Origin of the sequence: Allobosea sp. 2RAB26 (assembly GCF_052115465.1) — a bacterium.
Taxonomy (GTDB): domain Bacteria; phylum Pseudomonadota; class Alphaproteobacteria; order Rhizobiales; family Beijerinckiaceae; genus Allobosea.
Window position 1 is genome coordinate 1 of sequence record NZ_JBFRGS010000026.1, and the last position, 55,389, is coordinate 55,389.

Consider the following 55,389-nt stretch of genomic DNA (forward strand, 5'->3'; position numbering starts at 1 on the left):
GCCAGCTTGTGCTTGGTCGATTCGAAATCCTGGCTGGCGAGCAGCTCGCGCAGGAAGACGGTCTCGCGCTTGGCATTGGGCAGTTCGATGCCGATCGCGTTCTTGCCCTGGACGACGGCGACACGCGCCGAGATCGCGCTCATCGAGCGCGCGATGTCGTCGGCCAGCGAGATCACCCGCGACGACTTGGTCCCCGGCGCCGGCTCGAGCTCGTAGAGCGTCACGACAGGGCCCGGGCGAACCTGGCTGATCTCGCCGCGCACGCCAAAGTCCTCGAGCACCCCTTCGAGCAGGGTCGCATTCTGCTCCAGCGCATCCGTCGAGATGGCTGTCGAGGGGACCTTCTTCGGTTCGGCAAGATAGGTCAGCGGCGGCAGCTCGAAATGATCGCGATCGAGCAGGGACGGCTGGGCCTCGCGCGACAGACGCTTGCCAGGCTTGGGAGCAGCGGGCCGGGCGGTGACGCGCGGAGCATTGAGATCGCGCAGGTCCTGCGGTCCATCATCGTCGTCGATATCGCCATCGGGAAAGTCGACGACGCGACTGGCCGGACGCGGGCTGGGCAACGGCTCGGGGGCGAAGACTGGGGGGGCGGCTCGGGCCGCAGCTTCGTTGAACTGCGGTTCACGGCGTACGCGGCTGATGGGCTGGTTGCCAGGAGAGCCAGTGGCGCTGACGGCCGGTTCCGGCGGGTGCGGCAGGCGACGCAGGATCGCGCCCTTGAGCGCCATTGCGCCATGGGCAAGCCAGCCGACAAGGATGACGGCGAAACCGGGCTCGTCGTCGCGACGCTCCTCGGTCTCGGCCCAGGACTCGTCTTCGTCGTCGCTGTCATTGACCGGATCTTCGTCGGTGACGAAGCCGAAGCCCGCTGCGGCGGTCACGGCGAGAATTGCTATACCGGCATAGAGAAAAGCGACAAGGCCGCCGAGGGCGCTGCCTGCGATGCCGACGAGATTGCGCGTCCCAAACAGCAGGCCGTCGCCGATCACGCCGCCCATCCCGGTGGGCAAGGGCCAGCGCGGCGTCGCCGGAAGGGCGCTCGCGACGGCCGCCGTCGCGACGATACCGACAACCCAGAGACCGAGCTTGAGCGCGCCGCGATCGAACAGGTGGAAGCGCATCAGGCGCAGCGCCCAGATCAGCGGCGGGAAGAGCATGGCGATGACGCCGAGCCCGATCATCTGCATGGTCAGATCGGCGATCATCGCACCCGGGCGCCCGAGCAGGTTGTTGACGGCGCCGCCCGTGGCGTTGTTGAGGCTGGGGTCTTCAGCGGCCCAGGTCGCAAGCGCGAGTGCGATGGCCGCTGTCAGCGCCAGCAGCCCGAGCCCGACCATCTCCGACGTCCGTCGCGACAGGAATTCCCGCGCGGGATCGGGCAGGCGATCGATCAGGGATGAGGAGCGTCGGATTGTTCGCATGCCGGCCGGGCCGCCTTCCACAGGACTACAGGCCGCATCATACCGGCCTCCAGCGATCAGGGTATGAAGGTCAGGTTAAGACCCGCTTAACCTTGAAGGGGAGCGCCTCGCCGGCGGATCGATCGGCCTGCTTCTGCGGGCGGAGTTACCATGAGAAAGGCCCCGGCGGGAGACCGCCGAGGCCTGTTTCACGTGAAGCGGCCGGAGGCGCTTACATGCTGTAGGCGCGCTCGCCGTGCTCGGCGATGTCGAGGCCTTCGCGCTCCTGATCCGTGGTGACGCGCAGACCGACGACGACGTCGACGATCTTGTAGAGGATCAGTGAGCCGACGCCGCTGAAGACGAGCGTGAAGAGAACGGCCTTGGCCTGAGCCACGAATGCCGGCCCGAATTCATAGGCCGCGGTGACGAGCTCGCCCGGCTTGGAGACATAGTCCGGGATGCCGCCGCCGCCGAGCGCCTGATTGACCAGGATGCCGGTGGCCAGGGCGCCGATGATGCCGCCGACGCAGTGGATGCCGAACACGTCGAGCGAATCGTCGTAGCCGAGCGCATTCTTGACGGTGGAGCAGAAGACGAAGCAGACGGCGCCAGCGACAAGGCCGAGCACGATCGAGCCCATCGGGCCTGCGAAGCCAGCGGCCGGCGTGACGGCGACGAGACCGGCAACCGCGCCCGAGACCATGCCGAGCAGCGAGGGTTTGCCCTTGGCCGCCCATTCGACGAAGAGCCAGCCGAGCGCGGCTGCCGCCGTGGCGACGAAGGTGTTCATCATGGCAAGCGCGGCGGTGCCGTTGGCCTCGAGATTCGAGCCGGCATTGAAGCCGAACCAGCCGACCCAGAGCAGGGCTGCGCCGATCAGCGTCATGGTCAGCGAGTGCGGGGCCATCAGTTCCTTACCGTAGCCGACGCGCTTGCCGAGCAGCATGCAGCCGACGAGGCCGGCGATGCCCGCGTTGATGTGGACGACGGTGCCGCCGGCGAAGTCGAGCGCACCCCATTTGAAGAGCATGCCGGCATCGGCGTTGACCGCGTCGAGCGCCGCGGTTGCGGCCGCCTTGGCATCGGGGCCCGCCTCAGCGACAGCCTTGGCCGCATTGCCGACGGCATCGGGACCGCCCCAGTACCAGACCATATGGGCCATCGGGAAATAGATGAAGGTCACCCAGAGGGCGGTGAACAGCATCAGCGCCGAGAACTTGATGCGCTCGGCGAAGGCGCCAACGATCAGGGCCGGCGTGATGCAGGCGAAGGTCATCTGAAAGCAGATGTAGACGTATTCGGGGATGACGACGCCGTTCGAGAAGGTCGCCGCGACCGAGTTGCCGTCGACGCCGCGCAGGAAGGCTTTCGAGAAGCCGCCGACGAAATCGTTCAGGCCGCCGCCGTGGGTGAAGGCGAGGGAGTAGCCGTAGATCACCCAGAGCAGGCTGACCATGCAGACGATGGCGAAGACCTGGGTCAGCACCGAGAGCATGTTCTTGCTGCGCACCAGGCCGCCATAGAACAGGGCGAGGCCGGGAATCGTCATCAGCAGCACGAGCACGGTCGAGCTCATCATGAAGGCGGTATCGCCCTTGTTCGGCACCGGCGCGGCGGGAGCCGCCGCTGTCTGGGCCAGCGCGACCGCCGTGGTCGCGGCGAGCACCGCTCCGACCAGCCCGGCCCGCAATGGGGTCTTGAAATTCATCGGTTGAAACTCCTGGACTGAAGGATCGAGAGGATCAGAGGGCGTCGCCGTCGGTCTCGCCTGTGCGGATGCGGACGGCCTTCTCGATCGACGAGACGAAGATCTTGCCGTCGCCGATCTGGCCGGTACGGGCTGCGGCGGTGATCGCCTCGATCACCTTGCCGACGAGCTCGTCCGAGACGGCGACTTCGATCTTGATCTTCGGCAGGAAGCTCACGGCATATTCGGCACCGCGATAAATCTCGGTATGGCCCTTCTGCCGGCCATATCCCTTCACCTCGGTCACGGTCAGGCCATGCACGCCGATGGCGGTGAGCCCGTCGCGCACCTCCTCCAGCTTGAACGGCTTGATGACAGCCATCACGATTTTCATGCTTGGGTTTCCCCGTTTCCGCCGCCCGGATGTCAGCCCCGGCGATCGCGTTGCGCTCCGCGCGCGCCGGGAGCCCGACACACGTCACGGCCGGTCAATTCAAGGCCCGTGCCAACTGCCGGAGGGGGATCATGAGGGGATGACGCAAGGAAAAACGCCCCGTCGCACCACTCGGTGCGGGGTGATTGCCTAATAAACAGGCAAATGCTTGGTTGCTGTGCTTCTGCTTAGAAAGCGCTCATTCGCGGTCCGGACGCGGCCGGATCAGGCCTTCCTGCGCCACGGACGCGACGAGCTTGCCATGGCGATCGAAAACAAGGCCGCGGGAGAACCCGCGCGCGCCCGAGGTCGAGGGGCTGTCCTGAGCATAGAGCAGCCAGTCATCGGCGCGGAAGGGGCGATGAAACCAGAGCGCATGATCGAGGCTCGCGCCCTGGATCTGCTTGTCGAACACGGTCTTGCCATGCGCGATGAGGCTCGAATCGAGCAGCATCAGATCCGAAGCATAGGCAAGCACGCTTTGATGAACCGCCGGATCGTCGGGCAAAGGCTGCATCGAGCGGATCCAGACATTGAACTTCGGCTCCATCTTCTCGCCTGTGACGTAGCGCTGGAGCTCGACGGGCCGAATCTCGATCGGCCGCTCGCGCTGGTAATAGGCGCGCACGGCTTCGGGCATATGCGGCAGCACGCTGCGCTGCATCTCCTCCCGGTTCGGCAGTTCCTCCGGCATCGGCACGTCCGGCATCGGCATCTGATGCTCATAGCCGGGTTCTTCGGCATGGAACGAGGCGGACATCGAGAAGATCGCCTCGCCATGCTGGATCGCCAGCACGCGCCGCGTCGTAAACGAGCGGCCGTCGCGGAGCCTTTCGACCTCGTAGATGATCGGAGTCTCCGGGTCGCCCGGCAGCAGGAAATAGGCGTGCAGCGAGTGCGGCTGGCGGCCTTCCACTGTCTGGCAGGCGGCGTAGAGGGCTTGCCCGATGACCTGCCCGCCGAAGACCCGCTGCCAGCCGATCTTGGGGCTGCGACCGCGGAACAGATTGCGCTCGAGCCGCTCGAGGTCGAGGATCGACATCAGGGAGTCGCTGATCTGGGACATGGTTCTTCAGGCTCGACTGGCGGGCGGATTGACGGGCGGGCCGGCTGAGCCGAAGACGGTTCCGCCGTATCCTCCGCATCAGCACCGACGCACCGGGCGTCGTCAAGCGCTGGTCCAGGCGTGGTCGGCATGAGGCGCAGGAGCAGGACGATGGGGCAGCAGACCGGCCATTCCGAAAGGCGCATCGTGATCGCGGGTGGCGGCATCGCCGGGCTTTCGCTGGCGCTGGCGCTGAAACGGGCGCTCGGCGAGGCTTATGCAATCGTCCTGGCGGACCCGGCGCTTGCGGCACCGCCGCGTCAGGACAACCGCGCCTACGCCGTGGCGGCGGCTGCACGCAACATGCTGGAGGTGCTGGGCGTCTGGGAGGCCGTTGCAGGCAGTTCTGCCGCGATGACCGAAGTGGTGGTGACCGACAGCCGCAATCCAGACGTGGTGCGTCCGGTCTTCCTGACCTTTGACGGCGAGATCGAGCCCGGACAATCCTTCGCCCATATGGTCGAGAACATGGCGCTGATGACGGCGCTGTTGAGCGCCTGCCGTGAAGCGAATGTCGAGATGCGGCCGGAAGGCGTTCGCGGTTTCGATGCGCAGGACGATACCATCGAGATCACCTATGCGGGCGGCGAGCGCATTGCGGCGTTGCTGCTCGTGGCTGCGGATGGCGCGCGGTCGCGGCTCCGCGAACGCGCCGGCATCGGTTGGGTCGGCTGGTCCTACCACCAGTCCGGGCTGGTTGCGACGCTGAGCCATGAGCGGCCGCATGACGGGCGGGCCGTCGAACATTTCCTGCCATCCGGGCCCTTTGCGATCCTCCCGCTCAGCGACGGCGGCAGGCTCGGCCACCGCTCTTCGATCGTCTGGACGGAGCGCGAGGAGAATGTCGCGGCGCTGCTCTCGCTCGACGAGGCCGATATGCTCGACGAGATCGAGCGGCGCTTCGGACTGGAGCTTGGGGAGCTTGCACTGGAGAGCAAGGTCACGGCGATGCCGCTCGGCTTTGGCGTGGCGCGACGCTTCGTCGGCGACAGGCTGGCGCTGCTTGGTGACGCCGCTCACCTGATCCATCCGATTGCCGGCCAGGGGCTCAATCTCGGGCTGAAGGATGTCGCGGCCCTGGCTGAGGCCATCGTCGATGCCGCGCGGCTTGGGCTCGATCCAGGCAGCGCCGACGTTCTCGAAGGTTATGAAAGCGCCCGGCGTTTCGACACGGTTGCGATGGGCGCGGTGACGGACGGGCTCAATCGGCTGTTTTCAAATGACGTGACGCCATTTCGCCTGGCTCGCGATTTCGGGCTCGGGCTGGTCGATCGGATGCCAGGGCTGAAGCGTTTCTTCATCCGCGAGGCGGCGGGACTGGCAGGGGACCCGCCGCGCCTGCTCAGAGGCGAGGCGCTCTAGATCATCGGACCGGATATCGTATCCACTCCGATGATCTAACCCTTTGTCTTTGCATCGGCCTTCCCGAACACCGCAATCCACTTTTCGGGCCGATGCTTTAAGGAGAGGCGTCATGGTCGGACAGGCCCGACCATGACACCGATCGCTCCGAAGTGGGCCTCGAGAGCGGGGTCTATCCCTCGATCTGCCGTGCCTCTTCCGGCAGCATGATCGGAATGCCGTCGCGGATCGGATAGGCGAGCTTGGCAGGGCGGCTGATCAGCTCCTGCTTTGCTGCGTCGTATTCGAGCGTGCTCTTGGTCACCGGGCAGACCAGGATCTCGAGCAGTTTCGGGTCGATCCGGGTGGCGGGCATGTCGCGTTCGGTCTCGGTCATGATCTCGTCTCAGTGCTTTCTCGGAAGATCGGCGAGCATGCCGGCTGCGACCATCAATTTCGGCAGGGACAGGCCCGACATCGTGATGGCCGAGACCGTCGCGCGGGTGCGATCGGCCTCCGCGCCACGCTCGGCCAGCCAGCCATCGAGGGTGTCGGATCCGGTTGCGCCCGAGGCGATCTCCTGAGTCAACCCGGCATGAGCATCGACCAGCGTTTCGATGGCGCGGTCGCGGGCCAGGCGCTCATAATCGTCGGTCGCCGGTACGGCTGCTGCTGCTGCCGCCAGGCTGGACAGGCCGAAGACCGAATCGGCGCCGAAATGAATCCGCGCCACCTCGGAAATCGACCGTTTGGTCCGGTCGGCGATGTCGACGATGTCGGTCGCCTGGGCAAGTGCGGGCAGGCTGGCAATCCGCGCAGCGAGGGTTTCGGGCACTGATTCCGAGACGAGAACGGCGATGCGGGCCGTACGCGCCTGGGCGGCTGCCTCGGGCAGCAGGCTGTCGAGTTCGCCGGCGAGTGCGGAGACGCCCCTCGCGTAATGCGCAACCGTTTGCTCGATGGAGCCCGGTTTGGCGACGCCCCGACGCAGGAACCAGCTCATCCGATCGGTGACGAGTTCCTGGGCCGCGGCATAGAGACCGATCTGGGTCTTGCCCGGGATCTTGGCGTCGAGCGCATCGATCGCCCCGTTCAGGGCGATCAGATCGAAGGAGTCACGCGCAATGGCGTAAGCCGCGGCGATCGCCGGTGCGTCGGCGCGTGTCTGGCCGGCCAGGGTCGAGACGATGGCCGGGCCGCCACGGTTGATGATGGCATTGGCGAGCTGGGTTGCGACGATCTCGCGACGCAGCTTGTGGCTGGCAATCTCGGCGCCGTATTTGTCGCGCAGCGCCTTCGGGAAATAACGGGCGAGCTCGTTGTTGAGATAGAGATCGTCCGGAATGGCCGATTCGAGCAAGGCATCGTGCAGCGCGAGCTTGGCATAGGCCAGCAGCACGGCAAGCTCCGGCCGGGTCAGGCCCTCGCCGCGCTTCTCGCGCTCGGCCAGCACCATATCGGTCGGCAGGAACTCGACCGAGCGATCGAGGCGGCCCTGGGCTTCCAGCGTCAGCATCAGGCGACGCAGCGCGGGCGTTGCCGTCGCGCCCTGAGCCTCGGTCAGCGAAAGCGCCAGCGTCTGCAGGTAGTTGTTGCGCAGGACGAGGAGGCCGACCTCATCGGTCATGTCGACGAGCAGGGCGTTGCGCTTCTTCTCAGGCAGGCGCCCGTCGCGGACAGGGCCCGCGAGTGCGATCTTGATATTGACCTCGACGTCGGAGGTGTTGACGCCGGCGGAGTTGTCGATGGCATCGGTGTTGATCCTGATGCCGTTGCGGGCGGCTTCGATGCGGCCGCGCTGGGTGCAGCCCAGATTGGCGCCTTCGCCGACGACACGGGCCCGCAGATCGGCGCCCGCAATCCGGATCGCGTCATTGGCGCGGTCGCCGACCTGGGCATCGGTCTCGTCGGTGGCTCGGATATAGGTGCCGATGCCGCCGAACCAGAGCAGGTCGACCCGCGCCTTGAGGATTGCGGTCATCAGTTCGGGCGGGGTGACTTCCGCCTTGTCGAGATCAAGCAGCGCGCGCAGCACCGGGGAGAGTGGGATGCTCTTGGCCTGGCGCGAGAATACGCCGCCGCCCTTGGAGATCAGCGACTTGTCGTAGTCCTGCCACGAGGAGCGGGGCAGCGCGAACAGGCGCTGGCGTTCGGCGTGTGACGCTGCCAGATCGGGCTCCGGATCGAGGAAGATGTCGCGGTGGTCGAAGGCGGCCACAAGCCTGATCGCCGGCGAGAGCAGCATGCCGTTGCCGAAGACGTCGCCCGACATGTCGCCGACACCCGCCACCGAGAAGGGGGTCGACTGGATGTCGATGTCGATCTCGCGAAAATGCCGCTTCACGGCCTCCCAGGCGCCACGTGCGGTGATGCCCATCTTCTTGTGGTCATAGCCCTGGCTGCCGCCAGAGGCGAAGGCATCGCCGAGCCAATGTCCCTTCTCGATCGAAAGCGCGTTCGCGATATCGGAGAAGGTTGCGGTGCCCTTGTCGGCGGCGACGACGAGATAGGGATCATCGCCATCATGGCGCACGGTGTCGGCCGGCGGAATGACCGTCTCGCCGTCGAGATTGTCGGTGAGCTCCAGCAGGGTGCGGACGAAGATGCGGTAGCTCTCGGTGCCTTCCGCGATCCAGGCCTGGCGATCACTCGCCGGCGGCAACTGCTTGGGGAAGAAGCCGCCCTTGGCGCCGACCGGAACGATCACGGCGTTCTTCACCTGCTGAGCCTTGACCAGGCCCAGCACCTCGGTGCGGAAATCCTGCGGCCGGTCGGACCAGCGCAGGCCGCCGCGCGCGACCTTGCCGAAGCGCAGGTGCACACCCTCGACGCGGGGCGAATAGACGAAGATCTCGTAGAGCGGATGCGGCAGCGGCAGATCGTCGAGCCTGGCGCATTCGAATTTCAGCGAGATCGTGCTGCGCGCATAGCCATCCGGGCCGATCTGGAAGAAATTGGTGCGCAGCGCCGCTTCGATCAGGTTGACCAGGCGCCGCAGGATGCGGTCCTCGTCCAGGCTGGTGACGTCGTTGAGCGCGGCTTCGATGCTGTCACGCTCGGCCTGCATCGCCTTCTCGCGCTTGCTCGCATCGAAATGCGGGTCGAATTTGGCGACGAAATAGGCGATCAGCTTCGAGGCGATGCCGGGGTGTCGGGTCAGCGCATCGGCGATGTAGTCCTGGGCGTAGGGCGCGCCGACCTGCCTGAGATAGCGCCCGAGCGCACGCAGCAGCGCCGCCTCGCGCCAGGCGATTCCGGCGGCAAGGACGAGTTGGTCAAAACGGTCCGATTCCGCCAGCCCACGGAACTGGGCCATCAGCGCTGCTTCGATCGTCGGATCGAGGCGGGCGACATCGATTTCGCCTCCGCCGGCACGCTCAAGCGTCATGTCGTGCAGCCAGACACGGGCGGCCTCAGGCGCTTCAACTCCATTGGCTGCCGGCGTCAGGTTGAAGGTCCGCTCGTTGACGACGCGGAAGCCCATGTTCTCGAGCACCGGCACGCGGGCGGAGAGGGAGATCGGCGAACCACTCGAGAAGACCTTGAGATTGGCCCGCGCCGCGGTATCGCCCTCGCGGCGATAGAGATTGACCGCGCGCGACCGCTCCGGGGTGAGCTTCTGCAGCATGTCGATGTCTTCGAGCGCATCGGTTGCCGAGAAGCGCTCGCGATAGGCCGCGCCAAAGGCCTCGGCATAGCGCTCGGTCAGCGACCGCGCTGCCGGGCCCGCCTTCTGCTCGTCGAGAACGTCCTTGAGGCCATCCGCCCAGGTTCGGACGATCGCAGCAATGCCGGCTTCCAGCGTGGCGCGATCGACCCTTGGCGTGCGGCCTTCGTCGCGGCCGATGATGTAATGGGTGCGGGACAGCGGGCCTTCCGGATAGGCCGGGTAAGCGGCCGACAGGCGCCCCTCATAGATCCGCGCCAGGAATTCGCCGACGCGACGGCGGACCTGCGTGTCGTAGCGATCCTTCGGAATGAAGACGAGGATCGAGACGAAGCGGTCGAACTCGTCGACCCGGGCCAGCGCGCGGATGCGCGGGCGCTCGGTCAGCTGCAGGATATCGAGCGCGAAGCGTTCGAGTGTCTCGCCGTCGATCTGGAAAAGCTCGTCGCGCGGAAAGGCATCGAGCACGTTGAGCAGCGCGCGGCCGGAATAGCTCGCCGCGTCGAAGCCCGTGTTCTTGGCGACGCGCGCGACCTTGAGCCGCAGATAGGGAATGGCGCGGGCGCTGCCCGTATAGGCATTGGAGGTCAGCAGGCCGACGATGCGCATCTCGCCGTCGAGATGGCCATCAGGTGTGAACAGCTTGACGCCGATATAGTCGAGATGGACGCGGCGATGCACGCGGCTCTTGACGTTGGCCTTGGTGATGATCAGCGCCTGCGGTTTGGCGAGGAAGGCGCGAATCTCCGGCGTCATCACCACCATTTCGCGATTCTTGCGCAGCATGCGCACGGAGGGATCGCGCAGGATGCCGAGACCCGAGCTGTCGATCGGGTCGGCAGCCGCATCACCGCCCGGGAAACGGTAGGCTCGAATGCCGAGAAGCGTGAAATTGTCGCCGGCGATCCATTCGAGGAATTGCAGGGCCTCAGCGACCTCGTCCTCGGCAAGCGGGGGCGGGTTGGAGCGATAGGCCTGAATCACCTCGGTGATTCGCCCGCGCATGGCCGCCCAATCGTCGACCGCCAGGCCGACATCGACATAGACCCGCTCGAGACCGGTCTTCAGGCGCTCGCGCGCCTCGGGCGTGTCGATACGGTCGAGATGGATATGGATCAGGCTTTCGCGGCGAGCGCCTTCCGGAGCCCGTCCGGTCGCTTCGCCTGCAAGCGAGTGAAAAGCGCCGTCGGCATCGCGCACGACCGCCAGGATGGGGTGGGCGACGAGGCGAGGCTCGTAACCCTGCTCGGTCAGCTCAGCCAGCGTCGAATCGAGCAGGAAAGCCTTGTTATCGTTTACGACCTCGAGAATCGTGATCTGGCGTTCGCGGCCATGCTCGCTGAACGCCTCGTCCCGGAAACGCAGATTCGGCGTGCCGGGCCGGCGCTTCGCGGTCAGATGCTCGTAGGCGGCGGCAGCGGCACGGGCGAGGAGATCGGGCGGGAGTGCGACGATATCTTCGGCGACGACGCGGCCATAGAGCAGCTTCGGAAACTCCGCCGGCATGCCGGTTCCGCTCTGGGAAGCTGCGGCCTCGACCGCGGCCAGAGCCTCGATCGTTGCATTCGTCACTCGTTTAACCATCCCCAGAACCCTCAGTTATTTTGCCGCAGCGATGACATAGGCTGCGGCGCCTTTCAACTTTCGTCGCATCATGCACACGAACAAGGGCGCCCGTGCGAACATCGCGGCAGCTCCTGTCGAAAGTTCAACTCCGCCGACACATCAGGAAACGGACCATGGCGAACAAGCATGACAAATCGAAGGTGGGAGAGCTTCCGACTCGGCAGGATGAGTCGCCAAGGGTGATGGCGCTGGCGTTGCCGGAAGTCGAACTGTCGGCCGAGAATCGGGCCTATTTCGCCAAATGCCAGGAGAAGCTCGGCTTCGTGCCGTATGTGCTGCTGGCCTACGCCCATGACGATGCCAAGCTCACGGCCTTCGCCGCGTTCTACAACGACCTGATGCTCGGCCCTTCGGGTCTCTCCAAGCTCGAGCGCGAAATGATCGCCGTCGCCGTGTCGAGCGTGAACCGTTGCTATTACTGCCTGACGGCACATGGCGCCGCGGTCCGTCAGCTCTCGGGGGATCCGGTGCTCGGCGAGCTGATGGCCATGAACTATCGCGCTGCCTCGCTCTCGCCCCGCCATCGTTCGATGCTCGATTTTGCGGTGAAGCTGAGCGAGACGCCCTATCTCGTCGAGGAAGGTGATCGCGAGGCGTTGCGGGCGGCGGGATTCGGCGAACGTGACATCTGGGATGTCGGTGCGGTCGCTTCGTTCTTCAACATGTCGAACAGGATGGCCTCGGCCGTCGATATGCGGCCAAATGCCCAGTATCACGGACAAAACCGCTGAAGAGCCTGCATTTTCGCCAAAAGAAAACGGCCAGCGGAAACCGCCAGCCGTTGAGGTATCCTCGAACCGATAGGCCCGACCTCACCAAGCCCGGGGGGCTGGGGGGCTGACGTATCCGGAACTCAATGAGGCCGGGCCGTCGAGGCAACGAGGGGAGTTGAGCCCGGCAACTTGGCCATCGCTTGGCGCGTTCGCGGCGAAAATGCGGCGTGGCTGACGAAGGCGTGATTCTTTTCGGCCTGCCTCGATCTCTTGCCAGCGCAGCATCCGGGGCGCATCATCCTGCCCAACGGGAAGTGCGATCGGGCCCTGCTCGACCGCCGATCGGGAGGCGCTATGAGCGAAAGCGAAACGCCGCAATCGCACGGGGCCGGGGCGGTGGTTGCCTTCCCCGGTCCGGCCAAGCCGGCGGCCGTTACTTTTGATCGCCGGGAACTCTCTGAGCTTCTCAATCTCTACGGCCGGATGGTCGCTGCCGGCGAATGGCGCGACTACGCCATCGATTTCCTGAAGGACAAGGCACAGTTCTCGGTTTATCGCCGAACCTCCGAGGTCCCGCTCTACCGGATCGTCAAGGATCCCGCCCTTGCCAAGCGCCAGGGCGCGTACTCGATCGTCGCGGCGACCGGGCTGATCCTGAAGCGCGGCTCGGATCTCAGCCGTGTCCTGCGGGTGGTCGACAAGAAGCTCAGCGTGGTGAGTTGAGGGGCGGCGCGGTTCGGTTGCCGTCGCCGATTTCCTTCTGCATCAGCATCTGGTCGAGCCAGCGGCCGTGCTTGTAGCCGACGGCCCTGGCGACCCCGATGAGCGCGAATCCGGCGTGTTCATGCAGCCGGCGCGAGGCGGCCGAGGCGCCGTTCCCATCGCCAATGACCGCGACCATCTGCCGGAAGCCCCTGACTTCGCACGCGGCGATCAGCGCGCTCAGCAGAGCGCGGCCGATGCCGAAGCCCTGTGCTTGCCGCGAGAGATAGATCGAGTCCTCCACCGTGCTGCGATAGGCCGGGCGCGGGCGATAGGCACCGGCATAGGCATAACCGAGCAGATCCTCGCCTCTGGTCGCGACGAGATAGGGATAGCCATCGGCAACGAGCGCCTCGAAGCGCCGCTGCATCTCGCCGGTCGAGGGCGGTTCAAGCTCCCAGGAGGCGGTGCCGTTCGAGACGGCATCGGCATAGATCGTGGTGATGACGGGGATGTCGTCGATGCGACCGTCCCTGATCGTGATGGGGTCCATCCGATCAAGATGGACCGCGAGGAACGCAAAAGAAAAGCCCCGGCTTTGCAGCCGGGGCTCGCTTGATCCGCAAGGCGGACGATCGATCAGCGACGATCGCCAAACAGCTGAAGCAGCATCTGGAACATGTTGATGAAGTTCAGGTAGAGCGACAGAGCGCCGTTCACCGAGAGCTTCGCAGCCGATTCGGCGTCCAAATCCGAGTAGAGATACATCTCCTTCAGGCGCTGGGTATCCCAGGCGGTCAGGCCGGCGAAGACCAGCACGCCGATCGCCGAGATGGCGAAAGAGAGCGCGCTCGAGGCCAGGAAGATGTTGACCACCGAGGCGATCACCAGACCGATCAGGCCCATGATGAGGAAGGAGCCCATGCCCGAAAGCGACTTCTTCGTGGTGTAGCCGGCAAGGCTGAGCGCGCCGAAGGCGGCGGCCGTGATGAAGAAGACCTGAGTGACCGACGCGCCGGTGAAGACGACGAAGATCGAGGACATCGACACGCCCATCACCGCCGCGAAGGCGAAGAACATGGTGCGCGCGGTCGAGGAGCTCATGCTCTCGGCCTTGAACGAGAAGAAGAAGATGAAGGCGAGCGGGGCCAGCATCACAACCCATTTGAGCGGGCTGAGATAAAGGGCCTGGCCGAGCGGGGTCAGTGCGGTGATCTTGCCTTCCGCCGAGACGCCGCCGATCGCGAGCATGCTGATGCCGAGGGCGGCAAGGCCGGTGATGGCCAGACCGATCGACATGTTGTTGTAGACGCCGAGCATGAACGAGCGCAGGCCCTGATCCATCTCGACGGCGCTGGTCTGCTGTGCGCGGCCGGCACCCCAGACTGGAGCATTGCGGTCGAAGTTGCTCATAGAGCGATTTCCCTCACAGGTAGAATTCCGGGGCGGACATCGCCTCCGCGATCTCCACCATCGCCCAAAATCGTGGCGACAACGCGGAATATGAGGGGGATTGAGCGACCTTACAAGAGGCCGCCATGGTTAAGAGCGCCGCCTGAATAGATCACGGGCCCCAGAATGATGCAATGCGGCGAACGCTCCATGTCTATCTCGGAGGCAAGAGCGACAGTTCTCATAAATTCCGCAGATGAGAAGCTGGCGCTTTCGATAGTATTTTTAGGGTTCCGAACAATCCGAACAGGACGGTAACCATGATTGCGGCAGTCGCAGCGAGGATCGCGCCGGTCGGATCGCTGACGAATTCTATCTTCATCACTTGGGTGACGACCCCCCAGCCTGCCAATGCGCCGGCGACAACGCCGAACAGGGCGGAGACAAAACCTATTCCGGCATATTCGAGGGCGTACGACGAAAGTATGAAGCGACGTGTCGCGCCGAGCGTCTTCAGGATCATCGCGTCGTATAGCCGCGCATGCTGCCCGGCCGCGAGAGCGCCTGCCAGGACCAGCAGGCTGGAGGCGATCGCCAGGCCCGAGGCGCCGCGAATCGCGGTCGCGAGCTGGCTGACGATGGTGTTGACCGCTTCGAGCGCGTCCTTCACCCGCACGGCGGTGACCGATGGGAATTCGACCGCCAGCCGGCGCAGAAGCTGCGCATCGGCGCCGGCCGTCGCGTCGGTCCCGGAGGTGACGGTCGCGAGATTGGTGTGCGGCGCGCCGGCAAAGGTGTTGGGCGAGAACACCATGACGAAATTGATGCCGAGCGAGCGCCATTCGATGGTGCGCAGATTGGCGATCCGCGCCGTGATGTTGCGGCCCAGCACGTTCACGGTGACGCTATCGCCGACCTTGAGCCCAAGCCCGGCGGCGATCGGCGCATCGAAGGAGACGAGCGGTTCGCCGCGGTAGCCTGCCGGCCACCATTCCCCGGCAGTGATGATCGAGCCCTCGGGCATGGTTTCCGCATAGGTGATGCCGCGATCGCCATCCAGGACCCAGGCTGCCTGCTCGGAGGCCTTGATCTGCTCGGCGCGCACGCCATTGAGACTGGTGATGCGGCCGCGCATCATCGGGACGCGTTCGAGCGTGGCGCCTGGCCTCGTTTCGGCGATGAAGCTGTCAAAGCGCGCGCTCTGGCCGTTCGGGATATCGAGGAAGAAGAAACTCGGCGCCTTGTCCGGCAGCGACTGGGTCAACTGCCGGGTGAGGCTGACATCGATGAAGGCGAGCGCCGAGAGCAGGGCGACACCGAGGCCCAGCGAGAGCACGAGCGACGGCGTCAATGCGCCGGGGCGGTGGGCATTGGCGAGCGCCATCCGCAGGGCCGGGTTCCGCGGCCGCGGGCTGCGGCGGGCGAGAGCCATCAGACTCCAGGCGACGAGGCGCAGCAGCAGGAAGATGCCCGCCGCAACGGCGATATAGATCAGCGCGATGCGGCGGTCATAGGCGAAGGCGACCGCGACGCCGACGAGGCCGATGAGAGCCGCAAGGAAAACACCGATATAGACCAGCCTGGGCCGGCGCAGATCCGGCTCGATCTGGTCGCGGAACAGGGCCGAGACCGGCACGTCATGCGCCCGGCCGAGCGGCAATATCGCAAAGACCAGCGCGGTCAGCAGGCCATAGAGCGCCGCGATCACCAGCTCTCCTGGCGCCAATGTCGGCTCGAAGGGCAGGGGCAGCAGGTCGCGAAGCGCATAGCCGAGCGCGAAGGGCGCGGCGGCGCCCAGCAGAAGACCGATCGCGATGCCAAGCGCCGCAACGATCATGACCTCGGTCAGATGGATCGCGACGACATGCCCGCCGGTTGCGCCGATCGCCTTCAAGGTCGCGAAATCGAGCTTCTTGGCCTCGACGAAGCGGCGCACCGCATTGGCGACGCCGACACCGCCAACCAGCAGGGCGGTCAGTCCGACCAAGGTCAGGAACTGCGTGAAACGCTCGAGATTGCGCTGAAAGCTCGGCGCGGCATTGGCGCGCGAGCGGATTTCCCAACCAGCGTCCGGCTGTTGGTGACCGGCATCGGCGGTGAGGCGCTCGAGGGCCGCATCATCGGACGCCGTGGGGGGCAGCGAGACGCGATAGGTCCAGCGCACCAGGCTGCCCGGCTGGAGCAATCCGGTGGCACGCAATGCGTCCTGGGACACCAGAAGACGAGGACCGAAGCCGACGCCCGACGCGATCTTGTCCGGCTCTGAGACGAGGCTGGCGCGCAATTGCACGCGCGCGCTGCCGACCGAGATCGTGTCGCCGATCTTCAGGTCGAGGCGACCAAGCAGCACGGGATCGGCAATGGCGCCAAAGCTGCCATTGCTCTGGGACAGCAGATCGGAAAGCGGGCCAGCCGGCTCGCTGACGACCTCGCCGATGCTCGGATAGGCGGAATCCACCGCCTTGAGCTCGATCAGGGCCGCGCCCTTGTCGCCGGCATTGGCCATGCCGCGCATCGTGGCGATGGTCGAGAGGGCGCCACGTCCTTCGAGAAAGCTCCGCTCGACGGCGGTGGCCTCGCGATGGATCAGGCTGAAGGCGACGTCACCGCCGAGAATGCGTCGCCCTTCGCGATGCAACCCTTCCGTCAGGCCGCGCGACGCCGAGCCGACGGCTGCGATGGCCATGACGCCGAGAGCGAGACAGGCGATGAAGACGCCGAAACCGCGCAGGCCACCACGCAGATCGCGCCAGGCGAGCCGCAGGGCGAGTGCCGGGCCAAAAGGGGAGCGGGGAGGGGTGGCAGCGGTGGGCTTGACCGGAGCGTGCATGGCGAGGGCTCAGGCGACGGCGAGATCGGCATCGGCTTCGATCCGCCCGGCGCGCAGGCGCACCGTCCGGTCGCAGGCCGCGGCAAGCGAGAGGTCATGCGTGACCAGCACGAGGGTGGCGCCCCGCTCGCGGCGCAGCGCGAAGATCAGATCGACGATCGAGCGGCCGGTGCTCTCGTCGAGATTGCCGGTCGGTTCGTCGGCGACGAGAATGGCCGGATCAGGCGCGACGGCGCGAGCGATCGCGACACGCTGCTGCTCGCCGCCGGAGAGCTGGGCCGGATAATGGTCCATGCGATCGCCGAGCCCGACATTGCGCAGCTCGGCTTCCGCCCGGGCGAACGCATCGTCTGCGCCCGCAAGTTCGAGTGGCAGAGCGACATTCTCGCGCGCCGTCATGGTCGGAACGAGATGGAAGGACTGAAAGACGATGCCGATCTGGCGCCCACGAAAAACCGCAAGGCCATCTTCCCCGAGCTGACCAAGATCCTGGCCCGCTACCTTCACCAGTCCGGAATCGGGTCGTTCGAGCCCGGCCATCGTCATCAACAGGGTGGATTTGCCTGATCCCGAAGGACCGACCAGCCCGGTCGCCTCGCCGGCAGCCAGTGACAAAGAAACGCCCTTCAGGATATGGACGCGGGCGGCTGCACGCCCCAGACTAAGATGGACATCCCGCAATTCGATCGCCGGGGCTGACTTATCACTCATCGCCACATGATCCTGTCTTCAATGCCATCGACGCCGTCCATCCGCATCGCATCGCGATGGGGATGGGGTCTCGGCGCGTTGCGCCCCGCCGCCCGATATGGGCGCGGTCGCGCGCTTGTCCAATCATTTGCCCGTGCTTTTTGCGCTGCGGCCTTTTGGCTGGCGCTTTTGATGCTCCTTCCGGTTTCAGCCATGGCACAAGCCCAGACACCGCGCCCGCTCAAGCTTGTCGTGCTGGGCGACAGCCTCAGCGCCGGCTATGGCCTGCCAGCGAGCGCGGCATTTCCGGCGGTGCTGGAGCAAGCCTTGCGCCAGAAGGGACATGCCGTCGATATCGCCAATGCCGGTGTCTCGGGCGATGTCGCCCAGGGGGGCCTCGAGCGGCTCGACTGGTCGGTGCCTGACGGGACCGATGGTGTGATTGTCGAGCTTGGCGCCAATGACGCGCTGCGCGGTTTCGATCCGGCGGTGACGGAAAAAGCGCTCGAGGACATCATCACGCGGCTGAAAGCGCGCGGTATCCCGGTGCTGCTGGCCGGGATGTATGCGCCGCGCAATCTCGGCGCGGAGTACACCGGCCGTTTCGACGGGCTGTTCAGGGCACTCGCCGAGAAACACGCGCTGGTGTTCTATCCGTTCTTCCTAGAGGGCATTGCGGGCGATCGTGCGCTGAACCAGCCGGATCTGCTGCATCCGACAGCCGAAGGCGTGCGCGTCATCGTCGAGCGGATTCTGCCGACGGTCGAGCGTTTCCTGGAGACCATCCGCTCGAAATCCTGATCCCTTCCGTTCCGGACCGATGCGCCGCCACGGAGCAGGGCGGCGTTCGCATCATGCCGGTCGGCCCGAAAATCGCGTCCCACCCCATGAGCGCCGCTGCGCGCAATCTCCGGAGTTGTCTGACCATGCAATATCGCCGTCTTGGGCGCACCGACCTCCAGGTTTCGGTCATCTGCCTTGGAACCATGACCTGGGGCCAGCAGAACACCGAAGCCGAGGGCCATGAGCAGATGGACTACGCTCTCGCGCAGGGCGTGAATTTCTTCGATACGGCAGAAATGTACTCGATTCCGCCGCAGCCGGAGACGCAGGGCTCGACGGAGCGGATCATCGGTAGCTGGTTCAAGGCGCGGAAGAACCGCGACAAGGTCATCCTGGCCTCCAAGATCGTCGGCCGCTCGGCCAATGACTGGTTCCGGGACGATCGCGGACCGACCCGCATCAACCGCAAGCAGATCTTCGAGGCGGTCGACAAGAGCCTGACGCGGCTGCAGACCGACTATATCGACCTCTACCAGCTGCATTTCCCCGAGCGTGCGATGCCGTGGGGCTCGAATCCAACGCGCTTCAACAAGGCCGCTTTCGAAACTCCCGATGGCGAGACGTCGATCGCCGAACAACTCGACGCCTTCGGCGAGATCGTGAAGGCCGGCAAGATCCGTCATCTCGGGCTCTCCAACGAGAGCGCCTGGGGCACGATGAGCTTCGTGCGCGATTCCGAAGCGCGCGGAGGGCCTCGCGTCCAATCGATCCAGAATGCCTACAACCTGCTCAACCGTACCTTTGAGACGGGGTTGGCCGAGATAGCGATGCGTGAGCAGGTCGGCCTGCTGGCCTATTCGCCGCTGGCCCAGGGCTACCTCACCGGCAAATATCTGGACGGTGCCAAGCCGGCCGGCGCGCGCTCGACGCTGTTCAATCGCGGCCAGCGCTACGAGGCTGTCGGCGCGGAAGATGCGGTGAAGCACTATATCGCGGTTGCCCGCGAGGCTGGTCTGGATCCGGCGCAAATGGCGCTGGCCTACGTCAATTCGCGCCCCTTCGTGACGGCCAACATCATTGGCGCGACGACAATGGAACAATTGCGGGCCGATATCGGTTCGATCGATGTCGCACTTTCGCCCGAGGTCGAAGCAAAGATCGACGCGATTCACCAACTGGTCGGAAACCCCTGTCCCTGAAACCAGCGCGGCTCATGGCGGGGCGGGAGGGCGAAGGTTTGCAGAGGTTTTCCTGCGCTCCATCGCTTTTCGTCTCGCCAGAGTCACAAAAACTTGGCACTGATTCGCCATGCCGAGGCTGTTCACAGCTCTGGAGATACCCGCCGAGGTCGCCTCGACGCTGACGCTGCATCGAGGCGGGCTCGTTGGTGCGCGCTGGATCGAGCCGGCCGACTATCACGTTACCTTGCGCTTCCTCGGGGACGTCGACCGCCGCATGGCCCATGACGTCGACAGCTTTCTCGCCGATCTGCAGACACAGCCCTTCGAGGTGACGCTCGACGCATTGGGCAGTTTCGGGGGCGACAAGCCGCGCGCCGTGTTTGCGCGGGTGCAACCCAGTCGCCAGCTCAGCGAGCTCCAGGCCGATATCGAGCGCCTGATGCGCCGCCTCGGATTACCGGCGGAAGGGCGCAAATTCGTGCCGCATGTCACGCTTGCTCGGCTGCGCGATACCTCGCCTGTCGAGGTTGCGCATTATCTGGCGATGCATCCTATCGTCCGGCCGATCGCCTTCACGGCCCGGCGCTTCACCCTGATGTCATCGCGGGATTCGATCGGCGGCGGGCCTTATGTGCTTGAGGCCGCCTATCCGCTTGGCCCATCCTACCCCAACCGGCTGCCGCGAAGCGATTTCCAGCGGAGATGATCATGCGCAAGCGACTGAGTGCCGAAGCTCGCAACGAAGCGCTCATGACGCTGGTGGGCTGGAAACTGGTCGAGGGTCGTGAGGCCATCGCTAAGCGCTTCATCTTCCATGATTTCAATGAGGCCTTCGGCTGGATGAGCCGCGTCGCGCTCCTGGCCGAAAGGATGGACCATCATCCGGAATGGTCGAATGTCTACAAGACGGTCGAGGTGACGTTGGCTACGCATGATGCCGGCGGGCTGACCGAGCTCGACGTCAAGCTCGCCCGCGCCATGGACGCCATGGCCGGCTGATCAGCCAGCCCTGCCCCAGATCGCGACACGGCGCGCAATACCGGGTGGAAGTCGCTTGGCCGCGCTCTTCAAAACGGGCCGCAAGCGTTGGAAACCGACGCTGCAGGCGAGCCGCCCCTTGAGGGAGAGCGGCAGCAGGAGGTCGCTGACACCGGTCTGCCCGTCGGCGTGTTCGAGCTTGTAGGCATCCGACGGGGCCAGCAGGTCGAACACGGCATTGCCGCGTGCCCTGGCGCTGGCGAAGCTGTGATGAATCAGGATGCTGCCGACGCCGCCCCGCTCGAAATCGGGATGGGCTGCGAGGACATGGCCGAAGCTGCGGCCCTTGCAGTCAAGCGAGAGGTCGATGCCGACCGGGGCGCCATCGCAGCATATTGCGGAGACGCGCAGCGAACTCCCCCCGTCCGCATCTCCGGCAAAATCCCGAAAGAAGGCCGCGAAGCGAGGATCGTCGATCGTCGGCGCGACGGTGCCATGGCGCAGCAGCGAGGCTTGCTTGAACGCCACGGCGTCGCCGGCGAGGGCTGCGGCGGCGGGACCGGGCGGCGGCGCCTCGAAGCTGATCGTGCCGCGTTCCTCGAGCCGGCGCAGGCGCCGACGGTAATTCGAGCGCTCGCGGGCCGGGTAGGCGCTGCTCGGGCCGTTCGTGCCGACCCGCCAGACCAGATCGGCAAAGGGGGCGTTGAGCTGCTCGATCGGCATCGCTTCACCGAGCAGGCCGGAGGCGGCGAGAATGGAGTCTGCTCGCAGTTTGCGCGCCTCGAACAGATCGGCGCCCAGTGCGCGCACGGCGCGCCATGCTGCCCGCACCAGAGTATCGCGGTCGGGGCCGGGCTCGACGAGGATGTCACCGAACTGCGCGACCGGGATGCCCATGAAGCGGAGCGTCTCGAGGCTGCAGCGGCGCTGCCGGACGAGTGGCCAGATCATCGCAAGGACACCGTGGCGGCGTGCAATGAGGATACTGAGCCGGCCATGCCCCTCGAGATAATGCGCGGCCCAGTGCTTCAGGAAGACGTGGCTCTGGAAGACCTGATGCGGCAGGGCCGCACGTGCAAAGAACGCGTCCCATTCCGGCTGGAGTGCGAGGAAACCATCGCGCTCGGTTATGACCTCTGTCGTCACGGCTCCGCCGATCTCGGAGCCTTCCCGCCGCTTGCTCATCATTGGGCTCCGGCGCGCAGATGCGCGATCAGCCGCCTCGACCCTGTGATCGGGAAGCGGGCGAGATAGGGCAGGAGCAGCAGGGGGTGCCTGGCCGCGAAGGGCGCGTCATGCTCGACCATGTGGCGGATGGCGATGACAGGCAGAGGCGCGCGCAGCGGCCGGAAATCCGAATTCCAGAGGCCTGGCGCCTCCGACGTCGCATGCATCAGCCCGATCATGCGGTTGCGCCGCAGCGAGTAGAATTTGTGACGGTCCTGGACGCGCTTGAGCATGGCGATGCCGTCCGGGCTGTCGCATTTCGGAAAGCCGATGATCACCGTGCGGAAGTGCTGCATGCCGGCCTTGCAGGGGATGGCGTCGAGTGCACCGAAACCGCTCCGAACCAGGGCGAAGGCCGCATCCTCATGCGTGGCGCGTTGATTGGAAATGCCGAGGCGGACCGTATCGAGCCGGGCCGCCTGGCGTGTGAAGGGGCAGACGGCGCCGGTCCTGCCGAGATCGGCATGACCTCTCATCAGATAGTCTTCGACCCAGGAGAGCAATGTCGCCAGTGGTGCATCCGGGGCGGCCTCACGCGCGGATTGGCGTGCAGCTTCGAGCGTCATGAGCCCATCGGGGCTGGCTCTGCTGCTCAAGGTCGCTGTCTCCGGCATCAATGCACGCTCCGGTTGCTGTTCCCTAGCGATAGCAAGCTCAAATTAGCGAAGGGTTGATGACGGTTCGCCCTGTTCGACAGCGGCGTTAGGATTCCCGAAAGATTTGCTCCAGCCGCAGCGCCCAAGCGCCTCCAGCATGTGCGAAGGCGGGGGCGCCTCGACTCTGACCGGCTCGCGCTTGCGATAGAGCGGAACGCTGACAGCGCGGGCATGGAGCTGGAGTCCAGGTCCGCCGTCCCGCGGCGCCGAGCCGTAGACTTCGTCGCCCAGCATCGGCCAGCCGGAGGCCGCGCAATGCACCCGCAATTGATGCGTGCGGCCGGTGAGCGGCTCGAGTTCGAGCCATGTCAAACCCTCCGCGCGACCCAGAACCCGATAACGGGTTTGTGAAGGCAATCCCTCCGGGTCGACCTTCATCCACCAGCCGCGTTCGGGAGAGCGCCTGGCGAGGGGCAGATCGATCATGCCTTCGTCGTCCTGCGGGGCACCCTCGACGATAGCCCAATAGGTCTTGTCGATGCGGCCGTCGCGGAACAGCTGGTTGAGCTCGGCCATTGCGCGTGGGTGGCGGCCGAGGATGAGGCAGCCGGACGTATCCTTGTCGAGCCGGTGGGCGGCTTCTGGCCGTCGCGGCAGACCAAAGCGCAGGGCGTCGAGATAATCGGTCAGCACGGGAATGACGCGGCGCTTTGCCTGCGGGCCGCGATGCGAGGGCAGGCCGGCGGGCTTGTCGATCACCAGCATCATCGCGTCGCGATAGAGCAGTGGCACCGGCAGGGCGRCTTCTGGGGTCTCGCGCGAAATTGCTGGTTGATCCGGTCTGCTCATGGCATTGCGCTATCCAAACCAGCGGTGTGGCGCAACTCGGGCGCCTGGCCTGCAGGATGACGGGACGAGTGATGAGCGAGAGCGAACCGAAAAAGCGCGGCTTCTTTTCGAGGCTGTTCGGGCTGGAGCAGGAACAGTCCAAGCCCGCTCCTGAGAGCGCAGCCGAGCCCTCCCCGGATTTGCCGGATGCCGCAGCCGAGCCGGCTCCTGACGCTGTACCCGATGCCCCAATCGCCCCCGATCTGCTGATCGGCGAGGCTGCGCCCTTGCCGATCGCGACGCCGGAGGTTGAAGCCGAACCGGAGCCCGAACCCGCGCCCGCGCCGGTTTCGCCCATGGCATCCGGACAGCCCGCGGAGCCGAGCCCGGCGCCGCAGCCGAAGCGCAGCTGGTGGCGCAGGCTGGCGGACGGGCTCTCCCGTACCTCCTCGGCGCTGACCACCGGCATCACGGAGCTCTTCACCAAGCGCAAGCTCAATGCCGCGACGCTGGAGGATCTCGAAGACATCCTGATCCAGGCCGATCTTGGCCTCGCCACCTCGGCGCGCGTCGCCAAGGCGGTGGGCGAGGGACGCTATGACAAGCAGATCGAGCCGGAGGAGGTGAAGGCCATCCTGGCGCGCGAGGTCGAGAGCATTCTGACGCCGGTGGCGCACCCCTTGACGATCGATGCCACGAAAAAGCCGTTCGTGATCCTGATGGTCGGGGTTAATGGCTCCGGCAAGACGACGACGATCGGCAAGCTGGCTGCGAAATTCCGTGCCGAAGGCAAGTCGGTGATGCTCGCTGCGGGCGATACGTTCCGCGCAGCTGCGATCGAGCAGCTCAAGGTCTGGGGCGAGCGCACGGGTGCGGAGGTTGTATTTGGTCAGCAGGGTGCGGATGCGTCGGGTTTGGCCTTTGAGGCGCTGCAGAAAGCCAGGGCCAACGGGGTCGATATCCTTCTCGTGGACACGGCCGGCCGGCTGCAGAACAAGGCAGGGTTGATGGACGAGCTCGCCAAAGTGGTGCGGGTGATCCGCAAGCTCGACGCGGAGGCGCCGCATGCAGCCTTGCTGGTGCTCGACGCGACGGTGGGCCAGAATGCGATCTCGCAGGTCGAGGCCTTTCGCGAGACGGCTGGCGTGACCGGGCTGGTGATGACGAAGCTCGACGGCACGGCGCGTGGCGGCATCCTCGTGGCGCTCGCCGCCCAGTTTGGCTTGCCGGTGCATTTCATCGGCGTCGGCGAGAGTGTCGAGGATCTGGAACCATTCTCCGCACGTGATTTTGCACGAGCGGTTGCTGGATTGGGAGAAGCCGCGTGAGCGAGAGTCTGGCCGAGACGACTAAGGACAAGGGCGTTAACCCGCTGCTCAAGCTCGGCCTCGAGTTCGGGCCGCTGGCCATCTTCTTTTTCGCCAACTCCTATGGCGACCGCCTGTTCGGCGTCGCCGAAGACCGGCGCATCTTTGTTGCGACCGGCATCTTCATCGTGGCGTCGCTTGTCTCGCTCGCCCTGTCGCGTGTGTTGCTCCACCATCTGCCGCGCATGGCGATCGTAAACGCGGTCGTGGTGACGGTCTTTGGTGGGCTGACGCTGGCGCTCGACGATGCCTTCTTCATCAAGGTGAAGCCGACCATCGTCAACACGCTGTTCGGCTGCATCCTGCTTGGCGGACTGTTCTTCGGGCGTTCGCTGCTGGCGCTGGTGCTCGAAACTGTCCTGCAGCTCGACGAGGAGGGCTGGCGCAAGCTCACCTTCCGCTGGGGCCTGTTCTTCTTCGTCCTTGCCGCGTTGAACGAGATCGTCTGGCGTACGCAGACGCAGGATTTCTGGGTCGCCTTCAAGGTCTGGGGCGTGATGCCGCTGACCATGGCCTTTGCCCTGGCTCAGACGCCGCTGATCCTGAAGCATGAGATCAAGCCGCCAGCGACGCCCGGAAAATAGGGCGTCCCTGCAAGGGGCGGCACGGCTGCCCGCTGCGTTGTGGCCTCGTCCGCCAGCGATGAAGAGGCTGGCGCCATGTTCTGCGCCGCGCTCCCTTGAGCCTCGGGCGTAAGCACGAGGCGGCGACGCGATGCGGTGGGACCTCTACCGCGACAAGACGGGTGCAAGGTCTTCAGGATTATTTGACGCAGCGCGCTATTTCGGTGCCAGCCGGATCGCGCCATCGAGGCGGATTGCCGTGCCGTTCAGCATGTCGTTCTCGACGATGCTCCTGACCAGCGCGGCATATTCGGCGGGGCGGCCGAGGCGCGAGGGATGCGGGATCGAGGCTTCCAGCGCCTGGCGATAGTCGTCCGGTACCGACGCGAACATCGGAGTCTCGAACAGGCCGGGCATGATCGTCATGACGCGGATGCCAAGCTGGGCGAGGTCACGCGCGATCGGTAGGGTCATGCCGACAATGCCGCCCTTCGAGGCGGAATAGGCCGCCTGGCCGATCTGGCCATCCTCGGCCGCGACCGAAGCCGTGCAGATGAAGACTCCGCGCCCGCCATCGGGCGTGACCGGTGGCTCCGCGGCGAGTGCGAGCGCCGAGCGTGCGATCATGCGGAAAGTGCCGGCGAGATTGACGGCGAGCGTCTTCTCGAAGGTCGCGAGGTCGTGGGCCACGAGTTCGCCGGTCTCCCGCTTCTTCGAGACGACACGGCGGCCCGGGGCGATTCCGGCGCAATTCACCAGGATGCGCTCGATGCCATGCGCCTGACGAGCCGTGAGCAGGGCTTCGTCGACCGAGGCATCGTTCGAGACATCGCAAAGGGCAAAGATGCCGCCGATTTCGCTCGCCACCTGTTTGCCGCGCTCGGCATTCATGTCGAAGATGGCGACCTTCGCGCCCTGGGAGGCGAGCATGCGTGCGGTGCCTTCGCCGAGGCCGGACGCGCCGCCGGTGACGACGGCCGCGATGGACGAATCGAGCTTCATGTCAGGTCCCTGTTCGCAAAAATGGCTGGACCAGCCTTAATCCGCGCCATCGGCCGCTCCAAGGACGATTCTTGGCGCAACCCTTGTGCAGCCTTGCGTCCGGGGCCACATTTTCGGCGTGGGAAATGTGTATTCCGCACTGGGCCGGGGTTTTCAGGTCCTTCCACGGAGTGAGGAATGAGCGAGGGTTTCAGTTCGCGTTTCAGCGCCGAAGAGATGGCGGCGATCCGGCGGAGCCTGCGCGACGAAGCGCGTTTCGGCGCCGATCTGATGAGCCTTCTCAAGCGGGTCGCCAAGCGCATCCCCTTTGCCGAGGATCTGCTGGCAGCCTATTTCTGCACCCGCGATCCGGCGACGCCCCGGCGTGTCCGGCTGACATTGCTGGCCGCGCTCGGCTATTTCGTGCTGCCGATCGATGCGATTCCCGACATCATGCCGATCCTTGGCTTTAGCGACGATGCGGCCGTGATGGCGGCTGCGATCGCCGCGGTCGCGGGGTCGATCACGCCGGAGCATCGCCAGAAGGCGCAGGACACGCTGGCGGGGCTTTGAGCCCCGTTCAGGGCGTCAGGACGATTTTGCCCTGCGCCTTGCGATCCCCGATCATCGCAAACGCTTCCGCAGCGCGTTCGAGCGGGAAGGTGGCGTGGACATGGGCGCTGATGCGCCCGGCTGCGGCCCATTCCAGCAGTCGTTCCATGTTGCGGCGATGCGCCGCCGGTTCGCGCGCGACGAACTCACCCCAGAACACGCCGCGCAGGTCGCAGCTCCTGAGGAGCAGCAGGTTGAGTGGAATCTTCGGGATCGCGCCGCCGGCAAAGCCAACAACGAGGTAGCGCCCCTCCCAGGCCATGGCGCGCAATGCCGGCTCGGCGAGATCGCCGCCAACCGTGTCGTAGAGCACGTCGACGCCACGATTCTCCGTCAGGCGGCGCAGGCCCGCCTTCACATCCTCGATGCTGTAGTCGATCTCCTCCTGGGCGCCATGTTCACGTGCCAGCGCCAGCTTCTCCGGCGATGAGGCGCAGGCGATGACATGGCCGCCGAGCAAGGCGCCGATCTCGACGGCGGCCAGGCCGGCGCCGCCGCCTGCGCCGAGAATGGCCAGTGTTTCGCCGGCCTTGAGCCCGGCGCGCTGGATGAGACCGTGCATCGCGGTGCCATAGGTCACGAAAAGCCCGGCGGCCTGCGCGTCATCAAGGGTATCCGGCACGCGTACGATCGCCCGAGAGGAGACCGCGACCTTTTCACGCGCTCCACCATGCCGGAGCCATACGGCGACACGCTCGCCGATGCGCCAGCCTTCGACATCGCGGCCGATCGCGCTGATGATGCCCGCGCATTCGCCTGCTGGCGAGAAGGGCAGGGGCGGCTTGGTCTGGTAGCGATTCTGGATGATCAGCGTGTCGAAGAAGTTCAGCGCCGCCGCCTTGACGGTGATGACGACCTCGCCTGGGCCCGGCTTCGGATCGGGCAGTTCACGGATCACCAGGTTTTCTGCCGGCCCGTGGGTCTCGCAAAGCAGTGCTTTCATCTCGTCGCACCGTCCTCAGCCTGGCTTGTGCCCGCGATACCATCCGGACAACGCTGGTCACCGCCTGTTTCCCGGCGGATTGTGCCACGGCCCCGGTGCGGACGGAACCTTGTTCGCGGCAGCGTCATATTCGCATTTTCGCCAGGATCGTGACATCCTATGGTTCAGGCATTCTTGAGATTCCGCGCAAAATGCTTCGGAAATAGAGATGCTGTTAACATTTCTGCTGATTGATGGCGGTCGATGATTCTCAACTACTTCCGAACCGGCGTCACCGCCACCCGGCATGCGAAACTGGCTTCGGCGCTGGTCGCGCTGGCTTTGCCGTTTCTGATTTCCCCGGCCCAGGCGCAGCGAGCGCCTGCTCCGGCCCAACGCGCTGCGGCTTCGGGCCAGGCCCAGGCGATGCTGCTCGAGACTGCCGGAAAGTGGCAGGCTTTCTCGTCGCAGCAGGGGCGATCCAAGGTCTGCTACGCGCTTTCCAAGGCGGAAACCCGCATTCCCGCCAATCTCAAGGATGTCGAAGGCATGCTCTTCGTCTCCAGCCGCCCGACCGAAGGGGTGCGCAACGAGATCAGCCTGGTGATGAATTTCGACCTCAAGGAAGATGTCGAGCATCAGGCGATCATCGGCAATGAGCGCTTCGCGCTCGTCGCAAAGGGCCAGAACATGTGGCTCAAGAACCCGGCTGAGGAAGGCCGCATGCTCGACGCGCTGCGCAAGGGCGCGAGCCTCGAGGTCAAGGGCATGTCGAAACGCGGCAATCCGACCAGCGACAAATATTCGCTCGCCGGTCTCAACCAGATCGTCAAGCGCGCCGAAGACGCCTGCAAGTAGCGCGGGCAGGCGGCGCATTTCCGCCGATTTCGCGCTTTATGCGGATTATGATATGAGCCCGCCGAGCGCGGGCGCATGATGCCCGCTTGAGCCCGAGTTCCGATGTCCCTGTCCGTCCCTGCTTCCCCCGCTCCGGCGGCCGAACCCGTTTTGCGACCTGCCTCGCTGGTCGGGCGCACACGCGCCGGCCTGTCCGATGCGCTGGCTGAAATCGGCGTTTCCGAGAAGGAGCGACGCATGCGCGTCGGCCAGCTCTGGAACTGGATCTATCATTACGGCGTCCGCGATTTCTCCGCGATGACGACGATCAGCAAGGTCTTGCGCGCCGCGCTGGCCGAGCGCTTCACGCTCGATCTGCCGGAGGTAACGGCCGAGCAGGTCTCGAGCGACGGCACGCGCAAATGGCTGCTGCGGATGCCTCCGGTCGGTGCACGCGATCGCGGTGCCGAGATCGAATGCGTCTATATCCCCGAGGTCGACCGCGGCACGCTCTGTGTCTCGAGCCAGGTCGGCTGCACGCTCAGCTGCACCTTCTGCCACACCGGTACGCAGCGCCTGGTGCGCAACCTCACCACCGAGGAGATCGTGGCGCAGCTGATGGTGGCGCGCGATCGTCTCGGCGACTTCCCCGGGCGCACCCCGCCCGAGGGTGCCTTCGTGCCGAATGATGGTGGCCGCTTCGTCTCGAACATCGTCTTCATGGGCATGGGCGAGCCGCTCTACAATTTCGACGGCGTCCGCGATGCGATCGACGTGATCTCGGACAATGAGGGCTTGTCACTCGGCCGTCGCCGCATCACGGTTTCGACCTCCGGCGTGGTGCCGCAGATCGAAGCGCTCGGCGCGGAGATGGGCACGATGCTGGCGATCTCGCTGCATGCCGTGCGCGACGACCTGCGCAATGAACTGGTGCCGCTGAACAAGAAGTATCCGATCCGCGACCTGCTCGAGGCTTGCCGCAACTATCCCGGCCTGTCGAACGCCAAGCGCATCACCTTCGAATACGTGATGCTGAAGGGCGTCAACGACAGCGATGCCGAGGCGCGCGAGCTCGTCAGGCTGCTCAAGGGCATTCCGGCCAAGATCAACCTGATCCCGTTCAATCCCTGGCCCGGCACGCGCTATGAATGCTCTGACTGGGACCGGATCGAGCGCTTCTCCGAGATCGTCTACCGCGCAGGCTATGCCTCGCCGGTGCGTACGCCACGCGGGCGCGACATCCTCGCCGCCTGCGGCCAGCTCAAGAGCGAGACTGAAAAGCTCTCGGCGCGTGCCCGCCTGATGCTGGAGCAGAGCGAGGCCGAAGCTGCGGCGCTGGCGGGCTGACATATGCTGCGTTGGCTGCTGTTGATTCCATTCGCGTTGCTCGTTGCGATGGGGTCGGGGATGTTTGCCCTGCTCATCGCCAGCGTGGTTTCGCCTGACATCGCCCTGCTGATCGGCGGCGGCTTCGAGCGTCTGCTCACAGCGCTCTTCGCCCAGGCCGAGAGCGGCTTCGATCCCGGCCCCACGGCGGAAGCTGCCTTCACGCTGCTCGGCCGGCTGGGCTTTGCAATCATGGTCGCGCCGGTCGTGCTCGTCGCTATCGGCTCCGAGCTCTTCCGGATCCGCAGCGGGCTCATCCAGAGCGGGCTGACAGGCACCCTCGCGGCGCTGCTGCCGCTCGCCATGCTGCGGCTGTCACGCGCACCGACGGCGAGCGAGACACAGATCATCGCAGCGCTGTTCCTGGTCGGGGCCGCCACCGGCTTCGTCTACTGGCTGATCGCGGGGCGCGGCGCGGGTGGGGAGCGCCCGGTCGGGCAGGTTTAACGCCTGCCGCCTGTCTCGGGCGCAGCCGCAGACACTCCGGAGCTGGTGAGACCCGGAATTCGCCGGGGCATGATCTAACCTTCTGTGTTTGCATTGGCTTTTCCGAAAACCGCAATCCACTTTTCTGGCCGATGCTTTAGTCGCCGATCGCCACGCCCTCGCGCCGGCCATCGGCTCCCCCGACAAAGCCTTCAGGCGTCTTGACGATCGCCTGGATGCCGGAGGTCATTTCCAGCAGCCTGACCTCATGGCCCTTGGCCTCGAGCGCTGTCTTCCAGGCCTCGGCCTCAGTGCCCTTTTCAAGCTCGGTGGGGCCATTGCGGCTGCCGAGATTGGCGAAGTCGACGGCGGCCTGCGGATCCATCTTCCAGTCCAGCAGGGCGACCAGTGTCTTGCCGACAAAGCCAATGATCTGGCTGCCGCCGGGGGAGCCGACCACGGCGTAGAGGCGGCCAAAGGCATCGAACACCAGGGTCGGCGCCATCGACGAACGCGGGCGCTTCCCGCCCTCGACGCGGTTGGCGACGGGCTTGCCCTCCTCCTCCGGAGCGAAATTGAAATCGGTCAGCTCATTGTTGAGCAGAAAGCCGCCCTTGGTCATCTGCCGTGAGCCGAAGCCATCCTCGATCGTCGTGGTCATTGAGACCGCATTGCCGTCTGCATCGATCACCGAGATATGGCTCGTGCCGTTCTCGATGCCGTCCGAGGGGGCAAAGAGCTGGGCCCGCTTGTTGGGAGGATCGCCGGCTTTGGCGCGGCCCATCGACTTGTCGGGGCTGACGAGCCCGGCGCGCGAGCGTATGTAATCGCGGTCGATCATGCCGCTGACGGGCACGCTGACGAAGGCCGGGTCGGCGAGGAAGAGCGCGCGATCGGCGAAGGCGAGGCGACCTGCCTCGCTGAACCAGTGTGCACTGTCGGCAGAAGGGCCGAGCCGGGCCATGTTCTGGGTTTCGAGGATGCCGAGCATCTGCTGGACGGCGATCGCGCCGGAGCTCGGCGGCCCCATGCCGCAAATCCGCCAGACCCGATAGGAGCCGCAGACGGCCTCTCGCTCCTCGACCTTGTAGGCCTGCAGATCGGCGAGCGTCATATCGCCGGGGTTGGTCTTGTGACCGGTCACGGTCGAGACGATGTCCTCGGCGATCGGCCCGGAGTAGAAGGCGTCGGACCCTCTCTCGGCGATGGCACGAAGTGTTGCGGCGAAGGCCGGATTCTTCAGGACCGTGCCGACCGCCTTGGCCTTGCCGTCCGGCTCGTAGAAATAGGCGAAGGCGCGCGGGTCCTTTGCGAGATTTGTCTCACCGGAAAGCAGGCCGTTGAGGCGCGGAGAGATGGTGAAGCCCTCTTCCGCCAGCTTGATCGCGGGGGCCATGACGGTGGCCCAGGGCAGTCGGCCCCAGCGCTTATGCGCCTCCTCCAGCAGCTTGACCGTGCCGGGCACCCCGACCGATCGGCCGCCGACGACGGCGTCGATGAACTTCATCGGCTTGCCGTCGGCGCCGATGAAGCGGTCGGGCCTGGCTGCCTGGGGAGCCCGCTCGCGGCCGTCCAGCGTGACGAGTGCTCGTCCGGCCTCGTCCCAGTGCACGAAGAAGGCACCGCCACCGATGCCCGAGCTCTGCGGCTCGACCAGATTGAGAACGAGCTGGATCGCGATCGCAGCGTCGGTCGCGCTGCCGCCGGCGCGCAGGATCTCGCGGCCGGCGCTGGCGGCGAGCGGATTGGCCGCCGCCGCCATGTAGCGCTGCGCGGTGCCGACGGCTTTGGCGATGCGGCCGGTCGCAGCTTCGGGCGCGGGTGCAAGGGGCTGTGAGGCCGCTCCTCCCGCCAAAAGGGCACTGGCTGCGGCCAGCGCAAGGAGGGTTGATCGTCCGGCGGAGCGTGATGTGGAGAAGGAGAGGTTCATGCTGGCGATCTCCCGCTGCGGGCTGACGCCCATCCCAGCAGTGGAAGGGCTGCGGTGCAAGGCCCGGATAACGCAACGCGTGATTGTACGAGCTGCCTTTCACCCGCTCGAGCGGAGCGCTAAGCTCCGAATCGATCGCTCGATCATTGCCAAAAGGGGCATCGACATGTCGTTCGCGCTCTCCACCGTTCGTCGCCGCAGCCTTGCGCTTGCGGCCGTCACCCTCTTCGGCCTCGTGCTCGCGGGCTGCGGGATCAACAATGTGCCGACACTCGAGGAGAGGGCCAAAGCGGCCTGGAGTGAGGTCCAGAACCAGTATCAACGCCGCGCCGACCTGATCCCCAATCTGGTCGAGACCGTGAAGGGCTATGCCTCGCAGGAGCGCGAGGTGCTGACCCAGGTGATCGAGGCGCGCGCCAAGGCGACGCAGGTCAAGGTCGACGCGTCGACCATCACAGATCCCGCGAAGTTCAAGGAGTATCAGGATGCGCAGAATGCCCTGACGGGCGCTCTGGGACGGCTCCTGGTCACGGTCGAGCGCTATCCTGAGCTCAAGTCGAACCAGAACTTTCTCGCCCTGCAGTCGCAGCTCGAAGGCACCGAGAACCGTGTTGCGGTAGCCCGGCGCGACTACATCCAGGCGGTGCAGAGCTTCAACACCGAGATCCGCACCTTCCCCGGCGTGATCTGGGCGCGGCTGTTCTGGGGCGCCAAGGCGATGGAAACCTTCTCCGCGGCGGCGGGCGCGGAGAAGCCGCCAGAAGTGAAGTTCTAAGCGGGCCCCGGGGTGCCCCGGCTCGCTCACCGAACAGGTCGGGTAGCCCCTCTTCCAGAAGGGAGAGGGGTTCTCCGTTATCTCTCCCTGTTGCTTGTCCTGCTCTGGGCCGGCTTCGCGCTTGCGGCCGATCCCAATTTTCCTGCCCTGACCGGCCGCATCGTCGACAACGCCAATCTGCTCGATGCCGCGGCGCGCAGCCGCATCGAGCAGAAGCTGCAGGCCCATGAGGCCAAGACCAGCGATCAGGTCGTGGTTGCGACCGTGCCGTCGCTCCAAGGCTACGCCGTCGAAGATTTCAGCAATCGCCTGTTCCGGCACTGGCAGCTCGGCGAGAAGGCCAGGAATAACGGCGTGCTGCTGCTCGTCGCGCCGAACGAGCGCAAGGTCCGCATCGAGGTCGGTTATGGGCTGGAGGGCGCGCTCACGGACGCGCTCTCGAAGGTCATCATCACCACCGCGGTGGCACCGAAATTCAAGACGGGTGATTTTGCCGGCGGCATCGAGGGCGGCGTCGACGCGATCCTAAGCATTCTGGCTGGAGATGCCGAGGAATGGCAGCGCCGCGCGACCGTCCGCAGTGACGAGAGCAGCTTTGGGGAGGATGTTGCCGTCATCCTGGTGATGTTCTTCATCTTCATCGTCGTGGTCAGCATCCTGCGTGGGCTGAACCAGCAAGGCGGCGGGCGCGGACACCGGATGCGCGATGGCCGCTGGGTGACGCTGCCGCCGACCAGCTCCGGCTGGGGGACGGGTTCCGGTTCCGGCTGGGGCGGTGGCGGCGGCTGGGGTTCGGGTTCGGGCGGCGGCTTTTCAGGCGGCGGGGGCTCGTCCGGCGGCGGCGGTGCTTCTGGGAGTTGGTGATGGATACGCAAGACCAGGAGGCGATCGCGGAAGCGGTGCGGCAGGCGGAAAGCCTGACCTCCGGCGAGATCGTCGTGGTGATCGACCGCGCTGCAAGCAGCTACCGCACCGTGCCTTTGGTGATGGCACTGGTGCTGGCGCTGTTCGTGCCCTGGCCGTTGCTGATGCTGACGGCAACCAGCGCTCCGCGAATCTTCCTGATCCAACTCGTCTGCGCTGCGACTTTGATGGTGACGCTGCTCTGGTATGGGCGCGGTGGGCGATTCGTGCCTGGCTTCATCAAGCGCCGGCGGGCCCATGACGTTGCGCTGCGCGAGTTCACCGCACGCGGCCTTACCCGCACGCGTGGGCGCACCGGCGTCCTGCTCTACATCGCCCTGCAGGAGCGCTATGCCGAAATCGTCGCGGATATCGGAATAGACGAGACGATCGATCAGGCGGTCTGGCGCGGCATCATCGAGCCGCTGCTCGCGGCAGCGAAGGAGGACCGCCTGCGCGAAGGTCTGATCGATGCGGTTGGAGCGGTCGGCAGCGTTCTTGCCCGCCATGCGCCGCCAGCGGCAGACGACGTCGACGAGCTACCGAACAAGGTGGTCCTGCTCTGAAGCCTCAGCGCGGGCTGCGTGCGGCGCCCAGGATCACCCGATTGGGCTGGTCGCCCTGCACCAGGACGACATAAGCGTCGGCATTCGGAAGCTGTGTCGTCGCGAGCGGGACCGACATCGTCGTGGCCGCCCCGGTCCATTCGCCAACCTTGACGATGCCGCGCACGACATTGGCGTAGGTCACCGATTTGCCCTTGTTCTCACCGCGTTCGATGGGCACCGTGACAAGGCGCGAGATCGGCACCAGCCAGACACCGCCGCCACGCTCGCTGCCGGTTCCGGTGGGATCGAGCTTGATGCTCAGGTGGCCGGAGGCTTCGGACAGGGTGACGGAGACCGGAAGCGCCGGGCTCGCGTGCTCCTTGAGCGATTGCTCGATCAGGGCCTTGTCGGAGCCGACCATGTGCGAAGCGCCGTTGATCACGGCCTGAGGCGTGTAGATCTGGCCGTCGCCGCGACCTTTGGCGTAATATTTCTGGCGCTTGCTGAAAACGTCCTGGCCGAGCGTGTCCTTCCAGCCGAGATAATCCCAATAGGTCACCGGCATGGTGAGGGCGATCAGGCTCGGGTCCTTGGCCAACTCGACGAAGAGGGCGTCGGCCGCGGGGCAGGATGAGCAGCCCTGGCTGGTGAAAAGTTCGATCACCGCCCTTGGCGGCTTGGCCGGCGTCTGGGCAAGCGCTGTCGCGCCGCCAAACGCGAGGGCAGCAAGGAAGGCAGAAAAGGCGCGTAACCGGCGGGTCATTCTCGAAACTCGGCTTCAAGCTGACTGCGAGACGTTACCAAAGCGCTCAATAAGCCTCACTTGGAAATCACGTTGCCTTGAATTTGGGCTGTGGCCAGGTTGTATCCCCGTAATTCGCCAGCGCAGCCGCCTTGATCATGTTCGGGCGCCAGCGCCGATGCATCCAGAGCCATTGCTCAGGGTGCTCGCGCACCCAGCCTTCCACCACCGCGGTCATCATCGCCATGGCGCCCGTGACGTCGATCTCGCCGGCTTCGTCGCGGGGCAGGTCGAGCGGCGGTGTCAGTTCCAGCCGGAAGCGCTGCCCCGGCAGCCGGATGACCCGCACGCCATGGACCGGGCAGTCGAAGCGGCGTGCGAACTTGCCGAGGATCGGGTTGGTCAGGGCCGGGCGGCCCAGGAAGGGGATCACCACGCCCCGGGTGAAATGCTGGTCGATCAGCATGCCGAGATGGCCATCCTTCTCAAGCACGCCCTGCATCGCGAAGGCAGCGCCCTGCTTCGCCGCGGCAAGCCCGCCCATGGCGCCGGAGCGAATCTCGTGCACCACGTTGGCGATTGCCGGGTCATTCGGCGCGCGGAAGACCGCGGTTGTGTCGAGCTTGTAGGCCGCGGCGCAGATCGCCGGGAGCTCCCAGTTGGCGAGATGCGCCGAGAAGATCAGTCCTGGCTTCTCGTCATCCTTCAGCGCGACGAAATGCTCGATGCCGGAGACCTCGACCCGCGAGGGAGCATCCCGGTTGTCGTCGTCATAGTCGAAGAGGGTCTTGAGATGCGCGTACTCGGCAGCGGTGCGGCCGAGATTCTCCCAGGCTCCCCGCGCGATCGTCCGGACTTCGGCCTCGTTCTTCTCCGGGAAGGCGGCACGGATATTGGCCAGTGCGACGCGATTGACCGGGATCAGCGGGCTGACGCTGCGCAGCAGCCAGCCTCCGAGATCACTGGCGCGTTCCGGCCCGAGCAGGCGCAGGAAACCGAACAGAGCCCGGATCAGGCCGATCATGACGGCCGCAACGAGCCGGCCCGCGAAGTGCTTCAAACGTCTCAATGCCGCGAGGGCCTCTTTCCGAAGAGCCGGAAAGGCCCGGCGCCAGCCGCGCGACTTGCGTCAGGAATACGCGCCGGTCAAGTCTGGCGCGCGAATTCCGGGCTCAGAAGGCGACAATGACCTTGCCGAAGACCTTGCGGCCCTCAAGTCGGGCGAGCCCCTTCTCGAAATCCTCGAGTGGGAAGACCGAGTCGATCACCGGCTTCATGCCGCCCGCCATCTTCTCCAGCGACTGCGCGATGTTCTCGATGCGGCAGCCGAAGGAGCCGAAGATGCGGTATTGCTGCTGGAAGAGCTGCATCAGGTTCATCGTGGTCGAGGGGCCCGACGTTGCGCCGCAGGTGACGAGCCTGCCGCCGCGCTTCAGGCAAAGCAGCGAGCCATTCCAGGTATCGGCACCGACATGCTCGAAGACGACATCGACGCCCTTGCGCTTGGTGAGCTGGCGCACTTCGCCCTCGAAGCGCTCGGTCTTGTAGTTGACCACGAAATCGGCGCCGAGCGCCTTGGCCTTGGCACCCTTCTCGTCGTCGCCGACGGTGGTGTAGACCGTGCAGCCGATCGCCTTGGCCATCAGGATCGCGGCGGTGCCGATGCCGGAGCCGCCGGCGTGAACGAGAATGGATTCACCCGGCTCCAGCTTGGCATTGTCGAAGAGCATGTGCTGCACCGTGCCGAAGCCGATCGGCGCGCAGGCGGCCTCCTCGAAGGAGACGCCCTTCGGAGCCTTGATCACGAGGCGCTCGGGCCGGTTGATCAGCTCGCGGGCGAAGCCGTCGATATGGAAGCCCATGATGCCGGCGACATTCTCGCAGAGATTGTCGCGACCCTCGCGGCAGGCCTTGCAGTGGCCGCAGGTCTCGGCGCCGTACATGGTGACGGTGTCGCCCTCCCGGAAACGGCTGACACCTTCGCCGACAGCCACAACCTCGCCTGCGGCCTCGACACCGGCCGCCTGAGGCATCTTGCGCTTGGCGAAGGCCATGCCGCGGAAACCCCAGACATCGAGATAGTTCAGGCCGACGGCGCGCACGCGAATCTGCACCTCGCCGGCGGCGGGTGGCGGCGGCGGGTCGATTTCGGTCAGGCGCAGGTCACGGTCGCCGAAGAGCTGGAGGGAACGCATGTCGAGCCTTTCAAATACGCATCTACCGGCTGAGCGCGCTCAGCGATGCACGCCGAGCTGTGCCGTCAGGCCACCATCAATCGCCAGGACGGTGCCGGTGATATAGCCGGCCGGGGGGCTCATCAGGAAGGTGGCGAGCCCGGCGATCTCCTCGGGCTTCGCGAAGCGGCCGGCGGGGATCTGGCTTTCCATCTTTTCCCGATAGGCGGCGTAGGGGGCCATCATGTCGGTATCGATGAAGCCCGGCGCGATCACGTTGACGGTGACGCCGCGCTTGCCGGTTTCGACGGCCAGGGTGTTGGCATAGGAAATCAGCGCGCCCTTAGAGGCGGCATAGGCGGCGTTGCCCGGATTGCCGCGCAGCGCGGCCACGGATCCGATCGCGACGATGCGTCCGCTGCGGGCGCGGAGCATGCCGCGCATCAGGCTCTTGGCAAGACGCGTGAAGGCCCAGAAATTGACCTGCATGATCGCTTCGGCCTTGTCCTGCACCATCATCGCTGCGAGCGTGTCGTAGGGTTGTCCGGCGTTGTGGATGAAGCCGAAATAGCTGTCGCCCTCGACCGCCTCGCAGAATGTGTCCAGGGCTGGCTTGTCGGCGAGATCGAGCGGCAGCGCGCGAACGGCCTGGCCGGGATGTGCCGCGCCGATCTCGGCTGCCAGCGCCAGCGCCTGATCGGCCGATGACCGATAGGTGAAATCGACATCATGCCCTGCGGCTGCGAGCGCGCGCACGATCTCGGCGCCAACGCCCTTGGCGCCGCCGGTGACGAGAATGCGGGTCATGCCGCCTCCGGGGGGGCGGTCAGCACGAGACAGGTGTTCTGCCCGCCGAAACCGAAGGAATTGGAGATGACGGTCCTGACCTTGGCGTCGCGCGCCGTATTCGGCACGACATCGAGGGCAATGGCAGCGTCGGGCAGGTTGTAATTGATCGTCGGCGGGATGCGGCCGTTGGCGATGGTCAGAAGCGAGATCACTGCTTCGACGGCTCCGGCGGCTGTGAGCGTATGGCCGATCATCGACTTGTTCGAGGAGATCGGCAGGCGCGCCATGCGCTCGCCGAAGACGGCGGAGCAGCTCATCGCCTCCATCTTGTCATTCTCGGGCGTCGAGGTGCCGTGCGCGTTGATGTAGTCGACATCGTCCGGCGTCAGCCCGGCATCGGCCAATGCATCCTGCATGGCGAGGATCGCCGGCTTGCCGTCCGGGCTCGAACGCGTGCGGTGGAAGCCGTCGCCGCGCTCGCCGCAACCGGCGACGATGCCGAGGATGGTCGCGCCACGCGCCAGGGCGTGGTCGTAATCCTCGAGAACCAGCGCCCCGGCCCCTTCGCCCATGACGAAACCGTCGCGGTTCTTGGAAAAGGGCTTGGACGCGCCTTCCGGCGGATCGTTCTGCGTCGACAATGCCGAGAGCAGGGAGAAGCGGATCAGCGCCTCGGCATGGACCGAGCCGTCAGTGCCGACGCACAGCGCCGCGCTCGTCTCGCCGCGCCGGATCGCCTCCACGCCCATCTGGATGGCGGTTGCGCCCGACGAGCAGGCGGTCGAGAGCGAGATCGGCGAACCCCGGGTCCCAAACCGATCGGCGATGTGATCGGCGACGCCTCCGAACAGGAAGAGCTCATGCATCGGCTTGTGTTTGTGCGCGGCGGCGGCGCGCAGCAATCCGTCATAATCGACGTCGCCGTCGATGGCTTGGGCCAGTTCCTGCTTCTGCGGCCATTCCATCTCGACCGGAGGAACGGCCATGAAGAGTTCGCCGGGAAAATCACCGTCCGAGCCGAGCCCGCTCTGGCTCACGGCCTCCTCTGCGGCAAGCGTCGCGAGCTTCTCGGAAAGCTGAGGCGCCGTGAAAGGCGCATCGAAGAGGAAATCGACCGTGCCGGCGATGGTCGTGCGCAGCCCGTCGATCGGAAAGCGCTCGATGCGATGGATGCCCGAGCGCCCGGCGGTCAGCGCCTCCCAGTTGGTCTGCTTGCCCTGGCCGAGCGAGGTGACGACACCCAGTCCGGTGACGGCGACGACGGGGCGGCCCTTGGAGTCGCGATGCTGTGCGCTCATGGCGATATCCTCACGCTTTCACGAGGCGCGCCGCGCCTTCTCCGCGCCAATGGCCGGCGCCGGTGACGATCGCTTCGCTTGCCTGGCCATTGGCAAGGGCGATGGCGGCAAGGGCAACCGAAATGGGGAATGCAGCCTCGAGGCTGTGGCCAACGAGATCGCCTGTGGCAATGCGTTTGGCGGCGGGCAGGTTGGCGATGGCCGATGCCTCTTCGCCGGTGACGCCGGCTGCGCCGGTCGCCGCCGAGATGACGAGGGCTGAAGACGACACTGCGCCGAAGCCGGCAACCAGCTTGCGCAATGTGGCCTCGACCGCGCCCTGCTCGCTGCGGCGCGCGCGGGCGGCCGCGACATGGCTGAGGCCGGCCAGAACCTTGGCGCCACGCGCCTTGGCGCGCTCGGCTGATTCGAGGACGAGGAACGCTGCGGCGCTGCCGGTGATCAGTCCCGGCGCATCCTGCCGTTCGAAGACGGGTGCGAAATCACCCTTGCGCAAATAGCCACCGGCTTCGAGCAGCAGCAGCATGTCGCGACGCTCGGCATTGTAGGCGCCGCCGACCAGCATCACGTCTGCCTGGCTGGAGGCGACGCGGGCATGGGCGGTGCGGATCGCGTCGACGCCGGCCTGCTCTTCGCCCATGAAGGTACGCGAAGCGCCGGTGACGCCGTGGACGATCGCGATATTGCCGGCGAGAAGATTGGAGAGCTGCGCCAGGAAGAGCGTCGGGCGCAGGTCGCCCATCAGCCGCTCGTTCAGGAAGGCGCCAGGCTGGTTCGCGCCGCGCAAGCCGGTCAGAATCGCGGAATCGACGGCATGATCGCGTTCGCCACCACCGGCGGCGACGATGACTTGGAGCTCGCTCTTGGCGTCGACGTCGTCCTTCAGGCCGGCAGCGTCGAGAGCAAGACCGGCGGCATAGACGCCAAGCCGCTGCCATGGCTCCATCTGGCGCTGATCGGATTTCTTCGGAATCTGCCGATCGAGTTCGAGCGGCTTCAGCCGGTGCACGGGATAGGGCGCGAAACTCTCGGTATCGACGACCGGTTCAACGGAGGAGGCCAGAGCCGCTGCATGCGTCTCGATGCCTTCGCCCAGGCTGGAGGCCAGGCCGATGCCGGTAATGACGACGTCACGCATCATGTCAGTTCCGTTCCGGGACGAGGCCGATCGCCGCGATCCGTTGCTCCATCAACGTCCGCATGTCGGCCGGGAACGGCATCAGGCGGAAACGCAGCTCGGCATCGCAGATCGGCTTGCCGTCGATCGCGATTCTTGCCTTGGTGGCGGCGTAGCCCGAGCCTTCGTGAACGAGCTCGGCACTGACATCCAGCACCGCATCAGGTTCGACGAAGGTGCGGAAGCGCGCCTTGTCGACCATCATCAGGAACGGCATCTGCTGCAACTGGTTGAGAGCGAGCAGAAGATAGCCGGAAGCCTGGGCCATGGTTTCGGTGAGGAGCACGCCGGGAACAAGCGGGTGGCCGGGGAAATGCCCCTCGAAAACGGGGCTCGCGCTCGGCACGGTCGAACGTGTGGCGATGCGCTTCTGCGACGGATCGAAGGTCACGACCGTGTCGATCATGTCGAAATATTCGAGGCGCATGCGGGTCCTGACCGGGTGGCGAGCAACAGATGCGCCGAGCGGGCGAGGGAACGCCCGGCTCGGCTGCATCATGCTCTATCGGGAGAGGGTGTCCGTCTCAAGGCCGCCTCGCGAATTCATCGAAGCGGCGGCCCTGCGAGCGAAATTCAGGCCTTCTTGGCGGCGACGAGGTCGTCGATACGCTGGCACAGGTTCTCAAGCACGAAATACTGCTCGGCCGGCGCTTTGCCTTCGTTGACCTCCTGGGTCCACTGCTCGAGCGGCAACTTGATGCCGAAAGCCTTGTCGATCGCGAAGGCGATGTCGAGGAAAGCCAGCGAGTCGATGCCGAGGTCTTCGATGGCGTGGCTCTGGGGCGTGATCTTCTCGCGAGGAATATCGCAGGTCTCCGAAATGATACCGGCGACCGTCTCGAACGTGGCGGACATGCGGGTGCTCCCGTCGTCTTGGATTGTGGCGGCGGACATCCGGGCGCGCTGGCGCGCGCCTGCCCCAAGCCCCCCGCCAAGGATGGCTGTGACGCCCCATTACACCTACGCCTGCGCGAGGACAACTGGAGGCGCCGCAAGGCGAAACAGGGCCGGCCAGAGGCCGGCCCTGTATGTCGATGTCCCTGGCCCGGTCAGACGGAGCCAGGGCAGGGCGCGGACTACGCCGCGATGCCGCGCAGCACGTAGTGCAGGATGCCGGCGTTCTTGAAGTAATCGAGCTCGTCCAGCGTATCGATGCGGCAGAGAATCGGGACATTCTTGACCGTGCCGTCGGCGAAGGTGATCTCCGCCTCCAGCATCTGGCGCGGCTTGACCGTGGCCAGCCCGTTGATGGTGACGCTCTCGTCACCCTTCAGGCCCAGCGAAGCCCAGCTCGTGCCTTCCGCAAGCGTGAAGGGGACAACACCCATGCCGACGAGATTCGAGCGATGGATGCGCTCGAAGCTCTGCGCGATCACGGCCTTGACGCCGAGCAGGTTGGTGCCCTTCGCCGCCCAGTCACGCGAGGAGCCGTTGCCGTATTCGACGCCGGCGAAGATGACCAGCGGCACCTTCTCCTCCTGGTAGCGCATGGCGGCGTCGTAGATCGGCAGCTCTTCCTTGCTGGGATAGTGGATGGTGTAGCCACCCTCGCGCCCGTTCGGCCCCATCATGTGGTTGCGGATGCGGATATTGGCGAAGGTGCCGCGCATCATCACCTCATGATTGCCGCGCCGCGTGCCGTACTGGTTGAAGTCGGCGACGGCGACGCCGTGCTCGGTCAGGTACTTGCCCGCCGGCGAGGCGGCCTTGATCGAACCGGCCGGCGAGATGTGGTCGGTCGTGATCTTGTCGCCGAACAGGCCGAGGATGCGCGCGCCGACGATCTCGGTGACCGGCGAAGGCTTCCTGCCCATGCCCTGGAAATAGGGCGGGTTCTGCACATAGGTCGAGGCATCGTCCCAGGCGTAGGTCTGGCTCTCCGGGGTCTTCACGTCCTGCCAGTGCTGGTCGCCCTTGAACACGTCGGCATATTTCGCCTCGAAGATGGCGCGCGTGACGTTCTGGGCGATGAAGCTCTGGATCTCCTTGTTGGAGGGCCAGATGTCCTTCAGGAAGACGGGCTGGCCGTCCTTGCCCGTGCCGAGCGGCTCGGTCGTCAGGTCCTTCTGGACGCTGCCGGCCAACGCATAGGCGACGACCAGCGGCGGCGAGGCGAGGTAGTTCGCCTGCACGTCCGGCGAGACGCGTCCTTCGAAATTGCGGTTGCCGGAGATCACGGCGCCCGCGATCAGGCCCTGATCATTGATCGCCTTCGAGATCGGGCCCGGCAGCGGACCGGAATTGCCGATGCAGGTGGTGCAGCCGAAGCCGACCAGGTTGAAGCCGAGCGTGTCGAGGTCGGTCTGGAGGCCGGACTTGGCGAGATACTCCGCCACGACCTGCGAGCCGGGGGCAAGCGAGGTCTTGACCCAGGGCTTCACCGTCAGGCCCTTGGCGACCGCGTTGCGGGCGAGCAGGCCCGCGGCCATCAGCACCGAGGGGTTCGAGGTGTTGGTGCAGGAGGTGATGGCGGCAATGACGACGTCGCCATGGCCGAGATCATGGGCGCGGCCTTCGACGGGAACCCGGCGGGCGATCTCGGCGCCCTTCTTGTATTCGGTGTCCATCGCTGCGGCGAAGCCCTTGGCGACGGCGCCGAGGTCGACGCGGCCCTCGGGGCGCTTCGGGCCGGCCATCGAAGGCTGGACCGTGGCCAGGTCGAGTTCCAGCGTGTCGGTGAAGACCGGGTCCGGCGTCTCGATGGTGGCGAACAGGCCCTGTGCCTTGCTGTAGGCCTCGACCAGCGCGATCCGGTCCGACTTGCGGCCGGTGGTGGTGAGATAGTCGATCGTCTCGGCGTCGACCGGGAAGAAGCCGCAGGTTGCGCCGTATTCCGGGCCCATATTGGCGATGGTGGCGCGGTCGGCGAGCGTCAGGTTGTAGAGGCCGGGGCCGAAGAACTCGACGAACTTGCCGACGACGCCCTTCTTGCGCAGCATCTGGGTGACGGTCAGCACGAGGTCGGTCGCAGTGATGCCTTCGCGCAGCGAGCCGGTGAGCTTGAAGCCGATGACCTCGGGCAGAAGCATGGACTGCGGCTGGCCGAGCATGGCAGCCTCGGCCTCGATGCCGCCGACGCCCCAGCCGAGCACGGCCAGGCCGTTGACCATGGTGGTGTGCGAATCAGTACCGACGACGGTGTCGGGATAGGCGACCTCGACCTCCTTGCCGTCGATCGTCTCGGTCCTGGTCCAGACGGTCTGGGCGAGGTATTCGAGATTGACCTGATGGCAGATGCCGGTGCCGGGCGGGACGACGCGGAAATTGTCGAAGGCGCCCTGGCCCCATTTCAGGAAGCGGTAGCGCTCGCCGTTGCGCTCATATTCAAGCTCGACATTCTGCGAGAGAGCCTTGGGCGTGCCGAACTCGTCGACGATGACCGAATGGTCGATGACGAGGTCGACGGGGACGAGCGGGTTGATCTTGGCCGGATCGCCGCCGAGCGCGACGACGCCATCGCGCATCGCGGCCAGGTCGACCACTGCCGGAACGCCGGTGAAATCCTGCATCAGCACGCGTGCGGGCCTAAAGCCGATCTCCTTGCCGGCCTTGCCCTTGTCGGACAGCCAGGCAACGAAGCCCTCGATGTCGGTCTTGGTGACCGAGCGGCCATCCTCGAAGCGCAGCAGGTTCTCGAGCAGAACCTTCATCGAGAAGGGAAGCTTCGAAATGCCGGGAAGGCCGTTCGCCTCGGCGTCGGGCAGGGAGTAATAGACGTAGCTCTTGCCGCCGACGTCGAGCGTCTTGCGGGATTTGAAGGAATCCTGGTTAGCCATGCGGGCATAATCCTGATCAAGGGGTTGCGGTCGCGATTCGGTCGCCCTTGCGGGCAGGCGAGATCGAAGGCCTAATGCGCATGACGCGCGCGCCGCCCCGGGAGTGCCCGAGCCCCGCGCCGGATCGGCGTGCGGCGTAGCCGAGCGTTCTATAGATCAATTCCAAGAAGCCCGCTACATGAACGAAACGCGTGCGTGGCAGCTTCTGACGCACGGGAAGATGCCCTGGCCTTGACGCAGTTTTCCTACGCCCCACTCACGCTGAGCGCCGAAGACCTGGCTTGCCGCCGAGGCGGGCGACTGGTTTTCGAAAAGCTTGAGTTCACGCTCGGGAGCGGGGAGGCGATTGCGCTCACCGGCCGCAACGGCGCCGGCAAGTCGAGCCTGATCGCCATGATCTGCGGGCGGTTGCGGCCCGCCGCCGGAGTTTTGCGAGTAACCGGCATCGGCGATGCGCCCCTGATGGAGCAGATCCATCTCGTCGGTCATCGCGACGGATTGAAAACGGCGCTGACGGCGCGCGAGAATCTCGATTTCGTCCAGGCCCTGCTCGGCGAGCCCGGGCTCGCCGCCGATGAGGCGCTTGCCGCTATTGGCTTGCCGCATGTCGCGGCTCTGCCGGTCGGCTATCTCTCGGCCGGGCAGCGCCGGCGCGTCGCGCTGGCACGGCTCCTGGTTTCACGACGGCCGCTCTGGCTGCTCGATGAACCGGCCTCGGCGCTCGATACGGCCTCCCAACGCATGCTGATCGGGCTGATGCAGGCCCATCTCGATGCGGGCGGCGCGATCCTGGCGGCGACGCATGGCCCGCTTGGCCTGGAAACGGCGCGCGAGATGAGGATCGGGCCGTGAGCGGAGCTTTCCTGGCGATCCTGAAACGCGACCTCGCCCTGGCGGCTCGTGCCGGCGGAGGCGGGGAGCTCGCGCTGGTGTTCTTCCTGACGCTGGTCGTGCTGGTGCCTTTCGCGCTCGGGCCCGATCTCAATCTGCTCTCGCGGATCGGCCCGGCCATTCTCTGGCTCGGAGCGTTGCTTGCGACCCTGATCGGGCTCGACCGGCTGTTCCAAGGCGATGAGGAGGACGGTTCTCTCGACCTGATCCGCGCCTCGGCCCTGCCCCTGGAACTCGCCGTACTGGCCAAGGGGCTCGCCCATTGGCTGACGACCGGCCTGCCGCTGGCGCTGGCTGCCCCGCTGCTTGGCCTGCTGGTCGCGCTTCCCGCCGAGGCGATGCTGCCGGTCGCCGGGACGCTGCTGGTCGGGACGCCGGCGCTGAGTTTCATCGGCGCCACGGGAGCCGCGCTGACGGCCGGCCTCAAGCGGGGCGGCCTGATCCTGCCGATCCTCGTCGCGCCGCTGACGGTGCCCGTGCTGATCTTCGGCGTCTCGGCTTCGAACAGCGCGCTTGGCGGCACGGTGCCCTTCCTGACGCCGTTTCTGATTCTGTGTGCCTTGTCGCTCGCGACGCTCGTGATCGGCACCATCGCCGCTGCTGCGGCGCTCCGGCAGGCGGAATAGGCTGCGACGCCATGGCCATCGGCTGCGATTGTGAAGCGTGAAGCCGGTTGCTACATCCTCACTCGTCAAATGAAGAGCAAAAGGGCCGCATGGCTAGCCTGATCGAACTGGCGAATCCGACGCGTTTCATGCGCCTGTCGAGCCGGCTGCTGCCCTGGCTTGCGGGCGCGGCCGCGTTGCTGCTTGCCGTCGGCTTCTATCTCGCCTTTTTCGTCGCGCCGGCGGATTACCAGCAGGGCGAAACCATCCGCATCATGTTCGTGCATGTGCCGGCTGCCTGGCTCGCGCTGATGTTCTATTCGATGATGGCGGTCTCGGCACTGGGCACCCTGGTCTGGCGCCATCCGCTTGCGGATGTGGCGCAGAAGGCGGCAGCGCCGATCGGAGCCTGCTTCGCGCTGATCTGCCTGATCACGGGGGCTCTCTGGGGCAAGCCGATGTGGGGGACCTATTGGGTCTGGGATGCGCGGCTCACCTCGGTGCTCGTGCTCTTCCTGATCTATCTCGGCATCATGGCGCTGTGGCGCACGCTCGACGATCCCTCGCGCGCGGGGCGGGCAGTGGCGATCCTGACACTGGTCGGCTTCGTCAATGTGCCGATCATCAAGTTCTCGGTCGACTGGTGGAATACGCTGCACCAGCCGGCATCGGTCTTCCGCGCCGGCGGGCCGACCATTCATCCCGCCATGCTCTGGCCGCTCCTGATCCTGGCAGTCGGCTTCACGCTGCTGGCGTTGGCGCTGCATCTCGTCGCCATGCGGGCCGAGATCATGCGCCGCCGGGTCCGGACGCTGACGATCTTCGAGGCCGAGAGGCTGGACCGGCTGGCGGCGGAGGTCGCGGTATGAGCGCGTTTGGGCCGCATGCCGGCTACATCCTGACCGCCTATGCGTCGGTCGTGATGATCCTCGGCGGGCTGATTCTGATGACCTGGCGCGATCACCGCGCGCAAAGGCAGGCTCTCGACGCGCTGGAACAGCGCGGCGCCGGCCGCCGTTCCGGGAAGGCATTGTCGTGAGCGAGGTCGAGAGCGCGCCAGGCCGGCGCTCGCCGCTGGTTTTCCTGATTCCCCTGATCCTGTTTGCCGGGCTGTCCCTGGTCTTCCTGGTCGGGCTGTTCAGCGGGGATGCCAGCAAGGTTCCATCGGCGCTGATCGGCAAGCCGGCTCCGACGATCGCGCTGACCGCGCTCGAAGGGTTGCAGCGCGACGGGCAGCCAGTCCCGGCCTTCACCATGGCCGACCTGGCCAAGGGGCGGGCCACCATCGTCAATGTCTTCGCGAGCTGGTGCGCGCCCTGCCGCGTCGAGCACCCGCATCTTGTCGCGATGGCTGAGGCGCCCGTGGTCAAGCAGGGCAAGGTCGCCGTGGTCGGGCTGAATTACAAGGACGAGGCCGAGAATGCCCGCCGCTTCCTGGGAGCGCTCGGCAATCCCTATTCTGCCGTGGGCGTCGATCGCGCCGGCCGTGGCGCAATCGAATGGGGCGTCTATGGCGTGCCGGAAACCTTCTTGATCGGCCCGGACGGGCGGATCGTCGACAAGCATGTCGGCGCGCTCGATGTGAACAGCGCGCAGAAGCTGCTGGCGAAGGCGGCTTCGCTGGCGAAGTGAGCCGGGCCGCCCGGCCCGGTCGTATCCGTCATGCCGGGCCAAACCCAAGCATGACGGGGAGCGAGCCGGTCAGGCTGCCTTCTTGCCGCTGATCAGGCTCTCGAACATGCCGCGCCCATCGGTGCCGCCCGTGAGCGAATCGATCAGGTTTTCCGGATGCGGCATCAATCCGAGCACATTGAAGCCGGGCGAGTAGATGCCGGCAATGCCGTTCAGCGAACCATTGGGGTTGGCTTCGGCGGTGACCTGACCGTCGGCGTCGGCGTAGCGGAAGGCCACCAGGCCCTCGCCTTCGAGGCGCGCCAAGGTCTCGGGATCAACGATATAGTTGCCTTCGCCATGGGCGATGCAGACATCGATGACCTGGCCCTTGGTGTAGGCACGGGTGAAGGCGGTATCAGCGCGTTCGACGGTGAGATGCTGGCGCTTGCAGACGAATTTCAGATTGGCGTTGCGGGCAAGGACACCCGGGAGCAACCCCGCTTCGCAGGCGATCTGAAAGCCGTTGCAGATGCCGAGCACATAGCCGCCGCGCGCCGCATGGGCTCGCGTCGCATCCATGATATGGGCCCGGCCGGCGATGGCGCCGCAGCGCAGATAGTCGCCATAGGAGAAGCCGCCCGGCAGCACGACGAGATCCGTGCCGGCCGGAAGCTCCGTGTCCGCATGCCAGACATGGGTGACGGTGGCACCGGCCTGCCGCAGGGCAGTGGCGACATCACCCTCGCGATTGGATCCGGGGAAAGTGACGACGGCGGCTTTCATCGTCTCACGCTCCGATTTCGACGCGGTAATTCTCGATGACGGTATTGGCGAGCAGCTTCTCGCAGGCATCCTTGAGCGCGCTCTCGGCGGCGGCCTTGTCGCCGGCGGTGAACTCGATGTCGAAGACCTTGCCCTGACGCACCGAGCCGACACCGTCGATGCCGAGCGATTTCAGAGCGCCTTCGATCGCCTTGCCCTGCGGATCGAGCACGCCGTTCTTGAGGGTGACGGTGACGCGGGCTTTCATTGTGCTCTCCGGGCAGGGCTTCTGCGGGGTGCCTTAGCGGCGAATCGGTTCGGGCTCAACCACATGTCAGGGCTTCACGGCGAATCAGCGGCTGCGCCAGGCGGCGCGTGCATAGTTTTGCGCGGCCTCGGCATCGTTGCTGACCGCGATCGCCATGACGAGCTTGCCGGCTTCCCTGCCATAGAGGATCGCGGTTGCCGCAAGCAGCCCGGTCTCGCCCTTGCCGCGAATTTCGACGAGCAATCCGGACGGACCGCCGCCATCGAAGCGGGAAACGCTGGTGGTGCTTTTGATCTTGGCCGCTGCCGGCCTGGGCTTCGCGCCCTTGGCAGCATCGACCGGCTTCGAGAATTCACGCGCCAGACGGGCTGGGTCGGTGGCGAGGCCTCGTTCGAACTCGTCGGCCTTGCGGCCTTCAACGGCGATCAAGGCTGCGACAGCGGGGCGCAGGCAGGGCGCGCCGGCGCAATAGACGATGGTACGGGGCTCGAGGCCGTCATTGACGACCCAGGAGCCGATCGGCAGCGGCTGCCAGCCCCGATCGGCCGCCAGCTCGGCAAGGCCGGGTCCGAAATGGTTGCTGCAGGCGGTGAGCAGGCTCAGGCCGCCGAGCAGCGCAGCCAAAAGCAAACGGGAGCGCAGGCGCTCCCGTTTCCAATTCGCTGTCACGGCTCCGCCAGTGCTCACTGCACCAGGCGAGGTCCGGCGGCAGGGCCGGCCTTTTCGTTCTCGCCCATGATGCCGAGGCGGCGGGCCACTTCGGTATAGGCCTCGATCAGCCCACCCATGTCGCGACGGAAGCGGTCCTTGTCCATCTTGTCCTTGGACTTGATGTCCCAGAGCCGGCAGGAATCCGGGCTGATCTCGTCGGCGACGACGATGCGCATCATCTCGCCTTCCCAGAGCCGGCCGCATTCCATCTTGAAGTCGACGAGGCGGATGCCGGCGCCGAGGAACAAGCCGGAGAGGAAATCATTGACGCGGATGGCAAGCGCCATGATGTCGTCGATTTCCTGGGGCGTCGCCCAGCCGAAGGCGGTGATGTGCTCTTCCGAGACCATCGGATCGTTCAGCGCGTCGTTCTTGTAATAGAACTCGATGATCGAGCGCGGCAGCTGCGTGCCCTCTTCGAGACCGAGCTTAGTCGAGAGCGAGCCGGCGGCGACGTTGCGCACCACCACCTCGAGCGGAATGATCTCGACCTCGCGGATCAGCTGCTCGCGCATGTTCAGCCGACGGATGAAATGCGTCGGCACGCCGATATCGTTGAGATTGGAGAAGATGTGCTCGGAGATCCTGTTGTTCAGGACGCCCTTGCCGTCGATCACCTCATGTTTTTTGGCGTTGAAGGCGGTGGCGTCGTCCTTGAAGTGCTGGATCAGCGTACCGGGCTCCGGTCCCTCATAGAGGACCTTCGCCTTGCCTTCGTAAATGCGACGGCGGCGATTCATCGGGATGTACCGTGGCTTGAGGAAATCCAAAATCGGCCTTTCTCTGGTCGCGGTTGCCCGCGGCGGGATCGTGGCCCCTGTTCCGCCGGTCCTTCGCAAGCCTCGCCTTAGATCTGCGCTCGGACGCGATCGGCCTGGATTGCGGATTGGTCCGGTTCAAAGCGAGCATAGCCCAATCGGCCACCCTCGCGACCGCTATATGGCGCTTCTGCACTGCAAACGCAACAAACCGGGCGAAGGGCCCGATCGCCAGATTGCAATCCGCGCTGGCCCTGGGCGCTGCGGCACCCTATATCGCTTGGAGAAGCCACCCGGAGCCCGCAAGAGGACTTAACCCGCATGACGACATTCGATCAGCGCAAGGATGCCTTCGAGAACAGGTTCGCCCTCGACGAGGAGCTGCGCTTCAAGGCGACGGCCCGGCGTAACAAGCTTCTCGGCCTCTGGGCAGCCGAGAAGCTCGGCAAGAGCGGCGCTGAAGCGGACGCTTACGCTAAGTCCGTAGTCCTGGCCGATTTCGAGGAGGCCGGCGACGATGACGTGCTGCGCAAGGTGAGGTCCGATTTCGCAACTGCGAGCGTCGCGGTTGCGGACGAGGAGATTCGCCGCGTGATGACCGAGCTCCTGATCAGGGCCGCAGAGGAAGTCCAGGCAGGGCGCTAGTGGCGAATCCCTGTTTCACGTGAATCGGCATGGCCGGTTCACCAAACGCAGGACGTGGTTGAAACGGGCGCATGAGCGCCCGTTTGTTTTTGTGCGAGTTTGCTGCCCACTGTCCTCGTCCCGCCGTGTCTCAAGAGCGGGCTCAACCGGATGAAAACGCCGATGTCTTCCGCCAAGCCAACCGTCCTGTCCTCGCTCGCCGATCGTCTCGCCAAGGGCGATACGCTCCTGTCTGCCTGGTGCGGGCTTCCCGATCCGAGCATTGCCGGAGTGCTCGCGCAGGAAGGTTTTGACGCCGTCACGCTCGATATGCAGCACGGGCCGATCACGCTTGGCGAGGTCATCCGGGCGATCCCGCTGATCAATGCGGCCGGAAAGCCTGCTCTGGCGCGGATCGCGGTTGGCGAATTCCAGAACGTGTCGAAGCTGTTCGATGCCGGCGTCTCGGGCGTGATCGCGCCGATGATCAACACCATGGAGGATGCGCGCCGTCTGGCGGCCTATGCCAAGTATCCGCCGCTCGGAGAACGCAGCTGGGGCAGCTATGGCGGCCTGGGCGCTTCGGGGCTCGATGCCAATAGCTATCTCAAGGCCGCCAATCGTTTCTCGATGACCTTCGCGATGATCGAGACGCGCGAGGCCATGGCGATTCTCGACGATATTCTGGCGCTTGAAGGCATCGACGCGTTGTTCGTTGGCCCATCCGATCTTTCGATCGCATTGTCCGGCGGAGCGTCGGTCAACGCCTCGGCGAAGGAGGTCGACGAGGCCCTGCGTCACATCGTGGCCCGTGCGTCTGCCGTGAACAAGCCGGTCGCATTCTATGCCGCCACCGCCGAGAGGGCGAAGGAGGGTGTCGAGATGGGAGCCAGGCTTGTCACCGTGATGAGCGATTCGGGCTTCCTGCGCGCGGCCGCTCAGGCCGCGCTCAAAGTGGTTCGCGGCTAAGGTCCGATCCAACCTTCTGTATTCGCAGCGGCTTTCCCGAAAGCCGCACTCCACTTCGCGGGCCGATGCTTTAGGCGTTGATCCCCTCGCGGCGCTTCAGCGCGGCGTAGTAGGCCCAGAGCAGTCTGGCTGCCACGCCGCGCCAGGGGCGCCAGGCCTCGGCCATCTCCTGCAGCTCGCCCGGTTTCGGGCGGGCATCGAGGCCGAAGGCGACGCGTGCAGCCTCCTGGATGGCGAGATCGCCGGCTGCGAAGCCGTCGCGGTGTCCGAGGCAGAACAACAGATAGATATCCGCGGTCCAGGGTCCGATGCCGGAGACGGCGGTCATGTGCTCGTGGATATATTCCGGCGTACCGCCCTCCAGAGACCCCAGGTCGAGCGTTCCGTCGACCATTGCCGCGGCAACGGCGCGCAGGGTGCGCTGCTTCGGCCGCGAGAGACCGGACAGCCGCATATCCTCATCGCTTGCAGCGAGCACGCGCTCCGGCGTGAGCGGCGTCAGGACCGACTCGACCCGGGTCCAGACGGCGCGCGCGCTCGCCACCGAAAGCTGCTGCGCCACGATGATCGATGCCAGCCCCTTGAAGCCGCCCTCGCGGCGACGCAGCGGCGGCAGGCCGGTCCGGTCGATGATGGCGCTCCAGCTCGGGTGAAGCGGGCGGAGCGCGGCCATGCCCTCTTCGAGGTCGGCGTCACAGGTGATTCTGGTCATCGTCGCTTCTTGAACCGGGATGGTGGCAGTGCGCGCGCGTCAGGAGAGTTGGCTGTGTCCGAAGACTTAGGCATTCCTGAAGACTTGGCCCAGTCATGGCCAGACCATAGAGAGGGCCCATGGCAACGTCCTCACGCGATTGCGACAGACCGGTGTTTCGTTTCGCGCCCAGCCCGAACGGCCGGCTACATCTCGGCCACGCTTTCTCGGCGCTGATGAACGAGCGCCTGGCCAAGCGATTGGGCGGCAGGCTGCTGCTGCGCATCGAGGATATCGACGTCGCGCGCTGTCGGCCGGAATTCGAGCAAGGCATCCATGACGATCTCGCCTGGCTCGGCATCCGCTTCGACGCCGCCATCCGCCGGCAGTCCGAACATTTCGACGATTATCGCGCCGCGCTCGGCCGGCTGCAGGCGAAGGCGCTGATCTATCCCTGCTTCTGCTCGCGCGGGCAGATCATGCGTGCAGTGGAGGTCAAGGAAGCAGAGGCGGGCCGGCCCTGGCCGCGCGATCCCGACGGATCGCCGCTCTATCCCGGGACTTGCTGCGCGCTGCTTCCCGATGACGCGGGCAAGCGCGCGGCGAGCGGCGAGGCCCATGTGTTGCGGCTGGCGATGGGGCGGGCGGCGGCAGGGATCGGCGGGGAGGTCGGGTATCCGCTCTTCGATGAGGATGGGCGAGTGACGCGTGTAGCGGCTGCTCCCGCGCGCTGGGGGGATGTGGTTCTGGCACGCAAGGACGTGCCGACCAGCTACCACCTTGCCGTGGTCGCGGATGACGCGCTTCAGGGCGTCACGCACGTCGTGCGCGGACGGGATCTCGAAGCGTCGACCGATATCCATCTCGTGCTGCAACACCTGCTCGACCTGCCGGTGCCGCGTTACCACTTCCATCGGTTGTTGCAGGACGAGACCGGCCAGAAGCTCGCCAAGAGCCGGATGTCGGAAGGCCTCGCGGAGCTGAGGGCACAGGGTGTTACGGCCGCAGACATCCGCGCGCGGCTCGGCTTTGCCTAGATCGGGCCGGATCCCATATCCGGTCCGCGGGCTATGTTTGGATCGGCCCGAAAGCGGCAACCCATTTTTTGGGCCGATGCATCGGCGGTTCAGCCGACGCCGAGCCAGGTCAGCCAGGCCGCGGTGGTAAAGAGCGAGAGCATGGTCGAGAGCGCGATCGCGCTCGAGGCATCGGCGACACCCTGCCGATAGCGCTCGGCGAAGAGATAGGCGTTGATCCCGCAGGGGCAGGCGGCGAAGAGCACTGCGACGCCTGACCAGTGCGCCGGCATCTCGAAGACGCGGGTCGCCAGCAGATAGACGATCAGCGGGTGAAGGCCGAGCTTGAGGGCGCTCAATACGGCCGGCAGACCGAGACCCGATTCCAGCCCGTAGCGCCGCATGGCGATGCCGAGGCTGATCAAGGCGCAAGGGACCGCGGCACCGGCGAGCAGGTCGACCAATGTCCAGACCGGGGCTGGGATGAAGCCGATCACCGGCCGCACCGCCGAGCCGAGCAGGATGCCGATGATGATGGGATGGGTGAAGAGCCTGCGGGCCATCATCTTCAGCGACGCCGAGCGGCCCTCGGCGAGCAGGGTTGCCGCCGTCATCGTCACAGGCAGGTGGATCGCCAGCAGCAGGCCGAGCGGCACCGCGCCGGCATCGCCATAGGCCTTCAGGATCATCGGCACGCCGACGAAGACCGTGTTGGACTGGGCCGCGGCGAAGCCCGAGACCACCAACTCCGGTCCCTTACGGCTGAAGACGCGGTGCGCAATCAGCATGGCCAGGGCCCAGACGATGGTGAGGCCGGTGAAATAGGAGATCCAGTAGCCCCAGGGTTGGCTCGCCGGGATGTCGGCCTTGGCCAGCGTCCGGAACAGCAGGCAGGGCACGGCCAGAACGAAGACGAAGTCGGAAAGACCTTCGCCGGTCGTCTCGCGGACCAGCTTCGTCCAGCGGGCGACATAGCCGAGGCCGATCAGGCCGAAGACGGGCAGGACGACAAGCAGGGAGGAGAGCATCGGCGCGACAGATTCGATGAGCGGGAGCGGGAAGGCGCCCCTCGCGATCGGTCTTGCAGCAGGCAAAGTCAAGGAAGCGGTGGCGCAAATAGCGGCATGGCCGTGCCGCGTTTTCGGTCAGTCCCGCGAGGGCACTAGCGCGCCTGGGCCAGCACGCCGCCCGAGCGCACGATCAAGCCCTGGATCTCGTCGCGCTGGCGCTTGAACTCGGCCAGCGTCTTGCCTTCGAGCTCGCGTCCTCGCGGAACGCGGATCTTCATCGGATTCACGAAGTTGCCGTTGACCATGACCTCGTAGTGCAGATGCGGTCCGGTGGAGAGGCCGGTATTGCCGAGATAGCCGATGACCTGGCCCTGGCGCACTTTCACACCGGCAGCGATGCCCTTGGCAAAACCCGACTGGTGCGAATAGGTCGTGACATACCCGTTCGCGTGCTGGAGTTCGATCCGCCGACCGTAGCCGGAGGCCCAGTCGGCCTTGATCACCGTGCCGTTGCCGGCGGCCAGGATCGGCGTGCCGATGCGGTTGGCCCAGTCGACGCCGGTATGCATCTTCGAATAGCGCATGACCGGGTGGTAGCGCATGCCGAAGCCGGAGCGCATCTCGGCATCGGTGATCGGCTTGCGCAGCAGGAACTTCTTCAGCGAGCGACCTTCCTCGTCAAAATAGTCGATCAGGCCGTCTTCAGGGGACTGATAGCGAAAGACCCGGCGGGTATCGCCATTGATGGTGAGCGTTGCCGACAGGATTTCGCCGCGCTCGCCTTCCTCGTCCTCGGTGAAGATCACCTCGAGATTGTCGCCGCCGCGCACGCGCTGCTGGAAGTCCAGGTCGTAGGAGAAAATCCGAACCAGCTCGTCGATCATCGGGCGCGGCAGGTCGTGGCGCAATCCGGTCTCGTAGAGGCTCTCATAGAGCCTGGCGCCGCCCGTATCCTCCTCGTCCTCTTCGTCTTCCGTGGTTGCCCTGCGGGGCGTGCCGACGATCTCCTGCTTCGGCAGCGAGACCGGAACGAAAGCGCCCTGGTCGTTGACCGCGATCGTCGCCTCGGGCTGGCCGTT

Annotated in this window: 56 protein-coding genes (1 of these 56 only partly in view); 24 read left to right on the forward strand and 32 right to left on the reverse strand. The window is 65.7% G+C overall.

Translation table 11 applies throughout. The annotated features are described in order from the left end of the window. From AB4118_RS30645 to tesB, 4 genes are all read right to left on the reverse strand, one after another. Positions 1-1,424: DNA translocase FtsK 4TM domain-containing protein (locus tag AB4118_RS30645; RefSeq protein WP_441493288.1), on the reverse strand; the 1,424-nt coding region annotated here is incomplete at its 3' end. A gap of 211 nt (positions 1,425-1,635) precedes the next feature. Next, positions 1,636-3,114 carry an ammonium transporter gene (locus AB4118_RS30650; RefSeq protein WP_441493289.1) on the reverse strand — a complete coding sequence of 493 codons (1,479 nt, stop codon included), beginning with the start codon at positions 3,112-3,114 and terminating at the stop codon, positions 1,636-1,638. Positions 3,115-3,148: 34 nt separating this feature from the next. After that, positions 3,149-3,487 (reverse strand): P-II family nitrogen regulator, encoded by a 339-nt coding sequence (locus tag AB4118_RS30655; protein ID WP_043236992.1) that lies wholly within the window; start codon positions 3,485-3,487, stop codon positions 3,149-3,151. Between the two features lie 238 nt (positions 3,488-3,725). Continuing rightward, complete coding sequence (gene tesB / locus AB4118_RS30660; protein ID WP_441493290.1) at positions 3,726-4,592, reverse strand: acyl-CoA thioesterase II; 867 nt, start codon at positions 4,590-4,592, stop codon at positions 3,726-3,728. Positions 4,593-4,742: 150 nt separating this feature from the next. Here tesB and AB4118_RS30665 point away from each other — a divergent pair, with 150 nt between their 5' ends. Continuing rightward, a complete protein-coding gene (locus AB4118_RS30665; RefSeq protein WP_441493291.1) occupies positions 4,743-5,993 on the forward strand; it encodes a ubiquinone biosynthesis hydroxylase in 1,251 nt (416 codons plus the stop codon). 172 nt (positions 5,994-6,165) lie between these two features. Here AB4118_RS30665 and AB4118_RS30670 read toward each other — a convergent pair whose 3' ends face one another. Both AB4118_RS30670 and AB4118_RS30675 read right to left on the reverse strand, forming a co-directional pair. Further along, positions 6,166-6,369, reverse strand: coding sequence for a Trm112 family protein (locus AB4118_RS30670; RefSeq protein WP_441493292.1), 204 nt, complete (start codon positions 6,367-6,369; stop codon positions 6,166-6,168). A 9-nt stretch (positions 6,370-6,378) separates the two neighbouring features. Continuing rightward, positions 6,379-11,223, reverse strand: coding sequence for an NAD-glutamate dehydrogenase (locus AB4118_RS30675; protein ID WP_441493293.1), 4,845 nt, complete (start codon positions 11,221-11,223; stop codon positions 6,379-6,381). 224 nt (positions 11,224-11,447) lie between these two features. On the opposite strand from AB4118_RS30675, the gene AB4118_RS30680 reads away from it, so the two are divergent. Together AB4118_RS30680 and AB4118_RS30685 are read left to right on the forward strand one after the other, a co-directional pair. Beyond that, positions 11,448-11,996, forward strand: coding sequence for a peroxidase-related enzyme (locus AB4118_RS30680; RefSeq protein WP_441493328.1), 549 nt, complete (start codon positions 11,448-11,450; stop codon positions 11,994-11,996). Between the two features lie 336 nt (positions 11,997-12,332). Beyond that, complete coding sequence (locus AB4118_RS30685; RefSeq protein WP_113513467.1) at positions 12,333-12,701, forward strand: DUF2794 domain-containing protein; 369 nt, start codon at positions 12,333-12,335, stop codon at positions 12,699-12,701. Here the strand turns inward: AB4118_RS30685 and AB4118_RS30690 are convergent. The 4 genes from AB4118_RS30690 to AB4118_RS30705 all read right to left on the reverse strand — a co-directional run bounded on the left by AB4118_RS30690 (position 12,685) and on the right by AB4118_RS30705 (position 17,613). Next, positions 12,685-13,233, reverse strand: a complete 549-nt coding sequence (locus AB4118_RS30690) for a GNAT family N-acetyltransferase (RefSeq protein WP_441493294.1) — start codon at positions 13,231-13,233, stop codon at positions 12,685-12,687. The two genes, AB4118_RS30685 and AB4118_RS30690, sit on opposite strands and share 17 nt — an antisense overlap. Before the next feature lie 86 nt (positions 13,234-13,319). Next, positions 13,320-14,093 carry a Bax inhibitor-1/YccA family protein gene (locus AB4118_RS30695; RefSeq protein ID WP_441493295.1) on the reverse strand — a complete coding sequence of 258 codons (774 nt, stop codon included), beginning with the start codon at positions 14,091-14,093 and terminating at the stop codon, positions 13,320-13,322. Between the two features lie 220 nt (positions 14,094-14,313). Next, positions 14,314-16,902, reverse strand: a complete 2,589-nt coding sequence (locus tag AB4118_RS30700; protein ID WP_441493296.1) for an ABC transporter permease — start codon at positions 16,900-16,902, stop codon at positions 14,314-14,316. Between the two features lie 9 nt (positions 16,903-16,911). After that, on the reverse strand, positions 16,912-17,613 hold the full coding sequence (locus AB4118_RS30705; protein WP_069878613.1) for an ABC transporter ATP-binding protein: 702 nt from the start codon (positions 17,611-17,613) through the stop codon (positions 16,912-16,914). Positions 17,614-17,805: 192 nt separating this feature from the next. Here AB4118_RS30705 and AB4118_RS30710 point away from each other — a divergent pair, with 192 nt between their 5' ends. The 4 genes from AB4118_RS30710 to AB4118_RS30725 all read left to right on the forward strand — a co-directional run bounded on the left by AB4118_RS30710 (position 17,806) and on the right by AB4118_RS30725 (position 20,555). After that, on the forward strand, positions 17,806-18,393 hold the full coding sequence (locus tag AB4118_RS30710; RefSeq protein ID WP_441493297.1) for an arylesterase: 588 nt from the start codon (positions 17,806-17,808) through the stop codon (positions 18,391-18,393). Between the two features lie 125 nt (positions 18,394-18,518). Continuing rightward, positions 18,519-19,574 carry an aldo/keto reductase gene (locus AB4118_RS30715; RefSeq protein ID WP_441493298.1) on the forward strand — a complete coding sequence of 352 codons (1,056 nt, stop codon included), beginning with the start codon at positions 18,519-18,521 and terminating at the stop codon, positions 19,572-19,574. Positions 19,575-19,683: 109 nt separating this feature from the next. Next, a complete protein-coding gene (gene thpR, locus AB4118_RS30720) occupies positions 19,684-20,262 on the forward strand; it encodes an RNA 2',3'-cyclic phosphodiesterase (protein ID WP_441493299.1) in 579 nt (192 codons plus the stop codon). Between the two features lie 2 nt (positions 20,263-20,264). Beyond that, a complete protein-coding gene (locus AB4118_RS30725) occupies positions 20,265-20,555 on the forward strand; it encodes a 4a-hydroxytetrahydrobiopterin dehydratase (RefSeq protein WP_043237017.1) in 291 nt (96 codons plus the stop codon). On the opposite strand, the gene AB4118_RS30730 is transcribed toward AB4118_RS30725, so the two are convergent. From AB4118_RS30730 to AB4118_RS30740, 3 genes are all read right to left on the reverse strand, one after another. After that, positions 20,556-21,719, reverse strand: a complete 1,164-nt coding sequence (locus AB4118_RS30730; RefSeq protein ID WP_441493300.1) for a GNAT family N-acetyltransferase — start codon at positions 21,717-21,719, stop codon at positions 20,556-20,558. After that, a complete protein-coding gene (locus tag AB4118_RS30735) occupies positions 21,719-22,357 on the reverse strand; it encodes a DUF6875 domain-containing protein (protein WP_441493301.1) in 639 nt (212 codons plus the stop codon). The genes AB4118_RS30730 and AB4118_RS30735 overlap by 1 nt, the downstream gene beginning before the upstream one ends. Before the next feature lie 63 nt (positions 22,358-22,420). Further along, the gene (locus AB4118_RS30740; protein WP_441493302.1) at positions 22,421-23,206 is read right to left on the reverse strand and encodes an RluA family pseudouridine synthase; all 786 of its coding nucleotides are present in this window, start codon (positions 23,204-23,206) and stop codon (positions 22,421-22,423) included. 71 nt (positions 23,207-23,277) lie between these two features. Here AB4118_RS30740 and ftsY point away from each other — a divergent pair, with 71 nt between their 5' ends. Beyond that, positions 23,278-24,513 carry a signal recognition particle-docking protein FtsY gene (ftsY, locus tag AB4118_RS30745; RefSeq protein ID WP_441493303.1) on the forward strand — a complete coding sequence of 412 codons (1,236 nt, stop codon included), beginning with the start codon at positions 23,278-23,280 and terminating at the stop codon, positions 24,511-24,513. Continuing rightward, positions 24,510-25,136 carry a septation protein A gene (locus AB4118_RS30750; protein WP_441493304.1) on the forward strand — a complete coding sequence of 209 codons (627 nt, stop codon included), beginning with the start codon at positions 24,510-24,512 and terminating at the stop codon, positions 25,134-25,136. Before ftsY ends, AB4118_RS30750 begins: the two co-directional genes overlap by 4 nt. Positions 25,137-25,331: 195 nt before the next feature. Here AB4118_RS30750 and AB4118_RS30755 read toward each other — a convergent pair whose 3' ends face one another. Next, complete coding sequence (locus tag AB4118_RS30755; RefSeq protein WP_441493305.1) at positions 25,332-26,117, reverse strand: SDR family NAD(P)-dependent oxidoreductase; 786 nt, start codon at positions 26,115-26,117, stop codon at positions 25,332-25,334. Between the two features lie 177 nt (positions 26,118-26,294). On the opposite strand from AB4118_RS30755, the gene AB4118_RS30760 reads away from it, so the two are divergent. Then, positions 26,295-26,669, forward strand: coding sequence for a YkvA family protein (locus tag AB4118_RS30760; RefSeq protein ID WP_069878622.1), 375 nt, complete (start codon positions 26,295-26,297; stop codon positions 26,667-26,669). 7 nt (positions 26,670-26,676) lie between these two features. Here the strand turns inward: AB4118_RS30760 and AB4118_RS30765 are convergent, their stop codons facing one another. Continuing rightward, the gene (locus AB4118_RS30765) at positions 26,677-27,651 is read right to left on the reverse strand and encodes an NADPH:quinone oxidoreductase family protein (protein WP_441493306.1); all 975 of its coding nucleotides are present in this window, start codon (positions 27,649-27,651) and stop codon (positions 26,677-26,679) included. Positions 27,652-27,894: 243 nt separating this feature from the next. Between AB4118_RS30765 and AB4118_RS30770 the strand changes: the two genes are divergently transcribed. The 3 genes from AB4118_RS30770 to AB4118_RS30780 all read left to right on the forward strand — a co-directional run bounded on the left by AB4118_RS30770 (position 27,895) and on the right by AB4118_RS30780 (position 30,300). Beyond that, positions 27,895-28,488, forward strand: coding sequence for a hypothetical protein (locus AB4118_RS30770; RefSeq protein ID WP_084651246.1), 594 nt, complete (start codon positions 27,895-27,897; stop codon positions 28,486-28,488). Between the two features lie 102 nt (positions 28,489-28,590). Next, the gene (gene rlmN / locus AB4118_RS30775; protein ID WP_441493307.1) at positions 28,591-29,814 is read left to right on the forward strand and encodes a dual-specificity RNA methyltransferase RlmN; all 1,224 of its coding nucleotides are present in this window, start codon (positions 28,591-28,593) and stop codon (positions 29,812-29,814) included. A 60-nt stretch (positions 29,815-29,874) separates the two neighbouring features. Then, complete coding sequence (locus AB4118_RS30780) at positions 29,875-30,300, forward strand: hypothetical protein (RefSeq protein ID WP_441493308.1); 426 nt, start codon at positions 29,875-29,877, stop codon at positions 30,298-30,300. Positions 30,301-30,436: 136 nt separating this feature from the next. Here the strand turns inward: AB4118_RS30780 and ggt are convergent, their stop codons facing one another. Continuing rightward, positions 30,437-32,209: a gamma-glutamyltransferase gene (ggt, locus tag AB4118_RS30785; RefSeq protein ID WP_441493309.1), complete on the reverse strand. Its 1,773-nt coding sequence runs from the start codon at positions 32,207-32,209 to the stop codon at positions 30,437-30,439. A gap of 166 nt (positions 32,210-32,375) precedes the next feature. Between ggt and AB4118_RS30790 the strand changes: the two genes are divergently transcribed. The 3 genes from AB4118_RS30790 (at position 32,376) to AB4118_RS30800 (ending at position 34,453) form a co-directional block, all read left to right on the forward strand. Next, on the forward strand, positions 32,376-32,984 hold the full coding sequence (locus AB4118_RS30790; RefSeq protein ID WP_069878626.1) for a LemA family protein: 609 nt from the start codon (positions 32,376-32,378) through the stop codon (positions 32,982-32,984). A 90-nt stretch (positions 32,985-33,074) separates the two neighbouring features. Further along, entirely contained in the window at positions 33,075-33,848 is a 774-nt protein-coding gene (locus tag AB4118_RS30795; protein ID WP_441493310.1) for a TPM domain-containing protein, read from the forward strand. After that, complete coding sequence (locus tag AB4118_RS30800) at positions 33,848-34,453, forward strand: TPM domain-containing protein (protein WP_441493311.1); 606 nt, start codon at positions 33,848-33,850, stop codon at positions 34,451-34,453. Before AB4118_RS30795 ends, AB4118_RS30800 begins: the two co-directional genes overlap by 1 nt. Positions 34,454-34,457: 4 nt before the next feature. Here the strand turns inward: AB4118_RS30800 and AB4118_RS30805 are convergent, their stop codons facing one another. The 9 genes from AB4118_RS30805 to acnA form a co-directional block, all read right to left on the reverse strand. Then, a complete protein-coding gene (locus AB4118_RS30805; RefSeq protein ID WP_441493312.1) occupies positions 34,458-35,198 on the reverse strand; it encodes a DUF1223 domain-containing protein in 741 nt (246 codons plus the stop codon). Positions 35,199-35,265: 67 nt separating this feature from the next. Beyond that, positions 35,266-36,246 (reverse strand): lipid A biosynthesis lauroyl acyltransferase, encoded by a 981-nt coding sequence (locus AB4118_RS30810; RefSeq protein WP_441493313.1) that lies wholly within the window; start codon positions 36,244-36,246, stop codon positions 35,266-35,268. A gap of 103 nt (positions 36,247-36,349) precedes the next feature. Then, a complete protein-coding gene (locus AB4118_RS30815) occupies positions 36,350-37,372 on the reverse strand; it encodes a zinc-binding dehydrogenase (RefSeq protein ID WP_113513425.1) in 1,023 nt (340 codons plus the stop codon). 39 nt (positions 37,373-37,411) lie between these two features. Beyond that, on the reverse strand, positions 37,412-38,158 hold the full coding sequence (locus AB4118_RS30820) for an SDR family oxidoreductase (RefSeq protein ID WP_441493314.1): 747 nt from the start codon (positions 38,156-38,158) through the stop codon (positions 37,412-37,414). Beyond that, positions 38,155-39,438 (reverse strand): beta-ketoacyl-ACP synthase, encoded by a 1,284-nt coding sequence (locus AB4118_RS30825; RefSeq protein WP_441493315.1) that lies wholly within the window; start codon positions 39,436-39,438, stop codon positions 38,155-38,157. Before AB4118_RS30825 ends, AB4118_RS30820 begins: the two co-directional genes overlap by 4 nt. A gap of 10 nt (positions 39,439-39,448) precedes the next feature. Continuing rightward, the gene (locus AB4118_RS30830) at positions 39,449-40,579 is read right to left on the reverse strand and encodes a beta-ketoacyl-ACP synthase (RefSeq protein ID WP_441493316.1); all 1,131 of its coding nucleotides are present in this window, start codon (positions 40,577-40,579) and stop codon (positions 39,449-39,451) included. Position 40,580: 1 nt separating this feature from the next. Continuing rightward, positions 40,581-41,042, reverse strand: a complete 462-nt coding sequence (locus AB4118_RS30835) for a 3-hydroxyacyl-ACP dehydratase FabZ family protein (protein ID WP_069878634.1) — start codon at positions 41,040-41,042, stop codon at positions 40,581-40,583. Between the two features lie 146 nt (positions 41,043-41,188). Continuing rightward, positions 41,189-41,470 (reverse strand): acyl carrier protein, encoded by a 282-nt coding sequence (locus AB4118_RS30840; protein WP_043242327.1) that lies wholly within the window; start codon positions 41,468-41,470, stop codon positions 41,189-41,191. 221 nt (positions 41,471-41,691) lie between these two features. Further along, on the reverse strand, positions 41,692-44,391 hold the full coding sequence (gene acnA, locus AB4118_RS30845) for an aconitate hydratase AcnA (RefSeq protein ID WP_441493317.1): 2,700 nt from the start codon (positions 44,389-44,391) through the stop codon (positions 41,692-41,694). A gap of 195 nt (positions 44,392-44,586) precedes the next feature. On the opposite strand from acnA, the gene ccmA reads away from it, so the two are divergent. The 5 genes from ccmA to AB4118_RS30870 all read left to right on the forward strand — a co-directional run bounded on the left by ccmA (position 44,587) and on the right by AB4118_RS30870 (position 47,519). Beyond that, entirely contained in the window at positions 44,587-45,243 is a 657-nt protein-coding gene (ccmA, locus tag AB4118_RS30850; RefSeq protein WP_441493318.1) for a heme ABC exporter ATP-binding protein CcmA, read from the forward strand. After that, complete coding sequence (ccmB, locus tag AB4118_RS30855; protein ID WP_441493319.1) at positions 45,240-45,908, forward strand: heme exporter protein CcmB; 669 nt, start codon at positions 45,240-45,242, stop codon at positions 45,906-45,908. Before ccmA ends, ccmB begins: the two co-directional genes overlap by 4 nt. Before the next feature lie 89 nt (positions 45,909-45,997). Then, positions 45,998-46,756 carry a heme ABC transporter permease gene (locus tag AB4118_RS30860; RefSeq protein ID WP_441493320.1) on the forward strand — a complete coding sequence of 253 codons (759 nt, stop codon included), beginning with the start codon at positions 45,998-46,000 and terminating at the stop codon, positions 46,754-46,756. Then, a complete protein-coding gene (ccmD, locus tag AB4118_RS30865; protein WP_441493321.1) occupies positions 46,753-46,926 on the forward strand; it encodes a heme exporter protein CcmD in 174 nt (57 codons plus the stop codon). Before AB4118_RS30860 ends, ccmD begins: the two co-directional genes overlap by 4 nt. Beyond that, a complete protein-coding gene (locus AB4118_RS30870) occupies positions 46,923-47,519 on the forward strand; it encodes a DsbE family thiol:disulfide interchange protein (protein ID WP_084651247.1) in 597 nt (198 codons plus the stop codon). The genes ccmD and AB4118_RS30870 overlap by 4 nt, the downstream gene beginning before the upstream one ends. A 69-nt stretch (positions 47,520-47,588) precedes the next feature. Here the strand turns inward: AB4118_RS30870 and purQ are convergent, their stop codons facing one another. The 4 genes from purQ to purC all read right to left on the reverse strand — a co-directional run bounded on the left by purQ (position 47,589) and on the right by purC (position 50,012). Further along, a complete protein-coding gene (gene purQ, locus AB4118_RS30875; RefSeq protein WP_441493322.1) occupies positions 47,589-48,284 on the reverse strand; it encodes a phosphoribosylformylglycinamidine synthase subunit PurQ in 696 nt (231 codons plus the stop codon). Positions 48,285-48,288: 4 nt separating this feature from the next. Next, positions 48,289-48,531, reverse strand: coding sequence for a phosphoribosylformylglycinamidine synthase subunit PurS (purS, locus tag AB4118_RS30880; RefSeq protein WP_043242342.1), 243 nt, complete (start codon positions 48,529-48,531; stop codon positions 48,289-48,291). An 84-nt stretch (positions 48,532-48,615) separates the two neighbouring features. Next, complete coding sequence (locus tag AB4118_RS30885) at positions 48,616-49,200, reverse strand: hypothetical protein (RefSeq protein ID WP_441493323.1); 585 nt, start codon at positions 49,198-49,200, stop codon at positions 48,616-48,618. A 14-nt stretch (positions 49,201-49,214) separates the two neighbouring features. After that, positions 49,215-50,012, reverse strand: a complete 798-nt coding sequence (purC, locus tag AB4118_RS30890; RefSeq protein ID WP_043242352.1) for a phosphoribosylaminoimidazolesuccinocarboxamide synthase — start codon at positions 50,010-50,012, stop codon at positions 49,215-49,217. A 309-nt stretch (positions 50,013-50,321) separates the two neighbouring features. On the opposite strand from purC, the gene AB4118_RS30895 reads away from it, so the two are divergent. Next, entirely contained in the window at positions 50,322-50,645 is a 324-nt protein-coding gene (locus tag AB4118_RS30895; RefSeq protein ID WP_113513401.1) for a DUF1476 domain-containing protein, read from the forward strand. Positions 50,646-50,807: 162 nt separating this feature from the next. Next, positions 50,808-51,593, forward strand: coding sequence for an HpcH/HpaI aldolase family protein (locus AB4118_RS30900; RefSeq protein WP_113513399.1), 786 nt, complete (start codon positions 50,808-50,810; stop codon positions 51,591-51,593). Between the two features lie 70 nt (positions 51,594-51,663). Here AB4118_RS30900 and AB4118_RS30905 read toward each other — a convergent pair whose 3' ends face one another. Next, a complete protein-coding gene (locus AB4118_RS30905) occupies positions 51,664-52,305 on the reverse strand; it encodes a DNA-3-methyladenine glycosylase family protein (protein ID WP_441493324.1) in 642 nt (213 codons plus the stop codon). Between the two features lie 119 nt (positions 52,306-52,424). Between AB4118_RS30905 and gluQRS the strand changes: the two genes are divergently transcribed. Then, positions 52,425-53,321: a tRNA glutamyl-Q(34) synthetase GluQRS gene (gene gluQRS / locus AB4118_RS30910; protein ID WP_441493325.1), complete on the forward strand. Its 897-nt coding sequence runs from the start codon at positions 52,425-52,427 to the stop codon at positions 53,319-53,321. An 89-nt stretch (positions 53,322-53,410) separates the two neighbouring features. Here the strand turns inward: gluQRS and AB4118_RS30915 are convergent, their stop codons facing one another. Both AB4118_RS30915 and AB4118_RS30920 read right to left on the reverse strand, forming a co-directional pair. Next, complete coding sequence (locus AB4118_RS30915; RefSeq protein ID WP_441493326.1) at positions 53,411-54,328, reverse strand: AEC family transporter; 918 nt, start codon at positions 54,326-54,328, stop codon at positions 53,411-53,413. A gap of 134 nt (positions 54,329-54,462) precedes the next feature. Then, a protein-coding gene (locus AB4118_RS30920; RefSeq protein WP_441493327.1) for a M23 family metallopeptidase crosses the window boundary here: on the reverse strand, positions 54,463-55,389 show its final stretch. It continues 1,098 nt past the right edge of the window; 927 of the gene's 2,025 nt are visible here — the last part of the coding sequence; its start codon lies off the right edge, out of view — the gene reads right to left on this strand; the stop codon is at positions 54,463-54,465.

Excerpts from the sequence above, each read along its gene's own strand:
- AB4118_RS30650 (WP_441493289.1), bottom strand. The coding sequence starts at position 3,114 with ATGAATTTCAAGACCCCATTGCGGGCCGGGCTGGTCGGAGCGGTGCTC.
- AB4118_RS30655 (WP_043236992.1), bottom strand. The coding sequence starts at position 3,487 with ATGAAAATCGTGATGGCTGTCATCAAGCCGTTCAAGCTGGAGGAGGTG.
- tesB (WP_441493290.1), bottom strand. The coding sequence starts at position 4,592 with ATGTCCCAGATCAGCGACTCCCTGATGTCGATCCTCGACCTCGAGCGG.
- AB4118_RS30665 (WP_441493291.1), top strand. The coding sequence starts at position 4,743 with ATGGGGCAGCAGACCGGCCATTCCGAAAGGCGCATCGTGATCGCGGGT.
- AB4118_RS30670 (WP_441493292.1), bottom strand. The coding sequence starts at position 6,369 with ATGACCGAGACCGAACGCGACATGCCCGCCACCCGGATCGACCCGAAA.
- AB4118_RS30675 (WP_441493293.1), bottom strand. The coding sequence starts at position 11,223 with ATGGTTAAACGAGTGACGAATGCAACGATCGAGGCTCTGGCCGCGGTC.
- AB4118_RS30680 (WP_441493328.1), top strand. The coding sequence starts at position 11,448 with ATGGCGCTGGCGTTGCCGGAAGTCGAACTGTCGGCCGAGAATCGGGCC.
- AB4118_RS30685 (WP_113513467.1), top strand. The coding sequence starts at position 12,333 with ATGAGCGAAAGCGAAACGCCGCAATCGCACGGGGCCGGGGCGGTGGTT.
- AB4118_RS30690 (WP_441493294.1), bottom strand. The coding sequence starts at position 13,233 with ATGGACCCCATCACGATCAGGGACGGTCGCATCGACGACATCCCCGTC.
- AB4118_RS30695 (WP_441493295.1), bottom strand. The coding sequence starts at position 14,093 with ATGAGCAACTTCGACCGCAATGCTCCAGTCTGGGGTGCCGGCCGCGCA.
- AB4118_RS30700 (WP_441493296.1), bottom strand. The coding sequence starts at position 16,902 with ATGCACGCTCCGGTCAAGCCCACCGCTGCCACCCCTCCCCGCTCCCCT.
- AB4118_RS30705 (WP_069878613.1), bottom strand. The coding sequence starts at position 17,613 with ATGAGTGATAAGTCAGCCCCGGCGATCGAATTGCGGGATGTCCATCTT.
- AB4118_RS30710 (WP_441493297.1), top strand. The coding sequence starts at position 17,806 with ATGGCACAAGCCCAGACACCGCGCCCGCTCAAGCTTGTCGTGCTGGGC.
- AB4118_RS30715 (WP_441493298.1), top strand. The coding sequence starts at position 18,519 with ATGCAATATCGCCGTCTTGGGCGCACCGACCTCCAGGTTTCGGTCATC.
- thpR (WP_441493299.1), top strand. The coding sequence starts at position 19,684 with ATGCCGAGGCTGTTCACAGCTCTGGAGATACCCGCCGAGGTCGCCTCG.
- AB4118_RS30725 (WP_043237017.1), top strand. The coding sequence starts at position 20,265 with ATGCGCAAGCGACTGAGTGCCGAAGCTCGCAACGAAGCGCTCATGACG.
- AB4118_RS30730 (WP_441493300.1), bottom strand. The coding sequence starts at position 21,719 with ATGAGCAAGCGGCGGGAAGGCTCCGAGATCGGCGGAGCCGTGACGACA.
- ftsY (WP_441493303.1), top strand. The coding sequence starts at position 23,278 with ATGAGCGAGAGCGAACCGAAAAAGCGCGGCTTCTTTTCGAGGCTGTTC.
- AB4118_RS30755 (WP_441493305.1), bottom strand. The coding sequence starts at position 26,117 with ATGAAGCTCGATTCGTCCATCGCGGCCGTCGTCACCGGCGGCGCGTCC.
- AB4118_RS30760 (WP_069878622.1), top strand. The coding sequence starts at position 26,295 with ATGAGCGAGGGTTTCAGTTCGCGTTTCAGCGCCGAAGAGATGGCGGCG.
- AB4118_RS30765 (WP_441493306.1), bottom strand. The coding sequence starts at position 27,651 with ATGAAAGCACTGCTTTGCGAGACCCACGGGCCGGCAGAAAACCTGGTG.
- AB4118_RS30770 (WP_084651246.1), top strand. The coding sequence starts at position 27,895 with ATGATTCTCAACTACTTCCGAACCGGCGTCACCGCCACCCGGCATGCG.
- rlmN (WP_441493307.1), top strand. The coding sequence starts at position 28,591 with ATGTCCCTGTCCGTCCCTGCTTCCCCCGCTCCGGCGGCCGAACCCGTT.
- AB4118_RS30780 (WP_441493308.1), top strand. The coding sequence starts at position 29,875 with ATGTTTGCCCTGCTCATCGCCAGCGTGGTTTCGCCTGACATCGCCCTG.
- ggt (WP_441493309.1), bottom strand. The coding sequence starts at position 32,209 with ATGAACCTCTCCTTCTCCACATCACGCTCCGCCGGACGATCAACCCTC.
- AB4118_RS30790 (WP_069878626.1), top strand. The coding sequence starts at position 32,376 with ATGTCGTTCGCGCTCTCCACCGTTCGTCGCCGCAGCCTTGCGCTTGCG.
- AB4118_RS30800 (WP_441493311.1), top strand. The coding sequence starts at position 33,848 with ATGGATACGCAAGACCAGGAGGCGATCGCGGAAGCGGTGCGGCAGGCG.
- AB4118_RS30805 (WP_441493312.1), bottom strand. The coding sequence starts at position 35,198 with ATGACCCGCCGGTTACGCGCCTTTTCTGCCTTCCTTGCTGCCCTCGCG.
- AB4118_RS30815 (WP_113513425.1), bottom strand. The coding sequence starts at position 37,372 with ATGCGTTCCCTCCAGCTCTTCGGCGACCGTGACCTGCGCCTGACCGAA.
- AB4118_RS30820 (WP_441493314.1), bottom strand. The coding sequence starts at position 38,158 with ATGACCCGCATTCTCGTCACCGGCGGCGCCAAGGGCGTTGGCGCCGAG.
- AB4118_RS30825 (WP_441493315.1), bottom strand. The coding sequence starts at position 39,438 with ATGAGCGCACAGCATCGCGACTCCAAGGGCCGCCCCGTCGTCGCCGTC.
- AB4118_RS30830 (WP_441493316.1), bottom strand. The coding sequence starts at position 40,579 with ATGATGCGTGACGTCGTCATTACCGGCATCGGCCTGGCCTCCAGCCTG.
- AB4118_RS30835 (WP_069878634.1), bottom strand. The coding sequence starts at position 41,042 with ATGCGCCTCGAATATTTCGACATGATCGACACGGTCGTGACCTTCGAT.
- AB4118_RS30840 (WP_043242327.1), bottom strand. The coding sequence starts at position 41,470 with ATGTCCGCCACGTTCGAGACGGTCGCCGGTATCATTTCGGAGACCTGC.
- acnA (WP_441493317.1), bottom strand. The coding sequence starts at position 44,391 with ATGGCTAACCAGGATTCCTTCAAATCCCGCAAGACGCTCGACGTCGGC.
- AB4118_RS30860 (WP_441493320.1), top strand. The coding sequence starts at position 45,998 with ATGGCTAGCCTGATCGAACTGGCGAATCCGACGCGTTTCATGCGCCTG.
- ccmD (WP_441493321.1), top strand. The coding sequence starts at position 46,753 with ATGAGCGCGTTTGGGCCGCATGCCGGCTACATCCTGACCGCCTATGCG.
- purQ (WP_441493322.1), bottom strand. The coding sequence starts at position 48,284 with ATGAAAGCCGCCGTCGTCACTTTCCCCGGATCCAATCGCGAGGGTGAT.
- purS (WP_043242342.1), bottom strand. The coding sequence starts at position 48,531 with ATGAAAGCCCGCGTCACCGTCACCCTCAAGAACGGCGTGCTCGATCCG.
- AB4118_RS30895 (WP_113513401.1), top strand. The coding sequence starts at position 50,322 with ATGACGACATTCGATCAGCGCAAGGATGCCTTCGAGAACAGGTTCGCC.
- AB4118_RS30900 (WP_113513399.1), top strand. The coding sequence starts at position 50,808 with ATGTCTTCCGCCAAGCCAACCGTCCTGTCCTCGCTCGCCGATCGTCTC.
- AB4118_RS30905 (WP_441493324.1), bottom strand. The coding sequence starts at position 52,305 with ATGACCAGAATCACCTGTGACGCCGACCTCGAAGAGGGCATGGCCGCG.
- gluQRS (WP_441493325.1), top strand. The coding sequence starts at position 52,425 with ATGGCAACGTCCTCACGCGATTGCGACAGACCGGTGTTTCGTTTCGCG.
- AB4118_RS30915 (WP_441493326.1), bottom strand. The coding sequence starts at position 54,328 with ATGCTCTCCTCCCTGCTTGTCGTCCTGCCCGTCTTCGGCCTGATCGGC.